This is a genomic window from Chachezhania sediminis (genome assembly GCF_009765275.1).
Classification (GTDB): domain Bacteria; phylum Pseudomonadota; class Alphaproteobacteria; order Rhodobacterales; family Rhodobacteraceae; genus Chachezhania; species Chachezhania sediminis.
The window spans coordinates 1-55173 of the sequence record NZ_VOPH01000014.1 but is presented as its reverse complement, the minus strand read 5'-3'; the positions used below and the strand labels follow the sequence as shown (position 1 = coordinate 55173).

The following is a 55173-nucleotide window of genomic DNA, read 5'->3' as shown; positions in this document are numbered from 1 at the left end:
CGCGGCGGCCGCGATTCTGCGGACCGAGATGTCGGGGGATCCTTCCGCGTCGCAGATGATTTTTTCCGCGGCATTCATAAGCCGGGTGCGGGTATGCGATTTCTTGTCCATTGCAGGGGTCTACAGGGTGGATGCGACAGTAGTTTGTCATCTTACGGTGGATGATGCTGTTTCGGCCAAATTGGATCCGTGATGCGTATAAACGAAATAAACGAAATTCCGTGGTTCGGTCGGTTGGGGCCTGTCTGCTTCACGGTGACAAGAACAGCCGATTGTCGGGTCAAAGTTGGCCATGGCCAACTTCATGAGTCTATGATCGGTCACGAGGTAAACGGAATGCTGCTCGCACTGACAGTATGCCTTTCAAGGATGTGCCTTAGGTATCCTTCCGGATGACTGATTTTTTCGATGCGTCCTGCTATGCGATCCTGGATTTGCAGCGTTTCCATCCATCCAAGCCGACCAATGGCTTCAGACAATAGCTCTGTCCTCATCCCCAGCATCTGGCCGAAGTCGTGAACGATCCGAACGGCCTCGGATATCGTGGTTGGTTGTTTGGGATAGAAATCGGAGAGGGTCGTCAGTTGGCTCCACGAAATGGTGGCATCGCTGCGGGTCGCTTTTTTGGGATATGTTTTGATTGGCTCTTTGTGCCGGACATCCTGTCTGTCGGTGGCGGTCGTTTTGACTGATTGCGTAGGGGCGCTTTCGACCTCGACCTGTTGCGAAACCGTTGGGCCGTGGTCAACCAACAGGTCGGTCAGGTGGGCCAGGATGGTCCGCACTTCGGTCAGTGACGTGGAGGTTCGGCGGATCACCTTCGCGGTGTGGTCAAGAAAGTCTATGGCATCGCCGGACAGATCGCGGCCCAGGCAACTCAGGCGCATCTTGCGGACCATGGCTTTCAGCCCGCGCAGTTCCTCGGCTTCTTCCCGACGCCGATCGGCGAGTTCCGTCAATTCGGCAGAGCGGGCCAGAAGGGGGGACAGGTCGATTCCGAAGGCTCCGATGATGCGGCCTGCCTTCTTCACGGCAAAGCGCTTGCCATTCGCGCTGTCGCGGCGGCGGATCAGGCCGATTTCCTCCAGCCGCTCGAAATGGCGGCGGAGCTGGCGGTCGGTCAGGCCCTTGGCACGAAAGCTCAGGGTGTCGTTCGCTGCGAAAACGGTCAGCAGGCAGCGAGGCGTGATCGGCCGGTCTGCGCCTGTCTTGGGATCGCGGCAGGGCAGGCAGCTGAGCAGCGCATCGATCACCATGACCGATGAGGCCCGCAGTCCCAGATCCCGTGCCACAGTGTTGACCGCTGCCATCAGGGCGCGCCTGGTGATGGGCGCGAAATGCGGCTGATCCGCAATAGCCCCCAGTCCCGCGAAAGCATGGGCTTGCGAGTGGGCACAGATATCCTGCGCCTCGGCGTCATGCGCCGTGACCTGTTGTTGGTTCATCAGATTTCAGACGGCAAAAGTAGACCGTTCACCGAAATCGGTGTTGCAGTGATTCTGGTTTGGGGATACCAATAGATTGCTAGTAAATCGGAACCCTTCGGAGTGCTTCACCGCCTTCGGGGGGTTTCTTTTTGCGCTGCTGTCTGCCTCCTTGCTGCTCTGTTCTGCCTCGGGGTTATCCCGGTTGGCCATGGCCAACCAAGTATTTTCAATGCGTTAGGCTGTGATCCCTATCACTGACCGCGCTTCTTCCAGTCCGCGTACAGGCGGTCCAGGTTTTCTTCGACGAAGCTGATGAAGCCCTGTTCATCGGCGGCCGCAACCTCGATCGTCAGCTTCTTGCCACGCGCCTTCGCCAGGACCGGCGCGCCGGAACCTTTCCGGGTCGGGGCAGGGGCGGGCGTGGGCGGCGGGACAGTCCCGCGCAGTTCGATCCGCTGCAGGGCCTTGATCAGCTGCGTAAGTTTCTCGGCCGGAGTGCCGGTGGCGGGGATCAGTTCCTCGATCTCGATGGCGCGGGGCGCACTGTCCAGCTTCACCAGCCGGCGCAGTTCCAGCCAGGGCCGTCGGCCGGCGTCATGGGCCGCGCCGATCCGGTAGACCACCGTATCGGGCACATCCCGCGCCACGCCGATCAGCTTGCTTAGCGTGCCCTTGTCGACCGCCAGAACCTCTCCGATCTCGACCCGGGAAAAGCCCTGTTCCTCCAGCTTCACGGCAAAGACTGCCTGTTCGATGAAGCTGCGTTCCAGCCGGGCCGAGTTTTCCAGCGCTTGCGAAACCAGCGCCTCGCGCTGGTCCATTTCCTTGATGTAGGCCTTGACTTTGATGCCAAGCGCCCGGCACGCCGCGATCCGGCGGCGGCCATAGACGACCTCGTACCGGGGACCGGCCCCGCGGCGATAACGCAGCAGGGCGGGCAGTTGCTGGCCCGAGGTCCGGATGGACTCGATCAGGTCGTCCAGCCCGTCGGTGATGTCGAACCGGTCGGCAATGTCGGAATCCGCGATCTCGGCTACGTCGACATCCTGCGCCGATTGGGCCGAAACCTGGGACAGCACGTCCGACATGCTTTTCAGCGACCGCGGCACACTTTCGGGGGCAGAGGCCTCCGGCTCCGCCCGCGGGGCTTCGGGCGTCTTGGTGCCCATCTGGGCCAGGCTTTTCGCCAGGAGATCACGTTTCATTGTCACCTCCGCCGCGGCCCCAGGCCGCCTGGATCATGGTTTCGATGTCGTTGGAAAAGCCCATGACGGATTCCAGCGCGCGTTCATATGTCTTGCGGTTCTTGGCACCGGTCAGGTCGACCTCGACAATGGTGCGCTGCGACAGGCCGGCCTCGCTGACGGCGGACGACTTGACGAAGGGCGTGGCGATCACGCTGTCGCCCAGCAACTGCCGGATCCATTCCGCCAGATCCTGCTGGGTGCTGATCGCGGTGTCGAAGCGGGTCAGCAGATAGGCGAAGTTGTCGTAGGCGCCGATCCCGCCGTTGGAATGCAAAACCTCCAGCACGCCGGAGGCCATGGTCAGGAACTGGCTGGCGGAGGCCAGATCGACCCGTTCCGGGATGATCGTCATCAGAAGCGAGGTCGAGGCGCAGACCGCCGACATGGTGATATAGCCCAGCTGCGGCGGGCAATCGATCAGGACGATGTCATAGTCGTCGTCGACCTGCCGCAGGCTGTCGCGGATCCGGTTGAAGAACACCGGCTGTTCGCCCCGGGACAGGGCGGTTGGGGTTTCCGTCTCGTATTCCGACAGCATGATCCCGCCAGGCACCAGGTCGAGATTCGGGAAATAGGTCTTGCGCAGGACATCCGTGATCGGCACCCGCGTCTGGTCGCCGTCATTGTACCGGATCGCGTCATAGAGCGTTCCGCCGTGCCGGAAATCCAGTTCCGGCTGATAGCCGAAAAACGTGGTCAGCGAGGCCTGTGGGTCGGCGTCGATCAGGCACACGCGATAGCCGCGCAGCGCCAGCCGCATCCCCAGCGTCGCGGTGGTGGTCGTCTTGGACGATCCGCCCTTGAAGTTCACCGTCGACCAGATCTGAAGTTTGTCGCCGTCGCGCCGGCCGGGCAGGAACTGAAACGGATCCTTGGCCGTCTGGGCCAGGATCTGGCGAATGTTCAGGATGTCCTCGGCCTGGTACAGCCGCTTGTTCCCGGGGCCCTGTGCAACGTCGGGGATGCGGCCGTCGAAATGCGCCTTGCGCAGATATCCGTCCGAGACGCGCAGCAGTTCCGCTACCTCGGCGGTGGAGAATGCGCGCAGTGTCTTCTCTTCCTTGGGGGCAAGGAACAGTTTGGACATATGCTCAAGCGCTTCGGACAGCCGGTCGGCATCTGCCCTGAGCTTGTCGTGCAGAACTGGGTGCATTACGCTTTGCCTGTCTCGATCATTCCTTGTCGCGTTACCGCCCATGATCGCTTGCCTGGTCGATCAGAAACGTGGCGCCCGGAAACTTTGTTGTTTTCGCGTTACAGCTATGGCGCTTGATCCTTCGAATCTCAAGGAAAATTCTTTTGCCGGTTCAGAGGGCAGGGGGCCCGATTGTTCGCATTTTGTACGGCGACTGCCCCTGTCGGAGATGAGGTGCCATTTGTAGTGAATTGTAATAAAAGAATAAAGTTATTCACAACTTGCCCACAACACCGTTTCGGACACGAGCGGAGGGTGTTGTGGAAAAATCGACCGTCCGGGGTCGAGTAACGGGAAACAGGAGATGAATTCGGTGGTTCCATCCCTGAAGGAGGTCTTCACGCATCACGATCAGTAACGGAAAGGACTGCAGGGGCGTCCTGCGGGAATCATTTCGCGTTACTGACGCTGGCGATTCTGAGTATGATGTCTGAACAGGGCAGGGGGCGCTGGCAACGCTTTACCTCTGTCCGCTGCTTGCGACGCTCCGGCAAGCGAACGAAACTGCGGTTTCCGTTCTTTCCCGCGCATCAGCGGCCGGCCAGGGCCGTGAAACCCACAGCAAACCGTTACATCCGGCTGAACCTGTTTTCAGGAGTTCAGCGCCTCGCGCAGGGACGCGGGTGGTTGCGAGACGTTGCGCAGGTCGAGCGAGGCCAGCAGGTCAAGCAGGTGGCTCTTCATCAGCTGTTCCGCCAGCTCTCCGTCGCGGGTGGCGAAGGCATCCAGAAGCGCGTGGTGCGCTTGCGTTTCGCACAGGGCGGAACGCCGCCGCCAATAGAGCGCGATGATCAGCGATGAGCGCGAGATCAGTTCCGAGATGAAGCCTTCGACCGTCGACTGGTCGGCGATCCGCGCGATTTCCAGGTGAAACTGGCCGGACAGGAACAGGGCGCGGCCGTTCTCGCCGCTGTCCAGAGCGATGTGTTCCTGTTCGATGTTGGACCGCAGGACGGACAGGTCGTCCTCGGTCATCCGTTCCGCCGCCGACCGCGCGGTGCGGGGTTCCAGCAGGGCGCGCGCCTCGAACACTTCGCGCGCCTCGCGGACCGAGGGCTGGGCCACGAAGGCGCCGCGGTTGCGCTTCAGGTCGACCAGATGGCGGTGGGACAGCGCCAGAAGCGCGGCGCGGACGATGGTGCGGCTGATGCCATAGACTTCGGCCAGTTCGTCTTCGCCCAGTTTCGTCCCCGGCGGCAGTCGGTGTTCATGCACCGCCCGTTCCAGATCCGCGGCAACGGTTTCTGCAGTCCAGGGCTTGGGTTCGGTCACGGTCATCGTTCGGGGTACCAACTTCACGGATCCTGTCGCCCCGTTGTCGCGATTCGGTGCGGAATGAACAAGACCGGCCGGTTCGGTCAGATTGTTCAGGATATTGTATACAATATTGCTGCAGAAAATGTTCACGAGATTGTCCCATCTGTTCATTTTTTGCGCAAATCGGGTCTGGGGGCACAACCAGTGCGGAAAATCCTGCCCCGGACGCAATTCTTCGCATCACGGTGTCCCGAACCGGCAGGGCGAGGGACGATGCGCACAGGATACGATCTAGAACTGGTTCACCTGACCAAGCGCTATGGCGACACCGTCGCAGTGCAGGATCTGAACCACGTCTTTTCGCCCGGCAGTTATGTCTGTTTTCTGGGGCCTTCGGGCTGCGGGAAATCGTCGACCCTGCGGATGATCGCAGGGCACGAGGAGGTCAGCGACGGCTCCATTCTGCTGGACGGGCACGACGTGTCCTGGCTGCCGCCGGCGCAGCGCGGCACGGCGATGATGTTCCAGAACTATGCCTTGTTCCCGCACTTGTCCGTCCGGGACAACGTCGCCTTTTCGCTTCGGATGAAGGGTGTGGACAAGGTGAAACGCCATGCCCGCGCGAACGAGTTGCTGGAACTGGTGGACATGATCCACCTGGCAGACCGCCTTCCTGCACAACTGTCGGGCGGGCAGCAACAGCGGGTGGCGCTGGCGCGCGCGTTGGTGACGGAACCCAAGGTGCTGCTGCTGGACGAACCGCTGTCGGCGCTGGATCCGTTCCTGCGGATCCGGATGCGGTCGGAGCTGAAGAAGCTGCAGCGCGAACTGGGGATCACCTTCATCCACGTGACCCACGGCCAGGACGAGGCGCTGGCGCTGGCGGACGAGATCGTCGTCATGAACAACGCCGTCATCGAACAGGCAGGCCCGGCCCGAGAGGTCTGGGGCGCGCCCCGGACGGAATTTGTCGCCCGCTTCATCGGCGGCCACAACGTCATTGCGCTGGCCGATGGCAAGGCCACGGTGCGCGCCGATGCGGTCCGGATCACGTCCGAAGGGTTGGAGGCCACCATCGTCGCGGTCGAATATCAGGGTGCGTCCGTCGCGGTCACGACCCGGACCCAGGCGGGGGACGAGGTTCTGGCGCTGCTGCCGGAAGACCAGTTCTTTGCCGCCCCGAAATCCCCGGGCGAGGCCGTCAGGCTGAGCTGGGACGAGGCACGGCTTCACCGCCTTCAGGCGTGACGCCCAGCCGCAAGACCACGAAAAAAACGAATTCAACAGAGAGGATTGAACCAATGGCCAAACCCAAGGTCGGATATTCCCGCCGCAGCCTGCTGAAGGCTGGCGGTGCAGCCGCAGCGGCCACCGCCTTTCCCGCGCCTATGCTTTGGGCGCAGGACACCAAGTCGATCGTGCTGCGCCAGTTCGGCACCGGCGTGTCGAACCTGAACGAGGTCGGCACCAAGGTGAAGGAAGACCTGGGTATCACGTTGGAAATGACCGCGCTGGACAGCGACAGCGTCACCCAGCGCGCCGCAACCCAGCCCGACAGCTTCGACATCGCCGATATCGAATACTGGATCTGCAAGAAGGTCTGGCCGACTGGCAACCTGCAGGCGATGGATGTCTCGAAAATCCAAAACTACGACAAGATCGTCGGCATCTTCAAATCCGGCAAGCTGACGCCGGAAACGGATATCGCGCAGGGCACCGCGCCCCACACCGTGGGCTTCATCGAAGAGCCGGGCGCCAAGACCTTCGCCACCGAAGAAACCAACTGGATGACCCTCATCCCCACGATCTACAATGCCGACACGCTGGGCATTCGCCCGGACCTGATCGGCCGTCCGATCGACAGCTGGGCAGAACTCTTGAACCCGGAATTCAAGGGCAAGGCGTCGATTCTCGACATCTCGTCCATCGGGATCATGGACATGGCCATGGTCTGCGAGGCGATGGGCGAGATCCAATACGGCGACAAGGGCAACATGACCAAGGAAGAGATCGACAAGACCATCGGTATCTTCATGGAAGCCAAGAAGAACGGCCAGTTCCGCGCCTTCTGGAAGTCGTTCGACGAAAGCGTGAACCTGATGGCGTCGGGCGAGGTGGTGATCCAGTCGATGTGGTCGCCCGCCATCACCGCGGTCAAGTCGCGCGGCATTCCCTGCGTCTACCAGCCGCTGAAGGAAGGCTATCGCAGCTGGGGCGGCGGTCTGGGCCTGTCCAAGTCCCTGACCGGGATGGAGCTGGATGCCGCCTATGACTACATCAACTGGTATCTGTCCGGCTGGGTCGGCGGCTTCCTGATGCGCCAGGGCTATTATTCGGCCGTGCCGGAAACGTCCAAGGACTACATGTCCGAAAACGAATGGGGCTACTGGTTCGAAGGCAAGCCCGCGACCGACGTCATCAATTCGCCCTTCGGCGACCAGCTGGCCGAAGCGGGCGACACCCGCGATGGCGGCGACTTCTACGAACGGATGGGCCGCGTGGCCTGCTGGAACTCGGTCATGGACCAGAACCAGTACATGGTCCGCAAGTGGAACGAGTTCATCGCAGCCTGATGCAACGGGCCGGGCGTGCGCTGCGCCCGGCCTCCCTTCCTTGACCGGGACGCCCCATGCAGATCCGAAACCGCCACATCCTGGGCTGGCTGGAAGCCATTCCGCTGACCGCCGTCCTGCTGTGCTTCCTGGTGGCGCCGATCGTCATGATCGTGATCGTCAGCTTCTGGGGCGCCACGGAATTTTCGATCTATCCCGCGTTCCAGTTCGACAATTACGAATACCTCTTCGGGTCCGAAGTGGTACGCCGCGTCTTCCTGGCGACCTTCAAATATGCCGCGATATCGTGGTTCTTCACGTTGGTCATCGGCTTTACGGTGGCCTATTTCCTGGCCTTCCACGTGCGCACCCAGACGATGCAGATCGCGCTGTTCCTGCTGTGCACGATCCCCTTCTGGACCTCGAACATCATCCGGATGATTTCGTGGATCCCGTTCCTGGGCCGGAACGGAATCGCCAATCAGACGCTGATCAGCTGGGGCGTGATCGACCAGCCGCTGGAATGGCTGCTTTATTCCGACTTCTCGGTCATCCTGGCCTTTGTCCACCTGTACACGCTCTTCATGGTGGTTCCGATCTTCAACACCATGATGCGGATCGACAAGTCGCTGCTGGAAGCGGCGCGGGACAACGGAGCGTCGGGATTTCAGACGCTGGTCCACGTGATCATCCCGCTGACCAAGCCCGGCATCATGATCGGCACGATCTTCGTGGTGACTCTGGTGATGGGCGACTTCATCACCGTTCGGTTCATGTCCGGGTCCCAGCGCGCCAATGTCGGGCGCCTGATTTCGAACGACATCGGCCTGCTGCAATACCCGTCTGCCGCGGCCACCGCCGTTGTGCTGCTGTGCACCGTGCTGATCGTGATCGCGATCCTGCTGCGCTTCGTGAACATCCGGAAGGAGCTGTAAGATGGAAAGACGTTCCAAGGGCTTCTATGTCCTCGCCGCCTTTTTCACGCTGTTCCTGATCTTCCTTTACGGCCCCACACTGACCATCGGCATCCTGTCTTTCCAGGGGCCGCAGGGGGGGCTGACCTTCCCGATGAACGGCGTGTCGGTCCACTGGTTCAAGGACCTCTTCCAGGAACAGGCCGTCGGCGACATCTGGGGCGCCTTCCGCCGCAGCTTTGCCCTTGGTCTCATGGTCATGGTCACTACCGTCGTCGTGTCCGTCATGGCGGGGCTGGCCTTCCGCAAGCGCTTCGCCGGGTCGGCAGTCCTGTTCTACCTGGCCATCACCTCGCTGGTGATCCCGTCGATCCTGATTTCGCTGGGCGTGGGCCTGATCTTCAACCAGCTGGGGTTCAAGATCCACTGGGCGACCTCGGGCTTCGGCGCGCAGCTGACCTGGACGCTGCCCTTCGGCCTGCTGATCATGTTCGCGGTCTTCAACCGCTTCGACAAAAGCTACGAGGAAGCGGCTCGCGACCAGGGCGCCACCGCCTGGCAGACGCTGCGCCATGTGGTCTTGCCGATCATCGCGCCGTCGCTGATCGGGGTCGCGCTGTTCGGCTTCACGCTGTCCTATGATGAATTTGCCCGGACGTTGCTGACGGCGGGCAGTTACAACACCCTGCCGCTGGAAATCTTCGGGATGACGACCAACGTCACGACGCCGGTGATCTATGCCCTGGGAACGCTGACGACGGCGTTTTCGCTGGTCATCATCGGGGTGTTCCTGCTGGTGGCCTGGGTGATGAACCGCCGCCGCACGCGGCTGGGATCGGATGCAGGCAAGGGGGGCATATGAAGATCGTCTACATCAACCCGAATGCCACCGTCTCCATGACCGATGGCATTGTCGAGGCCGCCCGCAAGGCCCTGCCCGAGGCAGAGATCGTCGGCCTGACCAATACCGACGGTCCCCCCGCCATCGAAGGGCCGGAAGACGGTGATGCCTCCGTGCCGGGCATGCTGGCCTGCCTGACGAAGGCGCTGTCGCAGGGCGCCGATGCCGTGGTCATCGCCTGCTTCGACGATACCGGCCTGGCCGAGGCGCGGGCGGTCAGTCCCTGTCCCGTTCTTGGCATCGGGCAGGCTTCCTATGTCACGGCGATGCTGCTGGGGCAGCGTTTTTCCGTCGTGACCTCGCTGCCCGTGTCGGTGCCGGTGATCGAAGGGAACATCGAAAAGCAGGGCTTTTCCGGCCTCTGCGCCTCGGTCCGGGCCAGCGGCCTGGCCGTCCTGACCATCGAGAAGGGGACGCCCGAAACGCTGGACCAGCTGGTCGAGGAGATCGGTGCGGCCCGGCAGGAGGACGACGCCCAATGCATCATCCTGGGTTGTGCTGGCATGGCACCCCTGCGGGACGAACTGGCCGCGCGCACCGGGCTGACCTTGATCGACGGTGTCGCGGCCTCGGCCCAGCTGGCGCGGGCGGCAGCGCTGAGCGCGCGTTAGTTTCTGGGCGCCGGGCGGTCCAGCTTGTCGGCCAGCTTCTCCAGCATGTCGAGGCAGCTGGCCAGCTGGCTTTCGGCCAGGAATTCGTCCGCCTTGTGGGCCTGCATGATCGATCCGGGCCCGCAAACCACCACGTTCATGCCGCATTTCTGGAAGATCCCGGCCTCGGTCCCGAAGGCCACCACATCGGCATCATTGGTCCCTGTCAGGCTGGCCACCAGGTCGCGGGCCGCGTTCTCGTCCACGACTTCCAGCCCGTCCATCTCGCCGATGACCTCGGTCACGATCTCCGCCTCGGGATAGACCGACTGCATCGCCGGCAGCAGGTGGCGGGTGCAGTATTCCTCCAGCTGACCCTTCACGAAATCCGCGTCCGACGAATGTACAGGGCGCATTTCCCAGTCGATCCGGGCCTTGCTGGCGATCACGTTATGCGCCGACCCGCCGGTCAGCGCGCCCAGGTTCACTGTCGTCCAGGGCGGGTTGAAGCGCGACATCGGGTCGGCCCGGCCGCGCAGGTCGTCCTTTAGTTCCAGCAGCCGTGCGGCATATCGCACGGCATACTCGACGGCATTCACGCCGAGTTCCGGCGCGGACCCATGGCCTTCCGATCCGTGGAAGTGGGTCGAATATTCGTAACAGCCCTTGTGGCCTTCGATGATCCGCATCTCGGTCGGTTCGCCGATGATGACCATGGCCGGCTTATGTTCGCGTTTTTCCAGTTGCTGCATCAGCGCGCGGGCGCCGAAACAGCCGATCTCCTCGTCATAGGTAAAGGCGAAGTGCACCGGGCGCTGAAGCTCCAGCCCGGCAAAGCGGTCGGCCAGCGCCGTGGCGGCGGCGATGAAACCCTTCATGTCGCAACTGCCCCGGCCATAGATCAGACCGTCCTGTTCCGTCATCGCGAAGGGATCGAAGCTCCACGGCTGGTCATCGACGGGCACCACGTCGCTGTGCCCAGACAGGACAATCCCGCCCGGCGCATCCGGCCCCACGGTCGCAAAAAGGTTCGCCTTGGTGCCCGACAGGTCCAGCTGGATGTCGACCTGCGCGCCGGCCGTTTCCAGCTTTTCCGCCAGATAGGCGATCATTTCCAGATTGCTGTCGCGGGACACGGTCGGAAAGGCGATCAGGTCGCCCAGGATGTCCTTGGTCCGTCCGAGAAGTTCCAATCCGTCATTCCTCGATGAAGCCCTGATGGGCGACTCGGCCTGGGCCTTGTTGCCGGTCAGAACAGTTTCCGCGGTTGCCATGCGCCTGTCATCCCGCGACATGTCATCCGCGCGACCTGCCGGTGCGCCAGCGCCGGCCGTCGCGCCGGGCAGGCCGGGCAGGGGGGCGTCGACAGCGCATATCGGGGGCACTATACCCGGCGGCGCTGCGGTTTCTTGGCCGGTTCCGGCATTTTGCTGTCCAGGACCGGCGGCCGGCAGTTCAGAAGCCATCGGCAGAGTTGCGGCAAGGTGCTGGAGGACAGCATGACTATCTACATTCTGTCCCGCAATGGCGGCCACCTGCGAAACGGACGGATTCCGGTATGATGTCTCTTGACGACCGGGATCTGGCGATCCTGCGGATCATCGCGCGCGAAGGTCGGATCACCAAGGCCGCGCTGGCCGACCGGATCGGCCTGTCGCCGACGCCCGCCTGGGACCGGCTTCGCAAGCTGGAAAAGGCGGGGCTGATCGAAGGCTACGGCGCGCGGATCAACCTGCGAAAGCTGGGCCCCCACGTCACCGTTTTCGTCACTGCCGAACTCAGTGACCATACCGCCGCCCGCCAGCAGGGGTTCGAGGCGGCGATGCAGGGCTATGACGAGGTCGTGGCCTGCTGGGCGCTGGGGGGCGGGTTCGATTACCTGATCCAGATCGTGGCCCCGGATATCGAGGCCTATCAGACCCTGATCGACCGGATGCTGGCCGACGGGATCGGGCTGGCGCGGTACTTCACCTATGTCGTGACCAAGCCCGTGAAGGGCAATGTCGTGCCGCCCTTCGACCTGCTGCTGCGGCGCTGACCGGGTGCCAGAGGAAACAGCTGTCGGGCTGGGGCTTTTCAGTCGAAACTTCTGCACCGGTGCCAAAGTTCAGCCCCGCTTTCCCCGCGTTTCGACCAGTATGCGCGCGAACCGGGGGCGCGCCGCGTGCAACGACGACCCCGACCCCACATGCCCCGGAAGGAATGCACATGCTGAGAAACGACACGCTGGACGCCTGGGACCGCGAGAACTTCTTTCACCCCTCCACTCACCTGGCCCAGCATGCCCGCGGTGAAAGCCCGAACCGGGTGATCAAGACCGCGTCAGGTGTCTTCATCGAGGACCGGGATGGCAACCGGCTGCTGGACGGGTTCGCGGGGCTTTACTGTGTGAACGTGGGCTATGGCCGGACCGAGATCGCCGAAGCCATTGCCGAGCAGGCCCGCGAACTGGCCTATTACCACGCCTATGTCGGCCACGGGACCGAAGCCTCGATCCGGCTGGCCAAGATGGTGCTGGACCGGGCGCCCAAGGGCATGTCCAAGGTCTATTTCGGTCTGGGCGGGTCGGATGCCAATGAAACCAACGTCAAGCTGATCTGGTACTACAACAACATCCTGGGCAGGCCCGAGAAGAAAAAGATCCTGTCGCGCTGGCGCGGCTATCACGGGTCGGGGCTGGTTACCGGCTCGCTGACCGGGCTGGAAGGGTTCCACAAGAAGTTCGACCTGCCGCTGACGCAGGTGAAGCATACCATCGCACCCGATTTTTTCCGCCGCGACGACCTGGACCAGACCGAAGAACAGTTCGTCGCCCATTGCGTGGCCGAGCTGGAGGCGCTGATTGAGCGTGAAGGCGCCGACACCATCGCGGCTTTCATCGGCGAGCCGGTATTGGGGACGGGCGGTATCGTTCCGCCGCCCGCCGGCTACTGGCCCGCGATCCAGGAGGTGCTGCGCCGCCACGACATCCTGCTGGTCGCCGACGAGGTCGTGACCGGCTTCGGCCGGCTGGGATCGATGTTCGGGTCGGATCACTACGGGATCGAACCGGACCTGATCACCATCGCCAAGGGCCTGACCTCGGCCTATGCGCCGCTGTCGGGGTCCATCGTGGGCGACAGGATGTGGAAGGTGCTGGAACAGGGCACGGACGAAAACGGCCCCATCGGCCACGGCTGGACCTATTCCGCCCATCCCATCGGGGCCGCCGCTGGGGTCGCGAACTTGGATCTGCTGGACAGGCTGGACCTGATCGCGAATGCGAAGGCGGTCGGCCCTTACCTTAGGGACGGCCTGAAGGCCGCCCTGGGCGATCACCCCAATGTTGGCGACATCCGGGGCGAAGGCCTGATGTGCGCGGTCGAATTCGTGGAAGACAGGGCGGATCGCAAGTTCTTCGACCCGTCGAGGAAAATCGGCCCGCAGGTGTCGGCCAGCCTTCTGGCAGAGGGTAAGGTGATCGGCCGCGCCATGCCGCAGGGCGACATCCTGGGCTTTGCGCCGCCCTTCTGCCTGACCAAGACCGAGGCCGACAAGATCGTCGCGGCGACCGCTGCCGCCGTGAAGGCCGTGTTCTGATCCGGGCACGACGCCGGACAAGCGACCGATGACAGCGCGCCCTGCGGGGCGCGCTTTTTTAGTGCGCGGCGGATGGGCGGGATGTCCTCGTCGGCCTGTATGATCGGGGGGGGGCGGCCGGGCCGGGCCTTTCCGCGGGACAGGTGCATTGGACCCGCTGGTTTGATGAAAATTCACGCACATCGGCCGATCATTTCCGGATTCTGCCGGTGAGAAGCTGAATTCCGTTGATAAGTGAAATCTCACATATGTAAATGCCCCGAGCCGGCCCGCGATCTGGTCGGGCATCCGACGGCAGGAAAGACAGGACCCGAACGTGACCACTACTGAACATTTCCGCATTGGCATCGATGTCGGCGGCACCTTTACAGATCTTGTTTTCGCCGGGAACCGCGGGTCCCTGTTCACGCGGAAGGTTCCGACGACGCCGGACAATTACGGCCGCGGGATCACCGCCGGGATCGGCCAGCTGATGGCGATGCGGGACATCGCGCCGGCCCGGATCTCGGCCGTGATCCACGCGACGACAGTCGCCACGAACACGATTCTGGAAGGCCGCGGTGCCAAGGCCGGGCTGGTGACCACGCAAGGCTTCCGCGACGTACTGGAATTCCGGCGCCTGCGCATCCCCGAGATGTACACCCTGACCTTCAAGCGCCCCGAACCGCTGGTTCCGCGCAACCTGCGCCTTGAACTGGGCGAACGGCTGGGCGCCGATGGCCGCGTGATCGCGCCGCTGGACTTCGACGAGGTCGACGCCCTTGCCGCCCAGCTGACCGAGGCGGGGGTGGAATCCGTCGCCGTCTGCCTGATCAACTCCTACGCCAACAAGGCGCATGAAATCGCGGTGGCCGAACGCCTGACCGAGAGGATGCCCGAAGGCACCTTCGTGACCTATTCCGCCGACCTGCTGCCGGAAATCCGCGAATACGAACGCACCTCGACCACGGTGATCAACGCTTATCTGGGCCCGGTGCTGAAGCGGTATTTCGGCTCGTTGGTGACGGAACTGAAGGGCATCGGCATCCACGCGCCGGTACAGGTGATGAAGTCCGACGGCGGCGTGATGTCGGTGGCGCAGGCCGCGCTGAAGCCCGCCTATATCGTGGAATCCGGGCCTTCGGCCGGGGTGATCGGTGCGGCGGACCTGGCACGGACGTCGGATCTGCCGGACCTGATCACGCTGGACATGGGCGGCACCACCGCCAAGGCCGCGATGGTCGAAGGCGGGCAGGTGTCGAAGACGTCGGACTACGAGGTCGGCGCGGGCATCAATCTGTCCAGCCGCCTGCAGATGGGCGGCGGGCATGCGCTGAAACTGCCGGTGATCGACATTTCGGAAATCGGCGCCGGCGGTGGATCGATCGTCGACTTCGACGGGGCAGGGGTCCTGACCGTGGGTCCGAAAAGCGCGGGCGCAGCCCCGGGTCCGGTGGCCTATGATGCGGGCGGCGAGGATCCGACGCTGACCGACGCCATGATCCAGCTGGGATACATCAACCCCGACTACCTGGTGGGGGGCGAACTGAAGCTGAACAAGCCCAAGGCACAAGCGGTGCTGAAGGCCAAGGTCGCCGACCGCGTGGGCAAGCCCATGGACCAGACCTGCCACGGCATCTTCCAGGTGGCCGCCGGCACAATGGTTCGCGCGGTGAAGGCCGTGTCGACCTATCGCGGCCGCGATCCGCGGGACTTTACCCTGTTCGCCATGGGCGGCAATGGCCCGGTGCTGGCGACCGAGATCGCGACCACGCTGGAAATGAAGCGCGTGATAGTGCCGCTGAACCCCGGCGTCTTCAGCGCCTATGGGCTGCTGCGCACGCCAATCCAGCACGAATTGACCCAGTCCTTCATCGGCATTGTCGGCGACGAAGACAATGACGGCATGGACCGCGTCTTTGCCGCCCTGGAACAGCGCCTGCTGGACCTGATGGCGGAAGAAGGCTGCAACCCCGATACTGTGAAGATCGCCCGTTTCGCCGACCTGCGCTATCTTGGCCAGGCGCACGAACTGACCGTGCCTGTCGATCCCACAGCCTCCGGTCTGACCGACCGCGCCCAGATGCGCGAGGCCTTCAGCGCCGAGCACGAGGCGACCTATGGCCACCGGACCGACGCGGCCCCGGTGCAAAGCGTGAACCTGCGGGTCATCGGCACCGTGGCCCTTGACGACGACGTCGCCATCGACCTGAAATCGGCCTTGGCCGCGCCCACCGAAAAAGGCCGCACTCGGTTGGTCCATTTCGGGGACCACGGTGCCCATGAAACCCCGATCCTGCAGCGCAGCGATCTGAACGGCACGCCCCGCAAGGGCCCGATGATCGTCGAGGAATACGACACCACCTGCGTCGTGCCGCCCGACTGGGCCGCCACGCTCGACCCCTTCGGGAACATCATCCTGACCGCCGAGGAGACTGTCTGATGACCACCGGCACCGATCCGATCACCGCACAGGTCATTCGCAATGCACTGTCCTCGATTTCCGACGAGATGGCGCTGGTGATCATGCGCACGGCCCATTCCGCCATCGTGCGGGATTCCATGGACTATTCGACCGGCCTTTGCGACCGGCAGGGCCGGGTCATCGCCCATGGCATGACCATGGCGCTGCACCTGGGGTCGTTCCCCGACGCGATGCAGCGGCTGGTGTCGAAGACGCAAGGAGACACGAAACCGGGCGACGTCTTCATCTTCAACGATCCTTACGTCGCCGGGGGCATGCACCTGCCCGACGTCTATATCGTGAAACCGATGTTTGTGGCCGGTGAGCTGGAAGGCTATGCCTGCACGCTGGTCCACCAGACCGACATGGGCGGCCTGGCCCCGGGGTCGACCGCCGTCTACGCGAAGGAGATCTATCAGGAAGGGCTCCGCATCCCGATCCTGAAGCTCTACGACCAGGGCACCCCGAACGAGACCTTGTTCGAGATGATCGCCCTGAACAACCGCCTGCCGGAGATGGTGTCGGGCGACATGCGGTCCCAGATCGCCGCCGTCACCAATGCCGACCGCGCCTTCGTCCGCCTGCTGGAGAAATACGGATCGGCCACCTTCCGCGCCTTTGTCGAGGAAATGCACGACCGGTCCGAAGCCATGATGCGGGAAGAGATCGCCAGGATCCCGGACGGCGAATACAGCTTTACCGACTATGTCGACGGGCTGGGCGAAGACCCGGAAGAGATCGTCCTGCAACTGACCGTCCGCGTCATGGGCGACGAGATGGAGATCGACTGGACCGGCACCTCGGGCGAGGTGAAGGGCGCGATCAACTGCCCGATCCCGTTCACCAAGGCCGCCGGCTACATGGCGATCAAATGCGTGCTGGACAGCGACATCCCGAACTTCGAAGGCTTCACCCGGCCGATCCGGACCATCGCGCCCGAAGGCTGTATCGTGAACCCGCGCCCGCCCGCGGCCTGCGCGGCGCGCGCGCTGATGGGCTGGCGGATGCTGGATACGCTGTTCGGCGCGCTGGGACGGATCCTGCCCGACAATACGCCCGCGGCGGGCGAGGGCGGCGTGACTTTCCCGGTGATCGCTGGCCGGCATCAGGGCCGCGCCTTCGTGTGCACCGAAACGCTTGCGGGCGCCGGCGGCGCGCTGAGCTGGCGCGACGGCGAACACGGCATCCCGAACCCGGGCGGCAACGGCACCAACCAGCCGGTGGAAATGATCGAGGCACAGTTCCCGGTGCTGATCACCCGCTACGGGCTGGTCCAGAACTCGGGCGGGCCGGGCAAGTATCGCGGTGCGCCGGCCTTCGTGCGGGAATACCGCCTGCTGGCGGACGAGGCGGGGCTGATCATGCGGTCGGACCGGCGGCGTCACCTCCCCTATGGGGTGGACGGCGGCAGCCCCGGAACGCCCAGCTACAACATCATAAATCCGGGACCGGACCAGCAGATCCTGCCGGTGATGCCGATGCTGCAGGTGCCGATCAGGTCGGGCGACATCTTCTGCCATATCTCGGCCGGTGGCGCCGGCAACGGCGATCCGCTGGAGCGCGATCCGGAACTGGTGGCACAGGACGTCTTCCTGGACATCGTGACCGCGGACTATGCGGCCGACGTCTATGGCGTGGTCCTGACGGCCGAAGGCAGACCGGACGCGGCTGCGACCCAGGCCAAGCGGGCAGAGATCGCGGCGGCGCGGGCCGGGCAGACCGGGCCGGACACGACCTACCTGTCGCATTACCTGGCGCCGCTGAACCTGGCCAACCCCGTGATCGAGGAAGAGCGCCTGTTCCACTGCAGCGCCATCGCTGCCGAATGACGGAACGGTCCACCCAATCCGCACAACAGGGACCGGCGTCATGAGCGCCGGTTCCGTCCTTGTCCTGGGCGCCGGGATCGTGGGCTTGTGTTCTGCCCTGGCGCTGCGGCGCAAGGGGCTTCATGTCACGCTGATCGACCAGGGGCAGCCCGGCGCGGGCTGTTCTTTTGGTAATGCGGGGATGATCCAGGTGGGGTCGTCGCTGCCCATGGCCATGCCCGGGCTGCCGGGTCAGGTTCCGCGGATGCTGACCGATCCCGAAGGCCCGCTGTCGCTGAAATGGTCGCACCTGCCCGCGCTGGTACCCTGGGGCCTGAAGCTTATGCAGAACACGAAACCCGAGGCCGTGAGCCGGAACGAGGCGGCGCTGGCCGCCCTCCTGTCCCGCGCGCGCCCGGCATATGACACGCTGCTGGCCGGTAGTCCCGCCGCCGAGGTCATCCGCGACCGGGGCGAGCTATATGTCGTGCGCAGTGTCGAAGCCTTCGAAGGCTATACCACGAAGATCGGGACCTGCCGCAGGAACGGTGTCGCGGTCGAGGTGCTGGACAAGGCCGCGATCCACGAGCTGGAACCGCTGCTGGCGCCGGAATACAGCCACGGCGTCTATGTCCCGGGCAGCGCCTATCTGTCGGATCCGCAACTGCTGTCGACCCGCATCCTGGACCTGTTCCTGGCAGAAGGGGGGATCTTTGAAACCGCCATGATCACCCGCGGCGGCCATGTCCCGGACGGGCACGTGTGGCTGACGGCCGCCGACGGGCGCCAGTTCACCGCCGACCGGCTGGTCGTCGCGGCCGGTGCGAAGGCCGGCCAAATCGCAGGCTGGTTCGGTCAGACGCTGCCGATCGAACCCCTGCGCGGCTATCACGTCACCCTGCCTGCCGATGGCCCGGCCCTGTCCGGTCCGGTGATCGAGGGCGAGATGAACATTGCCGTCACGCCCATGCTGGGCGGCAACCGGGTGGCCGGCACGCTGGAATTTGCGGGCCACAAGGCCGCGCCCACGTGGCGCCGTGCGGAAATGCTGATGCCCATGGCCTGCCGCATGATCCCGTCCCTGACGCCCAGGATCGAAACCCGCTGGTCCGGCGACCGTCCCGGCACGCCCGACAGCGTGCCCGTCATCGGCCCCCGGAAAGGCGACGACAAGGTCTGGTTTGCCTGCGGTCACGGCATGCTGGGCCTGACGCTGGGTGCCCGCACAGGTCAGCTGATCGCAGATGCGATGATGGGCGACACGGAGGCCAGGGCGGCGATGGACGCCGCCAGCCCCGACAGATTCTGAACCGACAGGAGACAGACATGAGCGAACTTGAAATGATCCGGGTCCCCAACATCTCGGACTTTCTGGAAGCGAAGAAGGTGCCGATCTCGCCCGCGATCAGGGCGAACGGCTTCCTGTTCATCTCGGGCGCGCCGCCCATCGATCCCGACACGGGCGAACTGGTCTTTGGCGACATCGCCACCCAGACCGACGTGGTCATGCGCCATATCGGGGCCGTGCTGAAGGCGTCGGACTCGTCCTTCGACAAGGTCGTGAAGGTGACGATCTACTGCACCAACTCGGCCTATTTCCGCATCGTGAACGAGGTCTACATGAAGTATTTCGGCGATCACAAGCCGACGCGGACCTTCGTCACCGTCGCCTCGTGGCCGATGGAATTCGATATCGAGATCGAGTGCATGGCCGTCGCCTGACGGCCCCGGAACAAGGATGGCATCATGTATCTGGGCTATGGATACCGCGCCAAGATCGCGCAGCTTTACCCGTCCGGGGGGCAGTGCGATTTCGAGGTGCAGCGCATGTCGCCCGACGGCGTCCAGTGGCTGACGACGCGGCTGACCTTCACCCGTTCGGGGCTGGAAGACGACCATGCCCTGGTCGACGATATCGAGATCCACGCCCAGTTGGGCGCCGATGCCGGCGTTCAGCTGATGCTGCTGAACTGCACTGCCGCCAGTGCTGTGGTCGGGCCCGCCGTGATCAACGGCCGGGTCACGGCCGCGACCGGCGTGCCGTCGACCACGACGTTCGAGGCGGTTCTGGACGCACTCCGCGCGGCCGGTCTGAAGCGCATCGCGCTGATGACGGCCTATGTCGACGAGGTAAACGCGGCCGAGATCGAGGTCCTGACCCGCGAAGGGTTCGAGGTGGTGGCCTGCGGTGGCATTCCCTGCACCAACCCGCTGGACCAGGGCGCGATCCCGCCGGAACGCTGGTACGACACCGCGATGACCCTGAAGGACATCGATGCCGACGGTCTGCTGATCAGCTGTGCCGGGATCCAGATCAGCCCGGTTCTGGAAAGCATCGAACAGGCCTTCGGCCGCCCGGTCATCGCCAGCAATCAGGCGGTGGTCTGGCACTGCCTGCGCCGGCTGGGGATCGGGGATCGCTATCCGGGATACGGCCGTCTGCTGGAAGGCGCGTTCGACGACGCAGAAGCGTCCGGGGCCTGACGCCTACTTTCCCGCCGAGGGCGACACCGCGGCACCGGCGGTGTTCAGGTTGTCGATCAGCTTGTGCAGGGTCGACATCATGCCCTGAAGCTCCTCCTCGCTGACGCCATCCGTCGCCCGGCGAAACACCGCGCGGCGGATCGGCAACATCCGCTGGAAGGTCGCTATTCCGTCTTCCAGGATATGAATCTCGATCACCCGCCGGTCGCCTTGGCGCGGGCGGCGTTCGACCAGGCCGTTCTTTTCCATCTGGGTCAGAAGGTGGCTCAGCGCGGTCCGCTCGATCTGGGTATAGCGCGACAGTTCCGACACGGTCAGACCGCTGAGTTCCGACAGGATCGACAGGGTGCGCCAGATCGATACGTCCGACTTGCCGCCCCGGGTCTCGTCCACGAACTGCTGGTTGGACATCTGTTCCAGAACGCCGATCCAGTACAGGATCGAGGTGCGGAACGAATCCACTTCTAGCTGATCTGCCATTGCACCTTCGGTCGTACTGCCACTTGGGTCTTCGGACACGGGGATATCGCCGTGGCGCCCATCTTGGCAAGCTGGGGCGGTATCGGCAACGTCATCCTGGCCGCAACGGGCAGATGAATGCGCAATGCGGCCCCGACCCGGCGGGACGGGGCCGGATTTCAGCGTCGCGTCACGTATTCAGGAAGCGTCGCAGGTAGGGGTCGAACTGGTCCGGCACTTCCCAGAAGGGGGCGTGGCCGATGTCTTCCAGCTCATAGACGGTGTCCTCCCACAGGTTTTCATAGGGCAGCGCCTTGATGAAGTCGCCATTGACGAAGACGTCCGAGGCGCCGTTCACGATGGCCAGCGGCACCTTCGATTTCACGGCCAGTTCCTGCTGGTCATGCCCTTCGGGCGCCAGGATGCGGCCGAACATCATCGCGCGGGCGCGGCCGTCAGTGCGGGCCACAGCTTCCAGCAGGAAGGGTTCGAAGGGCGCATTCACGCCACAGGTCGAATGGGCATAGTTCGACACGTCCTCTTCCGAAAACACTTCCTGACCGGCCAGGCCCATGTGTTCCGACGGCAGGAAGCCCGCGCCCAGGCTCTCCGGGTTGGCCGCGACCGGGGGCGTGCCGGAAATCATCAGCTTGGTCACCGCGTCGGTCCGCGCCAGCATTTCGAGTCCGATATGACCGCCAAGCGACCAGCCGAGGACGGCGTAGGACGGGATTTCCAGTTTCTCCATCAGCTCGATTGCCAGATCGGCATAGCCGGGCATCCAGTAGGACTTTTCAGGGTCGGTCGCATCGCTGCTTTCGCCGTGGCCCGGCAGGTCGAAGGCGATGCAGCGGAATTCCTTGCCGATCTCGCCTGCATACTGGTTGCGGAACACCTGCCGACAAGAGGAATTGCCGTGGATCATCAGCAGGACGGGACCCGCACCTTCGCTGTCGGTGACGGCGATGGTGCCGTGGGATGTCTCTGTCTTGAACTCTTTCATGTCTTCACCTCAGGTTTTGCGGCCACTACCAAGAAGACGGCCAAAGATGTCAACCACGCCCCCGGGGGCAACCTGCAGAACCACGATCATCGCGACGGCAACGATGATGAAGCGGGCTTCTTCCATGCCGCGGACGCCGGCCATCGCCTCGGTCGCGAAGGTCAGGGCCAGGGCGGCGATCGCGGGTCCGATGATCGACCCCGCGCCGCCGATCAGCACCATGGACACGACCAGCGTGGCGATGGAGAACCCGAACACCTCGGGCGAGGCAACGCGCAGGTAGATGGCATAGAAGCCGCCCACGACGCCGGTCATGACCGACGACGCGACCAGCACCAGCACCCGTTGCCGCGCGACGGAGATGCCGCGCGACGCCGCATAGTCCGGATTGTCCCGCACCGCGCGAAGGGATTTGCCGAAGGGCGACTGTGCGATCAGCAGCAGTACAATCACCGAGACGGCCAGGATCGCCAGTGCCAGATAGTAGTAGGCGAACTTGAAATCGCGGATGAACTTGTAGTCGCCGATGGTCAGGTAGGGCAGGCGGACCAGTCCTTCCGCCCCGCCGGTCAGGTCACCCTGGGACAGGACGATCTGAAGGCACAGCTGCCCGAAGGCGAAGGTGACAAGGACGACATAGATGCCCTGCAGTTTCGCCACCGGCAGCGCGATGATCAGGGCCGCGATGGCCGCCGTGATGCCACCGGCCGGGATTGCGATCCAGGGCGAGACGTCCAGCGCGGTGGTCAGGATCGCCGCCGTATAGACGCCGATCCCGAAAAAGGCGACATGCCCGAAGTTGAAGAGCCCGCCGAGCCCGAGGCTCAGGTCCCAGTTCACGGCGACAGTGGCGTAGATGAAGGCCACGATGAAGACGTGGCGGGTGTAGCTGTCGGTGACGAAGAATGGCACGATGGCCAGCAGGACAAGGGCCGCAAGCGCGAAAAGTCTTTGTGTCCGTGTCATGCCGAAACCTTTCCGAACAGGCCGTTCGGCCGGAAGACCAGCACCGCGATCAGCGCCACGAACAGGACCGATGGCGTCCAGTAAAGCCCCAGCCACAGGACCAGCAGCGCCTCCATCATGCCGATGACATAGGCGGCACCGGCCGTGGCCCCCAGGCTGCCCAGGCCGCCGAAGATGACGACGATCATGGCATTGACCAGCGGGTCGGCACCAAGCCCGGGCGTGATGAAACGGATCGATCCCAGCAGCACGCCCGTCACCCCGGCAAGGGCCGCCGAAAGCCCGAAGGCCAGCGAGAATGTGCGCGGTACGTCTATCCCGATCAGCGCGGCGCTGTCCTGGTTCTGGCCCACGGCACGCAGGGACCGGCCGCTGCGGGTGCGTCCGGTATACCACCAAAGCGCCAGCAGGACCGCGGGCGCCAGCACGATGATCAGCGTTTCATGCGCCGACACCGGGGCGCCCAGGATATTGACCTGACCGTCGATCACGCGGGGCAGTTGCTTCAGCCGCGGGCCCCAGATGACGGAAATGCCGCGCTCGATGATCGTCGACGCCGCCAGCGTCGTCATCACCGTGATCAGCATCATGTTGCGGCTGCCATAGAAGGGGCGGACCAGCAAAAGCTCGATCACCACGCCGGCGATCACGGCGGCGCCGATGCCCGCGACGAAACCGGCGGCAAGGCCAAGGCCAAGCTGTTCGGTCACGGTCCAGGCGATATAGGCCCCCAGCGTCATCAGCGCGCCGTGGGCGAAGTTGAAGACTCCCAGCGTCGTCCAGATCAGCGACAGCCCCGATGCCATCAGTGCGTAGAGAGAGCCCAGGAGCAGACCCGAAACCAGTGTCGGAATAAGGACGCCGTCCATCAGTGGGCCCCTTCGCCGAAATACATGTCCATGATCTCCTGATGGTCGGGCGCGTTGCTGCCGTCGATCTCGCGCGCGACCTCGCCCTGTTCGACAAGGTAGAGCCGGTCTGTCAGCGTCAGCAGGAATTCGACATCCTGTTCCACGACGATCAGCGGTACGCCCTTCTTCGCGATCTCGGCGATGGCCGCGCACAGTTCACCTTTCAGGCGGGGCGACAGGCCCAGCGTGGGTTCGTCCAGGATCAGAAGCCGGGGCGCGCACATCAGTGCGCAGCCGATCGACAGCATCTGCCGTTCGCCGCCCGACAGCGTCTTGGCCTTCTGCCGGCGCCGTTCGGCCAGGCGGGGGAACAGCGTGTGAACCTCGGCCAGCCGGTCCTTCCAGCCGTCCCTGGCCCGGGGAGAGAAGGCGGACAGCTCCAGTGTCTCCTCGACCCCCATGTCGCCGAACAGGGTATTGCTTTGCTGGGCATGGATCAGGCCGGCGGCAACGATGGCCGACGGCTTGGCCGTGGTGATGTCCTGCCCGTCGAAGGTGACGGTGCCCCGGCTTGGGCGCAGCAGGCCCGAAATCGTGCGCAGCAGCGTCGACTTGCCGTGACCGTTCGGACCGAACAGGCCCACGGCCTCGCCCTTGTCCAGGTGGATGTCGATGCCATGAAGGACCGGCACCGTGCCATAGCCGGCATGGATGCCGGACACGTCCAGAAGGCGGCTCATGCGGCGGCCCCCCCGATATAGGCCTCGACCACGCGTTCGTCGCGGATCACGGTCTTCGGATCGCCTTCGGTCAGGACGGCGCCGTTGTTCAGGACCAGCAGGCGCTGGCTGACGGACAGAAGCAGGCCAAGGACGTGTTCGATGATCAGGATCGTGACGCCGATCGCGTTCACCTTGATCAGAAGGTCGTCCAGCGCCGCGATTTCCGGCCGCGTCAGGCCCGAGGCCGGTTCGTCCAGCATCAGGATATCCGGTTTCGCCACCAGGGCAGAGGCGATCATCAGCTGTTTCTTCCCATAGACCGACAGGTCGGCCGTCTGCATATCCCGCCGGGCGGGTTCGAACTGGCACAGGTCCAGCGCCTCTTCCACCGCGTCGCGCGTGTGCTGGCCGCGCAGGCCCGCGCCGTAGTGGCCGCCTAGGGCCACGGTTTCCCGCGCTGTCAGGTCGGGGAATTCGGCATCCTTCTGAAAGGTGCGGGACAGGCCGGCGCGAAAGATGTCATGCGGGCGCGCCTTGTCGATGCGCTGCCCCTTGAAGCGGATCTCCCCCCCGGTCGGACCGAAAGGGATACCCGTGATGCAGTTGAACATGGTGCTCTTGCCGGACCCGTTGGGTCCCGCCACGCCGAAGATTTCACCTTGCATGACGGAAAAGCTGACGTCCTTCACTGCGGTCAGCCCGCCGAAGGTCTTGGTGACACCCGAAAGGGTCAGGATCGGATCCGGCAAGGGCCTCACTCCATCCAGGGCGGAAGCTTGAAGCTGCCGTCGGCATAGTTTTCGGGCGCGAACAGGACCCGCTTGCCGTCCTGGATCTGGTAGAACTGCAGCGGGATGCCGCCTTCGCCCTGGACCGCCAGGTGGGTTTCCGGATCGAAGGCCATGGTGCCGGCCGCGGTTTCCGTCGACGACTGGCCGATCCATTCGCCGATGGCGACACGGTCCGCCGGATCGCCCACGGCCGCCAGCCCGGCGGCATACAGCATCACCTCTTCATAAAGGGCCGGCCCATAGGCGCCCGGTTCGTTGCCGAAGGTTTCGACATATTTGCCGATCACGTCCTTGGCCCGTTCCGAGGCGCTGGTGGGCAGGGTGCCGCCCAGCAAGTTGTAAAGCACGCCCGAGCTTGCGTCCTTGGTCAGCTCCAGGAATTCCGGGACCGAAGGCGCGTACTGGATGAAGACCAGGCTGTCGGTCGGCTGTTCCATGAACTGCGACATGAACGCGGCCGCGTTGCCCGGCAGATAGTCGGTGTTGATCACGACCGCCGGCGGATCCTGCCGCACCTTGGCCAGGAAGCCGCGCCAGTCGCCGACTTCACCGAAGGGCACCAGGTCGTTGACGGTGACGTCCCAGCCACCGGCCGTGAAGCTTTCGACCAGACCTTCGGCGATGGTCTTGGAATAGGGGTTGTCGGACGAGATCAGCGCCAGCGTCTTCGACGGCAGGTCCACCGACCCGTCAGCGGCCAGCCCTTCGATCACGGGCAGGACGCCGGTGTTGTAGGCGTCGAAGGACGGGGTGAAGGACCAGATCGTCGGGAAGGCGTCCGGGTCTTCGGAAATGATGTCCCGCGTCTGGGCCGAGTTGGCGGAGACGAGATAGATCATCTCCTGTTCTGCCATCATCTCGATTTCGAAGTTCGAACCCGAGGCATAGCCGGTCACGATGGCGCCCATGTCCCGGTCGCCCAGCAGGCGCTCGGCCGCGGTGGCCACGGCGGCAGCGCTTTGGTCTGCGGCATCGCCCACGACCAGTTCGAACGTGTGGCCGGCCACGCCGCCGCCCGCGTTCAGTTCATCGACGGCCATCTGGGCGCCGTTCACCATTTCCTGGCCGTCGGCGGCCGCAGGCCCGGAAACGGGGGCCAGAACCCCGATCTTGATGACATCGGCCTGTGCCAGCGCCGGCAGGCCGAAGCTGGCAACAAGGGCCGTGGTGGCAAGGAAGTTGCGTCTGTTAAACACGGTCTTCACTCCTGGTTGGATGGGTCTGTTCTCGTTTCTCAGTTCAACGGGTGCCGCAGATGTCGAGGATCGCGGCGGCGATCACCTTGGTCGCCTTGTGGAGCGAGGCCACGTCGACATATTCGTTGTCGCCGTGGAAGCCGTCGCCGGCCGGGCCGTAGATGACGGCATCGACGCCCGCGCCGGAATAATGCGCGGCATCCGTCACCGCGTCGAAGCCGCGGATTTCCGGGGCCTCGCCCAGCGACGTGTGGTGCCTGACCAGCGACTGCACCATCGGGTGGTCGATGGGCGTGTCCATCGGCGGGAAATGCAGCCCGCCCAGTTCCCACATGACCTGCGTCGGGTGGTCCTTCGTCCACGGATCCAGCGCATCGAAGGCCGCGACGAAGGCTTCGAATTCCGAGCGGACATCGGCAGCGGTCTCGTTCGGCAGGAACTTGAGGTCCAGGTCGATCACCACACGGTCCGGGGTCATCGCCGGGTTGGTGCGGATCATCGGCAGCCCGTCCTCGTCCAGGCCCACGCCGCCGTGGATGACACCCGGGTTGATCGTCGAAAGGCCCGGCGGGCACAGCGGGTGGTAATGGGTCCGGCAGCGCGAGGCCTCGAATTCCTTCAGGGCTGCCAGGAACCGCGTCGCGATCTCGATCGCATTGATCGCGGGCATCAGGCGGCCCGGAACGATCGGCTGCGGGAAGATGTCGTTATAGCGCATGCCGGCATGGCCGCTGCGCCCGGTTATGGTGACGCGCACCCATTCCAGCCCGCCTTCGGCCGGGATCACCTTGTCCCAGGTGGGTTCGGCGATGATCGCGTTCCTGGCCAGGTGCCCCTTGGCCACGGCATCCATCGCGCCGAAGCCGCCGGCCTCTTCGTCCACGACCGCGTGGATCGAAAGACGACCGTCCAACGTGATGCCTGCCGCCTTGATGGATTCGACGGCGGCGATGCAGGCGGCCAGACCCGCCTTCATGTCGACCGAGCCGCGACCGTAAAGCTTGCCGTCCTTGATCTCGCCTCCGAAGGGATCGACGACCCAGTTGGCCTGGTTTCCCACCGGCACCGTGTCGATGTGCCCGCACAGGATCAGGCTTTTCTCTTCATTGCCGGGCAGGGTGCCGATCACGTTGGGCCTGTCCGGGAAGACCTCCCAGCTTTCGGTCTCGAACCCGTTCGCCTTCAGCCGGTCCGCGACCAGCTGGGCGACCTGGGTTTCGTTGTTGATGCCCTGCTTGCGTTCGAACTTCGGATTCACGGACGGTATGCGCACCATATCCTGCGTCAGCGACAGCACCCGGTCGCCGTTGCCGTCGATCTCGTCCCAGACTTTGTCCTTGGCCGTCATGCCCTTGCTCCTTTCAGCTCCGCGATCAGCGCGTCCGTGGTGACCTGCCGGCAATAGCCCTTGATCGCGTTCAGCGACGTCGCGTGCCGTTCGGCCGTGATGGTCTGGCAGGCGTCGGTGACCTGCGTGACCAGATATCCCAAGTCGCAGGCATCCCGGATCGCGCTTTCCACGCACTGGTCCGTCAGCAGCCCCGACAGGACCACCTGCTTCACGCCCAGGCAGCGCAGGATGTAGTCGATATGGGTTGACACAAAGACCGACGACGACGTCTTTGGCAGCCAGATCTCGTCCTCGTCCGGGGCCAGTTCGTCGATGCACTTTCCGTCCCACGACCCCTTTGGCACGTTGAAGCCGGTGATCTTGTAATCCAGGCTGCGGTCCCGGCCGTCCTTGGTCAGGCTTTCGATGGTCGTGTACATGACCTCGACCCCTGCTTCGCGGGCCGCTTCGCGCAGGCGGACCATGTTGGGCAGGGTTTCCGCCTCGAACGTGTCGAAGAAGGGGCCGTATTTCGCCTCGAATTCGGCCGGGGGCGTGTCCTTGAACTCGCCCCCGTCACGGCGGGCGGAAAAGTTCTGGACGTCGATGAAGATCAGGGCCGAGGCCGCCGGATCAAGGGGAAGGTCGCGGGTCAGCATGCGTTCTCCAGCAATGGTTCGACGGCCCGGCACAGCAGGGCCGCGATCTCGTCCGCCCCTGCGGCGTCGCCGATCAGGTCGTTGCGGACTTCGATCAGGGAATGGGGCAGGCCCGACGGCTCGCCATGGCGGGGCACGAACCAGTCCGACAGGTCGTCGATCTGGTAGGGTTCGTTCAGGGCAACCGACAGGCCCGGGCGCAGGCGCCGCACCCCGGCCATCAGCCGTTCAGAGGTGGCCATGTCCCGCCGCCCCAGAAAGCCGATATGCCAGGGCCGGGGCCCGCCGCGCGACATCAGCCGCGGCGTAAAGCTGTGGATCGACAGAAGGATCTGTGGACCGTGCGTGCGCGCGGCGGTGACGGCGGCATGGAACGGATCGAAGATTTCCCGGGTCCGCGCCGCACGGTCCGCAGGCGAAAGCCCGGCGTTCCCGGGAATGGTCACGCCGTCCGAGGTTTCGGGCATCGCATCCGGCGCAGCAGGCGGGCGGTTGCAGTCGATCACCAGCCGGCTGTAGGCCTGCAGCACCGCCGGACAGTCCAGCCGCTGCGCCATGGCCCGCGTCACGGCAGCCGCACCCGGATCCCACCCTATATGCAGCGACAGCTGATCCGCGGTCAGCCCCAGCCCATTCAACGCCTGCGGCACCGCGCGGCCGGCATGTTCACACACCAGAAGGATGGGCGATACCGCGCCGCGGTTCACCCAGGCCACGGGCGCCGGGTCTGCATCCGGTCGCAGCAGCGGCGCCGTCATCGGACGAACCCCGCACGACAGATCACTGCCGTCGCCTGCAAGACGCGGTATGATGCGTGATTTTTCATGGGTTCAGAATTTGATCGTCGATTTTCAAAGTCAATCGATTTGTACCTATTGAGAGAAATCATTCGCGGCCGGATCCTGCCGCCGATGAAGAATGAGGCATTGAAACGACGCTGAAACCCGTGGGGCGTGCAGCGGCCCGCATGGTTGCGCTGCCCGGCCGGGGCCACGCCCGAATCGCGGGCCGATCCCCTGCCAAGCTTTTGAATTCAGTGACTTTAGTCAGGCGTCCCCTGCTTGCCTCAGTACACCTCAGCATAGCGGTCGCATTTCGCGCGCCAGTCCAGGTCGGCGATGGCGGCCATCTCGCCCCGCTTGTGCGCGGTGTAAAGGTCGACAAAGCCGTCCCCGAACCATTGCCGCACCATGGCCGAGCCCGAGAACCGTTTCAAAGCCTCGTCAAGCGAGGTCGGCAGGCGGCGGAAGCCCTTGGCTTCCAACGCCTCGGGCGTCAGCAGCGACAGGTCTTCCTGCGTCGGCGCCGGCGGGTCGATCCTGTCGCGAATGCCCTGCACCCCGGCAAAGACCATCGCGGCCATGGTCAGGAACGGGCTCGCCGCGCAATCCGCCGCCCGCAGTTCAAAGTTGAACTGTTTCGCGATGCCCTCGGGATCCTGTGCCGTCACCGGGCAGATCCGGACCGAGGCTTCACGGTCCCGGTAGCCAAGGTTGTTGAAGGCGGCGCTCCACCGGTGGGGCGTCAGGCGGAGATAGCTGATTTCGGACGGGGCCAGTAGCGCCAGGATCTGATCGAGATATGTCAGTACGCCGCCGATGAAATGGCGCGTCAGCGGGCTGAGCCCGTGGGGATCGGTCGCGTCATGGGTCAGGGGCGTGCCGCCGTCGTCGACAAAGCTCATGTGCACGTGCAGGCCGTTGCCGACGCTGTCGGGGTCCAGGATGGGCGCAAAGGTGGGCTTCAGCCCAAGGCCGCCCAGCACGTCATGGGTCAGAAGGCGCAGAAGGGCGGCATTGTCGGCGGCGGCCAGGCCCTGCGCGGGTTTCATCACCACCTCGTACTGGCCAGGCCCGTATTCCTTCATGAAACTGTCGGGCACGATGCCCGCCGCCGTCAGCGCATCCATCAGGGGTTCGGCCCAGGCCTGCGCGTCGCGGAAGCCCTTGAACCCGTAGGAATCCCCCCTGCGTGCGGGGACGTCGCGCAGCTGGAATTCGTGTTCATAGGCGGCCACGACATGGGCGCCCGCGACCTCGTGCAACTGATTCAGCGCCTTCCGCGCCAGGCTGCGGGTGCAGAAGTCCCACGGTTCCCCTTCCAGCGAACGGATGTCGCCTAGGCTGAAATCCAGCGGCCGGGCACCGCCCAGCCGGAACCGGGTCGTCTCGTCCGGCACCAGCACAAGGTCGCCCAGCGATCCGAAGGGCGTTTCCGCGATCGCGTCGAAACAGGTGATCTGAACATTGGTCGGCGTCCAGCCGATCCCGCGCCTGGTCCGCTTGGCCCATTCGCCTTCGGGAAAGGACTTGCCCCGGATCAGCCCGGCCAGATCCGAGGTGCCGACAAAGCTCAGCCGTTGACCCTCGTCGCTCATGGCTTCATCCCCGGTGCCGGTTCGTCCCGCAGCATGTCCCACTCCGAAATCCGTTTCATTGTCGCTTTCCAGTCCCGGTCGGCGATCGGCACCAGAAGGGCCTCGATCAGCGCGAAGGCGGGCAGGTAACTGTCCCAGACCGTGCCCGACGCCACGGGCACCGAGATCAACTCGGTCGCGCCCTTGGCCGCGGGGGTGATCCATTGATCGGTGATGACGACGGTCTGCACCTTGCGCGCCCGCGCCTGTGCCGACAGCCGGGCCAGGTTGGCCTGGTAGCGGCGGAAGTCGATGATCAGCAGCACATCGCGCGCCCGCATCCGCATCAGGTATTCCGGCCAGTATTCCGGATCGGTGGGGATATGCACCACCCCCGCCCGGACCTGCCGCAGGTGGCGGACGAAGAAGTCGGCGATCGTGTCGCTCATCCGGCCGCCGATCATGTAGATACCGCGTTTCGGGTCGGTCAGAAGCTCGACCAGCCGGTTGAACTGGCTGGCTGTTACGCGTTCGACCATTTCCTTGTTCAGCGCCTCGATCTGGCTGAAGTAGGATGCCAGCGGCGCGTCGCTGTCCAGGACCTGCCCGCTTTGCAGGTCGATGGGCGATTTCTGGCCTTCCTTCAGTTCCTTCACCAGCCGCTGCTGGAAGTCCTGGAAGCCGGCAAAGCCCAGCTTGGCCACGAAGCGCGAAATCGATGGGGCCGAGATATGGGCCCGTTTCGACAGGTCCTGGATCGGTTCCAGCCCGGCGAAGGGGTAATCTGCCAGAAGCACCGACGTCAGCTGCCGCTCGGCCGGGGTCAACTGGTCCGACATGTCTTCAAGCATATCGCGGATCTTCATCGGGTCCGGGGTCCTTTCGTGGATGACCCACAGTCTGGACCTTTGAAAATCCTATGTCAAAAGAATAAATATTTGATCATCTGATGCAAATGTTTCGACGCAGGCACGCGTGGTTCCGGAAACCGTCCTGCAAAGAAACCCCGGGTCCGGCGGGGCCGGATTGCGGCCTTGCCGTTTTCGCGAGAGAGATCCTTTACAGGGATCAGGACCGGCCTTTCCACGGCACCAGCACCCGTTCGGCCATCCGCATCAGGATGTCGATGCCGTAGCCGATGATGCCAATCAGGATGATCCCCATGATCACGATATCGGTCAGCTGGAACTTCGATGCGGCGATGATCATCATGCCGGCGCCCTTTTGCGCGGCCACCAGTTCGGCCGCGACGACCGTGCCCCAGCAGACCCCCATGGCGACCCGGGCCCCGGTAAAGATCTCGGGCAGGGAATTCGGCACGATCACGTGGCGCAGCACCTGCCACTTGCTGGCCCCCAGCGAAAAGGCGGCATGCACCTTGGTGATGTTCACCCCCGACACACCCGCCCGCGCGGCAATGGTCATGACCCAAAGTGCGGCCAGGAACAGCAGGACGATCTTGCCCGTTTCCCAGATACCGAACCAGATGATCACCAACGGGATCAGCGCCAAGGGCGGCACCGGTCGCATGAATTCCACGATCGGGTCGAACCAGCCCCGGAACCAGCCCGACAGACCCATGGCATAGCCCAGGGGGATGCCCAGGGCCGACCCGCAGGCAAAACCCACCAGCACGCGCAGCAGCGACCAGCCCAGATGGTCCCACAGGGTGAAGTTCTGGTATCCGGAGGTCGCGATTTCCGCGAAACGGCTGACGACGGCCTCGGGACTGGGCATCCAGATCGGCTCCATCTGAAGCCCGCGGGCCGGTTCGAAGCTGAGACTGCCCTTGGCGGTCATCGTTACCGTGCCGTCCTTCACCTTTACGGCCCCGCCCGGGGCGATGGGCTGGCCATCGATTGCGGTGACGCGATAGCCTTCCGGGTCTGCCGGTTCGTCGTTCGACGTGGCGCGGATCAGGGTCGACCGCCAGACCTGGACCGTGTCGGACATGTTCTTGGCCATGCCTTCGCCCGGCTCCACCAACGGCGCGTCGGGATCCTCGTCCGGGGAATGGACCAGCACCTCGACCAGGGCATCGTCAGTGGATCCGTCGGCGGCGGTGGCGGTATAGGTAAAGGACGTTTCGCCCAGAAAGGGCCCCGGAACGTGGAACGGCGCCCATTTCGACCCGGTGAAGGCGCCCCAGATCAGAAAGATCACCAGGACCGACAGGACGGATGCCGCGCGGTCCGGCCGGATCGCGCTTTCGTCGCCGAAAGTCACGGTCTTCAGGCTGGTGAAGTCCTTCGACTTGGCGCTCATCCGACGGACGAAGTTGATCAGGACGAAGGCCCCGGCAAAAAGCAGAACATAAAGAAGCAGGACGATCCAGCCGGTCATGCGCCTGCCTCCGCCCGGCCCATGATTTCCTCTTCCATTTCCCAGATCATCGACAGGATCTCGTCCCGCGTTTGGGCGAAGCCCTCGCTTTTCTTGACCTCGCGCAGGTCGGCGTTCACACCGCGTTCGGCAAAGGGCAGGCGGTATTCTTTGTAGATCCGGCCCGGACGCGGGGCCATGACGATCAGGCGTTCGCCCAACAACAGCGCCTCTTCGACCGAATGGGTGATCAGGACGACGGTCTTGCGGGTTTCCTTCCACAGCTTCAGGACCAGACCCTGCATCTTCTCGCGCGTCAGCGCGTCGAGCGCGCCCAGGGGTTCGTCCATCAGGATCAGGTCCGGGTCATTGGCCAGACAGCGGGCCAGCGCCACGCGCTGCTGCATGCCGCCCGACAGTTCATAGACCGCCTTTTCCTTGAAATCCCGCAGGCCCACAGTTTCCAGCAGCCGGTCGGAAATCGCCCGCCGTTCGGCGGCGGGCATGCCCTTCATCTTGGGGCCGAATTCCACGTTGTCGCGTACGTTCATCCATTCAAACAGCGCGCCCTTTTGGAACACCATCCCCCGTTCGGCCGCGGGACCGGAAACGTCGTGCCCGTTCATCCGCACCCGGCCGCCGGTGGGCGCCAGAAACCCTGCCACGATGTTCAGAAGCGTGGTCTTGCCACAGCCCGAAGGCCCGAGGATGGACACCATCTCGCCCGATCCGATTTCAAGCGAGACGTCCTGAAGCGCCTGCACGCTTGTGCCGTTCGGAAGGTCGAACCGCATGGATAGGTTTTCGATATGCAGACCGTCCATGACGCCATTCCCCCGGGCCGAACCGATACATCCGGCCCATGCACGGGCCGATCCGGGCGCAAGGGGTCCCCGCGCCCGGTTGCTGTCGTCAGTGCTTCACCTCGGACAGGGGGCCTGTGTTCACCGTGTCGGCATAGCTTTTCAGCGCCTGGGGGATGGAGCCCGCGTCGACGAAGACCTGCGCCACGCCCAGCATGAATTCCTGTGCACCGCCGCCCAGCCATTTCGGGCCCAGCTGTTCGGCCACCGTCGGGAAAGTGAATGTCGCCAGCGAAGCCGCGGCATCGGCGGGGTCCATGCCGGCATCCTTGGCGATCACCGCGACCATCTCGTCCTTCTTCGACCCTTCGGCCCACATGGCGTTGGCATCGGCCGTCACCTGCAGGAACTTGGTCAGCACGTCCGCATGTTCGGTGGCAAAGGAGGCGGGGACAGAGGTCACGTCGAAGACCAGGATCCCCAGTTCTTCCTTTTCGGCGCCGGTCAGCAGCACGTTGCCGTGTTCCTTCATGCGCCGCAGCGCACCGCCCCAGCCGCAGACCATGTCCAGGTTGCCCTGGGCGAAGGCGGCAGCCCCTTCGGCCGGGGCCATGTCGACGATTTCCATGGTGGTGATGTCGACGCCGAAATGGTCCATCTGTTTCAGAAAGCCGTAATGCGCGGCGGTCCCGATCGGCACACCCACCTTCTTGCCGTCCAGTTCCTTGGCATTGGTCTTGTCGATTTCCAGCGCCTCGGCCACGACGCAGTTGTCGTTTTCGGAATAGCTGACGGCCACGTCCACGATCTGCAGGTCGACGCCGCCGGAAACGCCCACGACGAAGGGCGGCACGCCCTGGCTGACGGAAATCTGCACGTCGCCCGATGCCATTGCCGCTGACATCGCGGTGCCCGCATCGAAGGACACCCAGTTGACCTTCATGCCCAGGGCCTCGTCATACATGCCCGTGGCCTTGGCGTATTCGAAGGGCATCGGCCATTCCAGGAAGTAGCCGACCGTGATCTCGTCCATGGCCGCCGCGCTTTGCGCACTTGCCACCAGGGCCAGCGCCGACAGGGTGGCTTTCAGCCTTGCTTGCTTCGTCATTCTTCCTTCTCCCTTTCCGGTCCGCCGAGCGGAGCGCTGTTTCCGCGACACCCCCGTGCGCATCGCTCTTTTTGAAACGAGGACCGCCTGACTTCTATTCCGGATCGGCCAAGGGCCCGCCGCGCCCCGGTTGTCGTGGCGTCGGTACAGGCATTCGATCATTTTTTCGGCAATCTGCGGCGCAAGTCATCGGAAACAAGATGAATCGCTACGCAGAGTCGCAGGTCCGGGCGCAGCATTTTTATGCACGCGCTTCGGCCGCCGGTCACCACGGGACAACCGTCAGTCGTTCATCTTCTCCAGTGCGGTCTCCAGGTCGGTCAGCAGCGACCCCAGCAGCTCTGGCCCCAGCCGTTCGGCGATCCGGTCATAGACGGCGGCGCTTTCGGGCGTGACCCTGGCGATGAAGGTGCGGCCCTTGTCCGTCATGCGGATCTGCACGCGGCGTGCATCGTGGGGGTCGCGGTCGATGGCAATGTGCCCGCGTGCGTCCAGCGTCTTCAGGATGCGCGACAGCGACGGCGCCAGGATGCAGGCCGTCGCGGCCAGTTCGCTGGCATCCATGCTGTCCGCCTCCATCAGAACGCGCATGACGCGCCATTGCTGTTCGGTAACGTTATGGGCCTGAAGGATCGGGCGAAATTCGCTCATTACCCGTTCGCGCAGCCGCAGAAGCGCGATCGGCAGCGTCCGGTGGATCTCGGACAGGCCGGTGTCGGGACTATCGGGCATGCGGGTCATCCGTGTTGTCGGGTCGTTCGTTGTGGTCCCGCAAAGACCTGGCGTTGACAAGAGCTTCATTGTTTAACATGTTCATCAAAGGGGAGAGAGTCGCACATGGCACATTTGGCGATCGAGTATTCACCGGGACTGGAAAGTCAGGCCGACATGGCCGCGGTGGCCCGTGCGGGCCATCAGGCGATGCTGGCGGCGGGCCTCTTTCCGGTGGCGGGCATCCGCGTGCGGCTGCACCGGGCGGACCATGCTATCGTGGCAGACGGTTTGCCCGAAAACCATTTCCTGGCCGCCACACTGTCGGCCGGTGCGGGCCGGACGACCGAGGCGTTGAAGGACGCGGGCGACCTGATCTTTTCGGCCCTGCAGGGCGCGCTGTCGGGTCCTTTGTCCCAGCCGCATTTCGCGCTGTCGCTGGAAATCCGGATCATCGACCCGGCGCTCAGCTGGAAGGACACGCCCATTCACGCCCGCCTGTCGGGCCGGACGACGAAGGACTGAAAGCATGAGCGTTCTGGACGACAACATCGCCAAGGCACAGGTCTACATGGCGGCCTTTGCCGCGGGCGGGGTGTTGAACCATATCGACGGTGCGTCGGTCCCCGCGCTGTCGGGCAAGACAATGGACACGATCTGCCCGGTCGACGGGACGGTGCTGGCGCAGGTGGCGATGTCCGGGGCCGAAGACGTGGACGCTGCCGTCGCGGCTGCCAGAGCAGCATTCCCCGGCTGGTCGAAGACACCGGGCGCGGAACGCCGGAAGATCCTGATCAAGGTCGCCGAGGCGATCGAGGCGCGGGCGGATGAGATCGCCTTTACCGAATGCATGGATACGGGCCAGGCCCTGCGCTTCATGTCCAAGGCCGCGATTAGGGGCGCGGCCAACTTCCGCTTCTTCGCCGACCAGGCGCCGGGGGCCGAGGACGGCACCGTCACCCGCACGCCCACGCAAATGAACACGACCAGCCGCCGGCCCATCGGCCCCGTCGGCGTGATCACGCCCTGGAACACGCCCTTCATGCTGTCGACGTGGAAGATCGCGCCGGCGCTCGCCTCGGGCTGCACGGTGGTCCACAAGCCCGCCGAATTCTCGCCCATGACCGCCAAGAAACTGGTCGAGATCGCGGAAGAGGCGGGCCTGCCCAAGGGTGTGCTGAACGTCGTGAACGGGCTGGGGGAAACCGCGGGCAAGCGGCTGACGGAACACCCGGACATCCGCGCCATCGCCTTTGTCGGCGAAAGCCGGACCGGCAGCATGATCATGGCGCAGGGCGCGCCCACGCTGAAGCGCGTGCATTTCGAACTGGGCGGCAAGAACCCGGTGATCGTCTTCGACGACGCCGATATCGACCGCGCCGTCGATGCCGCGACCTTCATGATCTATTCGCTGAACGGCGAACGCTGCACCTCGTCATCACGCCTTCTGGTGCAGGACACGATCCACGACGCGTTCACCGCCCGGGTGGCCGAGGTCGCAAAGCGCATCAAAGTGGGCCACCCGCTGGATCCCGAAACCGTCGTGGGCCCGCTGATCCACCCCGTGCACGAGGAAAAAGTCCTGTCCTATTTCGACACCGCGCGGGCGGAAGGCGCCACAATCGCCGCGGGCGGCGGGAAGATCGGCGAAAAGGGCTGTTTCGTTGCACCGACCCTCTTCACAGGCGCGACCAACACCATGAAGATCGCGCAGGAGGAGATCTTCGGCCCCGTCCTGACCGCGATCCCGTTCAGGGACGAGGAAGAGGCGCTGAGCCTTGCCAATGACGTGGATTACGGTCTGGCAGCCTATCTGTGGACCAACGACCTGAACCGCGCGATCCGGATGACGGATCACCTGGAGGCGGGCATGATGTGGGTGAACTCGGAAAACATCCGCCACCTGCCCACGCCCTTCGGTGGGGTCAAGGCCTCCGGCATCGGGCGGGACGGTGGCGACTGGTCCTTCGATTTCTACATGGAGACGGTGAACGTCAGCTTCCCGCGCGCCATCCACAAGGTCCCGAAGCTGGGCGGCTGATCCGCCCGGCTGCAAAAGACCAAGAAGACCGGGAAAGATTGGGAGGAAACCATGCCGATCCCCGCACCGAACCTGAACCCGCCGTTCAACATCGTCCGGCTGAGCCATGTGGAATTCGGCGTGACCGACCTGGCTGCCAGCCGCACCTTCTATACCCAGACCCTGGGGTTGCAGGTCACGGACGAGGACGCGGACACGATCTATCTGCGCGCGATGGAGGAACGCGGCCATCACTGCCTGGTCCTGAAGAAGAAGCCGGAGGCCGGGATCGACTACCTGTCCTACAAGCTCTGGTCCGAGGACGACCTGGACAAGGCCCATGCCTGGTTCGAAGGCCAGGGCCATGCCGTGGACTGGGTCGAACGCCCGTATCAGGGCCGGACGTTGCGGACACATGACTGTTTCGGCGCACCGATGGAGTTTTATCACAAGATGGACCGGCTGCCGCCGATCCATCAGAAATACGAACTCTACCGGGGCGTGAAGCCGCTGCGGATCGACCACTTCAACTGCTTCGTGCCGAACGTGGATATGGCAGTAGCCTTCTATGGCCAGATCGGTTTCCGCGTGACGGAATACACCGAGGACGAGGAGTCCGGCCGTCTCTGGGCCGCGTGGACGCATCGCAAGGGCGGCGTCCACGACATCGCCTTCACCAACGGCACCGGCCCGCGGCTGCATCACACGGCCTTCTGGGTGCCGACGCCTTTGAACATCATCGATCTGTTGGACCTGATGGCGACCACGGGCTACGTCGGCAATATCGAACGGGGGCCGGGGCGGCACGGCATATCGAACGCGTTTTTTCTTTACATCCTGGACCCCGACGGCCACCGGATCGAGATCTACTGTTCCGATTACCAGACCGTGGATCCGGACCTGGAACCCATCAAGTGGGACCTGAAAGACCCGCAGCGCCAGACCCTGTGGGGCGCGCCCGCGCCCAAGTCGTGGTTCGAACATGGGTCGGTCTTCACCGGCGTCGGCACCCGCGCGGCGGAACTGAACGCCACCCCGATCATCGCGCCCTGAAACCGGGCAAGGAGACCGACATGACCACCACAGCACGGCTTGCGGCCTTTCGTCGGGATGGCGCCGAACGGTTCGGCCTGGTGTCCGGGGACGGCATCGTCGACCTGACCGACAGCTTCCCGCAATTTTCGCGGTTGCAGGACGCCGTGGTTGCCGGTGCCATGAACGACCTGATCGCGGCGGGGCAGGGCCGTGCGGCGGATTGCGGGCAGGGGGACGTCGAATTCCTGATCCCCATCGCCCGACCCGAACGGATCCTGTGCGTCGGCGTGAACTTCCCGGACCGGAACGCGGAATACAGGGACGGCTCGGCCCAGCCGACATACATGTCGCTGTTCCCGCGCTTTCCGTCCAGCTTCACCGGCCACGGTCAGCCGCTGATCCGCCCGCCGGAAAACCACACGCTGGACTATGAAGGCGAGGTCGCCGTGATCATCGGCAAGGGAGGCCGCCGGATCGCGGCCAGGGACGCCTATGACCACATCGCGGCGCTGACGCTTTGCAACGAAGGCACGATCCGCGACTGGGTGCGTCATGCCAAGTTCAACGTGACGCAGGGCAAGAACTGGGACCGATCAGGCGCAATCGGGCCGTGGCTGGTGCCCTTCACCGACCCCGCACAACTGGACGAGGCACGGATCGTGACCCGGGTGAATGGCGAACTGCGCCAGGACGACTGGCTCAAGAACATGATGTTCCCGGTACGGGAGGAGATCGCCTATATCTCCACCTTCACCACTCTGGCACCCGGGGACATTGTCATCACCGGTACGCCGACAGGGGCCGGCGCGCGGTTCGATCCGCCGCGCTATCTGGTCCCGGGGGATGTGGTCGAGGTCGAAAGCCCCGGCATCGGCATCCTGCGCAACACGGTGGCCGACGAATGGCCCTGACGCCCGATGCCATAGATCGGGCCGCCGCAGACCTGCTGGCGGCAGAGGACGGGCGGTTCCAGATCGGCCTGATGTCGCTGCGCCATCCCGGCATGACGCTGGGCGAGGCTTACGCCATCCAGGCGGCGCAGATGGCGCGGAAACTTGCCGCGGGGCGGACGATCGCGGGATGGAAGATCGGCCTGACGTCCAAGGTCATGCAGCAGGCGCTGAACATCGAAACGCCGGATTCCGGCGTGCTTTACGACGACATGGTCTTTGCCGATGGGACCACGGTGCCTGCGGGCCGCTTCATCCAGCCAAGGGTGGAGGCAGAGATCGCCTTTGTCATGCAGGCCCCGCTGAATGGCGACGTGACCCGCGACGACGTGCTGGCCGCGACAGGCTACGTGGCCCCGTCGCTGGAAATCCTGGACACGCGGATCCTGCGAACCGACCCGGCGACGGGCAAGGCCCGGATCATCGTGGATACGGTCAGCGACAATGCCGCCAATGCCGGCGTCGTGCTGGGGCCGCAACGAAACGACCCGGCACGCGTCGATCTGCGCTGGACCGGGGCCATCGTCCGCAAGGACGGCGCGGTCGAGGCGACGGGCCTGGGCGCGGCCGTGCTGGACGATCCGGTTATGGGCATTGTCTGGCTGGCCCGCCGCATGGGCCAGTACGGCCAGCGGATCGAGGCGGGGCAGATAATCCTTTCGGGCTCCTTCATCTCGCCCATCGAATGCCCGCCGGGCACCGAGATCGAGGCCGACTTCGGCCCGTTCGGCGCGGTCTCCGTCGGCTTTGCCTGACGGGACCTAGCGCATCAGGAGCTTTGCGGCGGTCCGCGCCAGCCGGCCCCAGGGCGGGCCCATCTTCTCGAACCCGTTGACGAAGCCCACCTTGAAGACGGACCGGCTGTGGCTGAAGCGCAGGAACCCGTCGCGGCCGTGATAGCCGCCCATGCCGCTGGGCCCCACGCCGCCGAAGGCCATCCCGTCCTGCGCGGCATGGATCAACGTGCCGTTCAGCGTCACCCCGCCGGAAATCGCGCTGTCCAGGATCCGGTCCAGCTTCGCCTGTTGCGTGCTGTAGGCATAAAGCGCCAGTGGCCGGGCGCGGCCTTTGATCAGGGCCAGCGCCTGGTCGATGCTGTCATAGGGCAGGACCGGCAGGATTGGGCCAAAGATCTCTTCCCGCATCAGGACGCCGGTTTCCGGCGCGCCGATCACCACGGTGGGGGCGATCTTGCGGTCGTTGGTCATGGTCGCGTCGCCCGCGGTCAGGACCGTTGCGCCCGCCGCGCGCGCCTCGTCCACCGCGGCCACCAGCCGGGCGTGGTGACGGTCCGATATGATGGAGCTGTAGTCGTCATTGCCCGCCAGCGTCGGATAGGACTTCATGGCGCTGTCGATCACCGCCCTGGCAAAGGTATCGACCTTGGCCCGCGGCACCAATGCATAGTCGGGCGCGATGCAGGTCTGGCCCGCGTTCAGGAACTTGCCGAAGGCCACGCTTTTCGCGGCCTTTTCGACGTCATAGTCGTCGCAAAGGATCGCGGGCGACTTGCCGCCCAGTTCCAGCGTCACGGGCGTCAGGTTCGCGGCTGCCGCCTGCATCACCTTGCGTCCCACGGCCGTCGACCCGGTGAAGATCAGGTGGTCGAAGGGCAGGGCGGAGAAGTCCTGCGCGACCTCGACCCCGCCGGTGAAGACGCGCACCTCGTCCTCGGCAAAAGTGTCGGCCACCACCTGCGCCAGCAGGTCCGAAAAACGGGGCGACAGTTCCGATGGCTTGATCATCGCGCGATTGCCCGCGGCCAGCACGTCGACCAGCGGGCCCAGGGACAGGAACAGCGGATAGTTCCAGGGTGCAATGATGCCCACCACGCCCAGGGGTTCCCGCCGGACCCAGGCGCGGGCAGGCTGGCTGACCATTGAAACGGGGCGCCGTTCGGGCCGCATCCAGCGGCGCAGGTGGCTGCTGGTGTGCCGGATCGCGTTCAGGACCATGCCCATTTCCAGCACCCGCGTTTCGTCCGCCGAGCGATTGCCGAAATCCTGCGAAATGGCGGCGATGAAGGCGGCCTCGTTGGTCTGGATCATCGTCTTGAGCTTGCGCAGCCGCTGCTGTCGCAGTTCCAGCGGCACGGTAGAGCCGTCACGGCTAAGACCGCGCTGCAGATCGAAGATCCGCTTCATGTCCCCGGTTCCGGACCCGGCCGTCCCGGACATTTGACCATCCATCGACATCACTCCCTTTGCACCCGCACTGTAGGGAATATAGCATGATCGGACGGGTTTTCAGGCGTGGCGTCGGGGAAAGGTTCAACCCGAATAGTACTTGCGCCGGGCTTCCTCCTGGATCGCGAGCTTCAGCTGCAGGTCGGCCAGCTTGCGCATTTCCTCCTTTCGCGCCGCCGGGTCCACGGTCGCTTTCAGGACCTCCAACTGGGCGGCGACGGCCTTCTTCAGCTCGATTTCCTTGGGGACGGCCCCGGCTTCGGCCATGATGCGAAAGCCCGCGGCCTCGGCAAAGTCGCCGGTGCCGTCGCTGTGCTGCAGGGGCTTTCCGGCGCCCTTCAGGTTATCCAGCTGGCCTTCGGCCTGGGCCTTCAGGATCTGACGTTCGGCGAGATCGGAGAATTTCATGGCAGTGCTCCCTGATTGGGTCTGATGACGGTGCGCGGGGACCACGCACCCTATGGGGTGGGCGCCAGAAGGGCGCGTTGGATTTCATCGTAGACGGGCCAGAACAGCGTCAGCCCGTCGGGGCCGCGGTTCTGGAAGGCGACCAGCGTGGCCGTCACCATCATCGCGGCGGGCAGGGGGGCCATGTCGGGACGGAACAGGCCCTGATCCCGGCCGATGGTCAGGATCCGCGTGTAACGGCCGGCCCAGAGCGCCTTGAATTCGGCCATGGTCGCCGCCAGCCCGGCCTGTCCGCCGGCCGCCTGTTCCAGCTGGGCGAATGTCGCGGCCAGGTCCGGGCGATGGATCAGCGAGTCGTGGAAGGCCTGAACCTCTGCCCTCAGCTGCAGTAGGGCGTCTTTGGCAGGGTCAGGTTCGGGCGGCAACAAGGCCAGGAAGGCATCGCGCGTGGTTTCGGCAATGAAGTCCAAGAGCGCGGCCTTGGAGCGGACATGGAACTGCAGGGTCGAGACGCTGATCCCCACCCGCGCCGCGATGTCCCGCGTGCGCAAACCCGCCAGCCCCTTTTCAGCCAGAAGATCCCGGGCGGCCTGGGCGATCATCTCGCGACGTTCATCGCGGCGGACATAGTGTTGGGTCTGGGTTTCCATGAATCGATCATTTGATCGATTTGTCTCGAAATGCAAGGGGCAGCAGCACGGCAGCCGTTGCAATTCGGCGAAATCGGTCCTATCTGACTAGGTAACTGGTCAGGAGATGATGCAATGATCCCGCTTCAGGATGCCAAGGCGCGGTTTTCGGCGCTGGTGGACGCAGCACTTTCGGGGCGCCCGCAAGAAGTCTCGCGCCGGGGCAAGCCCGCGGTGGTGATCCTGTCGGCCGACGAATACCGCCGCCTGCTGCGCGAGGCGCAGGCGCAACGGCCCGGTTTCGTCGATCACCTGATGGATTTCCCGGGGACCGAGGTGGAACGGGCCAAGGCCCGGCCCCGCGACGTTTCGTTTTGATCCTGATCCTGGATACCAACGTGATTTCCGCCGTGCGGCGCCCCGACCGGGCCCCGCAGGTGGCCGCGTGGCTGGCGCAGCAGGACGAAGGCGACCTCTACCTGTCCGTCATCTCGCTGGGCGAAATCGAACGCGGGATCCGCCGCCAGGAAGGCCCGAACCCGGAATTCGCCCGGGACCTCAGGGGCTGGCTGGACCGGACGGCGCGCGTCTTTTCCGACCGGATCCTGCCCTTCGGGGCCGAAGACGCGCTGATCTGGGGAGAGCTTTCCGCCAGGATCGGACACCCGGGCGCGGATCTGATGATCGCGGCGCAGGCCCTGGCGCGGGACGGTGCGGTCGTGACGGGAAACGGGTCTGATTTTCTGCCGACGGGATGTCGGCTCGTCGATCCCTTCTGATATCCCGTTCGAACGCAAAGAACCGCGCCGTAGCCCGACCGCTGCCCCAGAGGCTGAAGCAACAGACACCCCGCAATGGGTCCAGAGCAGCGGAACCGCTCCGCGACGGCCACGCAGCGCCCGATCGGCAGCTTCCAATTCGGCGCAGGCCCCGGACTGTGCGGCAAGGGCAGCGCTGCCGCAAGCGACGGACCGGGCCTATTCTCCGGCCCCTCGCCCACGTGAGACGTCGGCCAATCCTTGCCAGAAGCATCCCGCACCGCCGCGGGGGCGCTTGAAACCGAAGGCAGCGGTTCACAGGTCAATCCTACCGGACCGGGGACCAGAACCGGAGGACCGACCCATGCACGTATCCGTAGAAACCGCCCAATCCACCCTTTGCCAGCTGATCGAAGCCGTTGCCCGTGGCGAACGCGTCATCATCGCCCATGCCGGCGAGCCGGTGGTCGAGCTGGTGGCGCTGGTCCGCACCGACGCGCCGGCCCGGAACCAGCCTATGCCCCTGACCGAAGAGGATCTGCGCCTCTGGGGCGCCTGGTAGGCGCGGCCCGGGGCCGACCCGGGCACGGCGGGCACGCCCTGAACAATTCCCGGCCATCGTCCGGGCCAGATGCTTGCATGCGTCCTGTGGGCCGGGCACTCTTTCCCTGAAAGGGGAAACGAAATGGCCGCCTTCATCGTCGCAGCTGCTGCCCTGTGGGCCAAGATCGGGCTTGGCGTGGCGGTGCTGTTCGTCACGGTGGGCGCCCCGCGCGTCGAACCCGGCGCGCGCAATGCCTGGACTTTCCGGCCGATGCTGATCCCGGCCGTGGTGCTGATCTGGCCCCTGGTGCTGTGGCGCTGGTTCGTGCTGGAGACCGGACGCGACCGGCCCCATGCCCGCCACCAGCCGCCTCTGCGTGCCCATGCGCCGATCTGGATCGTTCTGGCCATCATGATCCCGGCCGTGTTCCTGACCGGCACCCTGCTGCGGCAGAACCTGGCCGAACTGGCGCGCGCGCCCGAACAGCTGTCCGACAAGGCCGGGGCGTCGCAATGAGCGTCTCCTTCGTGCCGGTCCAGTGGAACCGCTGGAAATGGATCTATGATGCCGTGCTGGTGGCGATGGTGGTCCTTTACGTCGTGGCCTTCATTGCCGTGGGCACCCCGGCCGCGGGGTTCGAACGGCCCATCGACAGCGATATCCTCCGGGCGCGGGCGCTGGGGTCATGCGCGTTCCTGATGGTCTCGGTCATCCTGATGATCGGTCCGCTGGCGCGGCTGGACCGGCGGTTCCTGCCGCTGCTCTACAACCGCCGCCATTTCGGGGTGCTGACCTTCTTCGTCATGCTGGGCCATGCCCGGTTCGTGCTGGGTTGGTACTTCGCCTTTTCGGACCTGCCGACATGGCGGGCGCTGCTGTCCGCCAACACGTCCTATGGCCAGATTCTGGGCTTCCCATTCGAAATCCTGGGCCTTGCGGCCCTTCTGTGCTTTGCCGTGCTGGCGACGACAAGCCACGATTTCTGGCTTTCCTTCCTGACCGCACCGGTCTGGAAGCGGCTGCACATGCTGATCTATCCCGCCTACGTCCTGATCGTGGGTCACGTCACGCTGGGCGCGCTGCAATCGCAGGGCACCCCGGCCTTTTCCGTCGTGGTCTGGATGATGGCGCTGGCAGTCATCGGCCTGCACCTTGCGGCGGCCCTGTCGGACCGTCCGGCGGCCCCGGTCCGGAGGGACGGGCCATGGGAACGGATCTGCCGGGTGGCCGAGATCGAGGAAGGCACCGCCCGGATCGGCCTTCTGGGCAATGGCGACAAGGTGGCCGTCTTCCGCCACGACGGCGCGCTGAACGCGATTTCCAATGCCTGTGCCCATCAGAACGGGCCGCTGGGCGAAGGCCGCATCGTCCACGGCTGCGTCACCTGTCCCTGGCACGGGTTCCAGTACCGGCTGCGCGACGGTCGCAGCCCCGACCCGTTCACCGAAACGGTGCCGACCTACAGGCTTGAAATCCGTGGGCCGTGGGTCTGGGTCGATGCCCGCGCGAACCCGCCCGGAACCGATGTCGTACCCGTCCCCGTGCCGGAGGCCGCGGCATGAGCGTCCCGGACAAGGACATCTTCTTCATCGGCTGGTCGAAGAAGCTGCCCGTGGGTCTGCGCCGCATCCTGCCGGCGGTGGCGGTCCTGCTGCTTCTGGCCTTCCCGGTCATGGGCTATGTCATTGCCCTGGGGCAGGACAATCCGGGCACCGGTCGGTTCCGCTGGGACCTTGGCCCGCAGGAGGTGACCGGCGTCCTGACGACCACTCCCTATCCGACCGTCACTCTGACGGAGGAAACCGAACTGTTGCCGAAGGGCCATGTCCTGATGACCGCCGGCCCCGGCAAGCGCGGCGCGGATCTGGCGGCGGCAGGGTCCGGGGACCTCGTGACCGTCCGGGGCGTGCTTCTGACCCGCGGGTCGCTCGACATGATGCAGGTCGATACCGTCTCGACCGTGGGGCGGGGGGACCTCGCCCCCGACGAAACCCTGGGCCGCTGGCGCCTGACCGGAGAGATCTGCGACGGAAAGTGCCTGTCGGGCGCGATGCGCCCCGGAAAGGGCCTGTCCCACAAGGCCTGTGCCGAACTCTGCCTGCTGGGCGACGTGCCCCCCGTCTTCGTCACCCCGGCACCGGTGGTGCCGGAACTCGAAGGGTCGGACTTCCTGCTGCTGGCAGGCCCCGATGGCGGGCCAATGCCGGATGCGCTGTTGGGCAAGGCGGCCCTGCTGGTGGGCCTGGACGGGGAAATCCTGCGCCGCGGCGACATGCTGATCTTCCGGGCCGATCCGGATACGGTCGAGGTGCTGAGATGATCGTCCTGCGCCAGATCGCAGGCCTTGCCCTGGTGGCCCTGCTGACCTGGGCCGGCTGGTTTGCCTGGGGCCACTATGGCCAGTTCGCCAATATCGCCGGCTGGACCGGGATCCGGTCCCTGGCCGGGCTGCAGGACTGGCTGATCACCCTGCGCCTGCCGGTCCTTGCCGTAGGCGGGGCCCTGATCCTGACGCTTGTCTCGACAATCCTGAAACGGCTGGGCCTTGGCGCCTGAGGCCACCCCCATCTGAGGCGGTGCGTGGAAACTACGCCCCCTATCCGGCCCTATCCGGCGTCGGAAAGCGGCGACCGTCACGGGAACCTTGGCCGCGCAGCAAAGCCCGTCACCTTAATCTTCAGAAGGTGCCGCCCTTCAGCACCACGACCCCACTTCTTTGATCTTCAAATATCCTCGGGGGAGTCGCCCGAAGGGCGGCGGGGGCAGAGCCCCCAACAGCCCCGGCCGAACCAGGTGCCAGACAACGAAGAACGCGACCCGAAGGCTCCGCTTTCCGCCTGATCCTCGCGACCGGGATCAATGCCTGTTGATTTCGTCCAGCATCTCCGCCGGCCAGTTCTGCGACAGCGGGCTTTCCAGGTACATTCTCTGCGCATGGTCCCGGAACGCGTCCATGTCCGGCACACAGACCTTCAGACCCTCGTCCTCGAAGAACGCCTTCAGCTCGGCCTCCTGGTCCAGATATTGCCGGTCCGACGAGTCGGTGGCCTTTTCGACCGTCATCTGGATCTTGACCCGCTGCTCTTCCGTCAGGCCCGTTCACAGCCTGGCCAAGATCACCGGCATGCCAAAGCCCACATTGTGGTCGGTCAGCGCGATCTGGTCGGTGACGTCGTGGAACTTCATCGTCTTGTCGCTGGGCCGCGGATTGTCCTGCCCGTCCACGACACCGGACTGAACCGCCGTGCAGAGCTCGGTGTAGGGGATCGGCACTCGGTTCGCGCCAAGCGCCTTGCCCAGGAACTGCCAGCTTTCGCCAGCAGGCATCCGCCGCTTCACGCCGGCCATGTCGGCGGGCGTCCAGATGTCCCTGCCACCCTTCAGGTTCACCTGGCGGGTGCCACAACAGAACGTCCCCAGGATACCGGCCCTCAGCTTGTCGCCCGGAATCCGCCGGATCGCGGCCGGGTCGATCCTGCGGGCGAAGGTATGAAAGCTGTCGAGGGTCAGGCCGACAGTATGGTCGAAATGGAAGAGGTCGACCCCAGGCTTTGCGCCGTCGGAATGACGATCAGCACGATGATCAACAGGATCGCCCCGCTTTCCAGGATGCAGCCCGGCACCAGGAACAGGACGTAGATCGCGGATCAGCAAACCCACCTTCGACCGCTCGAACCGGGTCAGCCATTCCGGCAGGGCGTTCGGCACGTATTCCCGGGTGATCACGTACTGGAAGATCAGCGCCCCCGCGATCAGGATTCCGATGGTCACGGTCGACCGGGCCGAGGCCAGCAGCGCCTGATAGAACTGCCCAGCCGGCACGGACCGATACAACGCCACAGGGGCGAAAAGTGGAGCAGGCGGTCGGCGAGCGAGCCCACATTCATGATGTCGGCCGCCAGGATGAACAGCCGGATCACCAGCAGCGCGGAGGGATTGAACAGGCCCTGCAGCAGAGTTTCCGCAGCGATGGACGGGTCGCCCCCCCGCAGGATCAGGTAGATCGAGGCGGCGCAGATCATCGCCAGCCCGCCGATGGCCAAGAAGGCCAGCAGGACCACCGACGCCCAGAACGGATCGATCATAGTCATGTGCCTCGGCGTTCGGGCCTTCGATGAAGCTCTGGGATTGCCCGGTGACCGCCTTCCAGATCGTGATCAGGCAGCGGACGATGACCGAAAGGGCGAAGGCGATGCAGATCGCGAAGACATGGTCGAAGCGGATCTTTATATAGGCCACCTTCTCGATGGCCATGAAGGTGATGTCGTCGACGACCTTCGGCAGGGTCCAGATGAAGATCGCTGCGCAGATGGCCGAGGCCAGGACGTCCAGCACCTGCTGCGCCCCGCGCGGCAGGATGGAATAGAGGATATCCAGCCGGATCACGTCGCGTTCGGCCACAACGAAGGCACAACCGGACAGGATCCCCCACAGCCAGGCAATGGCCACGAATTCGACCGTCCAGCCCAGCGGCAGGTTCAGCACATATCGGAACACGATCTGGATCAGGAACCGGCAGAAAAGCGCGGCCAGCACCAGCGCCAGCAGGTTTTCCGCCCGCCGGTGCAGCCATGCCTGCCGGACCTTGCCGATCATTCACGCCCTAGGGGCCGGCCCTGAGGCGGGGACCGGCTGGTCCGTCTTTCAAAGCTTGGCAACCTGTCCGATCGCGTCCCCGATCACGTTCGCGGTGTCGAACAGGGCCTGTTCCGCCGTGGCCGGACCGCGCTGGAACTGCACTGGCATATCTCTGCGCTGTGCTATTTCAACGTGTCGAACCGGGCCACCTTCAGCCGCATCTTCGGGCAGGAACTGTTCGGCGAGATGGGTCAGCACAGGCTGCGCCGCCATGTCGGCGACATGATCATGGCCTTCGCGATGCGCGAGACCACGCCCGAGATCCCGCGCGCCGCAGAGGACGCCCGCACGATCGACCCCGACATCTTCCGCTTTCTTGAAGTCTGCGACGCCAAGTGGTCGGCGGTGCCGACCGATGCCACCCACGCCCGACGGCGTGGAGACGGACGAGGTACACTGGATCGGGTCCGGCGGCGGGCCGGTGCGGGTGCGCCAATTCCGGAACGGCAAGGGTGGGGTGCAGCCGGCGCTGATCTACATGAACGGCGGCGATTGGGTGCAGGGCAGCCCCGAGACGCATTGGGACATCACCGCCCGGCTGGCGGCCTGGGCGGGGGTCACCGTGATCTCGGTCGATTGTGCGCTGGCGCCGGAACATCCGTGCCCGGCCGTGGTCCTGCAATGCCGCGCCGTGCTGCGGTGGGTCCATGCACGGGCGCGAACCCTGGGGATCGATACCGACCGCATCGCCCTGGGCGGCGACAGCGCCGGCGGCAACCTGGCGGCGGTGACAGCGCTTTGGGCCCGCGATCAGGCAGTGCCGCATGGCCCGGTGTCTATCGGAAACACTGGCCTGACCCCGAAAGGATCCGCTTGCCCGAATTTACCGTCAGTTCCAGATGCCGACGGGGCGGTACAGACCGGGACCCTTTTCGGCCAGCGTCCGGGGCAGGAGGAGCCTTTCGGCACCCCCCGTTTACAATCGTATCCAAGTCCGCGAGGTCGCTGACCCCTGCATGGCCGGCTCAGTCGTTTGGCCGAACCCGCGCTGCCGACTTGTTGGCAAATGCCTCCAGCCGCTCGCGCGCGGCGGGCTGGGTGTTGACCACGCCGGCCACCACGGCTTCGGCATAGGCCGCATCCATGCCCGACATGTTCTGCAGGTGGCTGATCGCGGAACAGATGGCAAAGTTGGTCAGCGGCAGGTTGGCCGCCACCTTTTCCGCCAGTTCCAGGGCCTTGTCGAAACTGGATCCTTCGGTGATGTACTGGGCCAGCCCCAGGTCGACGGCCTCTTGCCCCTGATAGACGCGCCCGGTCAGGATCATGTCGATCATGCGGTACTTGCCGATCATGTCCGACACACGGATCGTCGCGCCGCCCCCGGTAAAGATGCCGCGCTGACCTTCGGGCAGGGCAAAGTAGGTGGTCTGGTCCATGACCCGCACATGGGCCGCACTGGCCAGTTCCAGCCCGCCACCGACGACCGCACCTTTCAGCGCCGCAATGATCGGCACGCCGCCATATTCCATCTTGTTGAAGGCTTCGTGCCAGCGCAGGCAGACATGCATGAAATCGTCCGGGCTGCGGTCGGCTTTCCAATGTTCGATCAGGTCGAGACCGGCACAGAAGTGATCCCCCTCGCCGGTCAGGACCACGGCCTTGACGCCGATTGTGCGCGCAGAGCTGAAGAACGAGACCAGTTCCTCGACAGTGGCGACATCAAGCGCATTGCGCTTGTCAGGGCGGTTCAGCGTCACGATGGCGATGCCGTCGCCGTGCTCGCGGATGGCGAGATTGTCGTAGGTGAGGCGCTTCTTGTCCAAAGCCATCGAAATATCCTTGTGATGCAGGTGATGCGACCCGACACGGGCCGCGAGATGTGTTCAGAGGTCCGCGCCCATCAGGCTGGGCGCACCCGCCGTGATGCGCACGCGTTCGCCGGCGCAGTCAGGCAGGATGTGATGCGCGTAAAACGAGGCGGTCGCGATCTTGTTCTTCATGAAGGCGGGCGCCTCGCCCCGGTCAAGCGCGTTGTGCGCGGCCAGATGGGCGCGGCCCATTTGCCAGCCCGCCGCAAGGGTCCCGGCCAGCATCAGGAACGGCACGCTTCCGGCATAGGCCGTGTCGGGATCGTCCGGGGCGACATCGAGAAGAAACTCAAGGCTCGCCTCGAATTCCAGGCGTGCGGCCCCAAGACGCTCGGCCAAGGCAATCCCATCGGCCTGACGCAGGGCGTTTTCGGTGTCCGCAACCATTGCCGCGAAGCGGCGCGCGACCCTGCCACCGTCGCGCAGCACCTTGCGGCCAAGAAAGTCATTGGCCTGAATCGCGGTCGTGCCTTCGTAGATCGGCAGGATCCGCGCATCGCGGTACAGCCGGGCGACCCCGGTCTCCTCGATGAACCCCATACCGCCGTGCACCTGAATGCTGTCAGAGACCACCGAAACCGCCCGCTCGGTACAAAAGCCCTTGACCAGCGGCACGAGGAATTCCGCCATCTCGTGGGCCTCGGCACGGGTGTCGCCCTCGCCATGGCGCGCCAGATCCAGCCAGCCCGCCGTTGCGGCCACCAGTGCCCGGCTGCCCTCGACCAGCGCCCGCATCCGCATCAGCATCCGGCGTACATCCGGATGGTGAACGATCGCCACCGCCCCAGCGGACGAGCCGTTGACCGGGCGGCCCTGCACCCGCCCCCGCGCATAAGCCAGCGCGGCCTGACAGGCGCGTTCGGCAATTGCCACACCCTGAACGCCGACGGCAAAGCGCGCCGCCGTCATCATCACGAACATGTAGCCAAGGCCGCGGTTTTCCTCGCCAACCAGAAATCCGGTGGCGCCATCGAATTCCAGCACCGTGGTCGGGCTGGCGCGGACCCCCAGCTTGTGTTCCACACCGACGCAGGTCACCGCGTTGCGCGCGCCCGGCGCCCCGTCTTCCGACGGCAGGAACTTGGGCACCACGAACAGGCTCAACCCCTTCGGTCCCTCGGGCGCACCCGGTGTCCGCGCCAGGACAAGGTGGATGATGTTGCGCGACATCCCGTGCTCGCCGAAGGTGATGAAGATCTTGGTGCCGCTGATCGCATAGCCTCCACTGCCGTTCGGCACGGCCCTTGTCCGCACCAGCCCCAGATCGCTGCCGGCCTGCGGCTCTGTCAGGTTCATCGTGCCGGACCATTCGCCCGAAATCAGCTTGTCGAGATAACGCGCCTTCTGCTCGTCGCTCCCCGTCACGGTCAGGGCCTCGATTGCCCCGTCGGTCAGCAGCGGACAAAGGCCAAAGCTCATGTCGGCGGCGTTCAGCATCTCTGTTGCCGCCGCGCCGATCACCCGCGGCAGGCCCATGCCGCCATGGTCCTGGCCATGCGCAAGGCTCTGCCAACCCATCTCCACGAACTGGGCATAGACCTCGGCATAGCCTTCCGGCATCGTGATTTCGCCGCCGTCCAGGCGTGCCCCGGTCCGGTCCCCGGCGGCGCCCAGCGGCGCGACCTTCTCTGAACAAAAGCGCCCGAAGGCTTCCAGAACCGCGGCGGCATCCTCTTGATCGACATGGGAATGGCACGGCAGGGCGCCGACCATGTCCCACCGGGACAGGTGCCGGACGTTGAAAAGAATGTCCTCTATCGGCGGATGATACACCATGCCCATGCCCTCTTCGCACTATCTCTGCGTGACATGTGGCCGAGCACGTTTGACCGAACAATCTCTGTTCAGGACAATGGACTATCATAAAGTGACATTTTCGCGCTAAGGGCGCAGATCATGACCCGTTCCTATCAGACCGACATCTCGACCGTATCGCACAGCCTGATCGAGGACTGGCTTGCCGCCCTGCACGGCTATTGTTCAAAGGAACAGATGACCCGTTTTCTGCAAGAGGCAGGCTTTGCCGCGAGCGCGCACGGGACCGGCGGCCGCGTCACGCTCGACGAGATCGTGCGGCTGTATCAGGTCGCCGCGACGCGGACGGGCGACGAGATGATGGGGCTCTGGAGCCGCCCCATCCGCCAGCGCGCACTGCAACATCTGGCGACAACGGTGCGAGAGGCCTCCAGCCTGCCGGCCGTGCTCTACCGCTTCTCGACCTTCTGGAACCTTCTCCTCGATGACTTCCAGTTCGAGCTCGACCGGAACGAGGGGCGGCTGACCCTGTCGCTGGTGCCGCGACAGGCCGGGGCGGTCCAGCGTTTCGGCCACATGCTTATCCTCAAACTGGCGCATGGTCTGCTGTCATGGCGCGCCGGACGAGAGGTCCCGGTCGCCGCCGTCTTCTTCGCCTTCGAACGGCCGGCCTTTGCCGAAGATTACCCGCTGCTTTTCCCCGCACCGATCCGCTTCGGGATGCGGCATTCGGCAATTGCCTTCGACACCGCCCGGCTTGGCCCCGCCATCGAACGCAGCAACGCCGAAATGGCCGCCTTCCTGGAACGCGCGCCGCGGGACTGGCTTTTCACCAGCTTCCACGAGCACAATCTGTCGCTGCGCATCCGCGACATGCTCTTTTCCGCGGACTGGCTGGACTGCCGGCTGTCGCAGATCGCGCCAAAGCTGGGAATGACCCCAAGGACGCTGATCCGGCATCTGCACGCGAACGACACCTCTTTCCAGGCCATCAAGGACGGTCTGCGCCGGGACATGGCGATCCGCGACCTTCAGGCCGGCCGCAAGGGCATCGAGGAGATTTCCTACGGGCTCGGCTTCTCGTCCTCGTCGAATTTTCACCGTGCCTTTCGCCGATGGACCGGCGTCCCGCCATCTGCCTATCGCATTCGGTCCGGCTGAAAATGCGTCCACTAAACCGGCATTAATACCTTGGGCCATGTCCCGTCATGCATTTGGCGGCTATCCGAGATACCCGCCAGCCGCAGCTCCTTCACCAGCCGGTCCTGCAACATCCGGTTCGCCCGCTCGACCCGGCCCCTGGCCTGGGAGGAATTGGCACAGAGGATCTCCACGTTCAGCTCGTTCAGCGCCCGGCCGAACTGGGTCATCCCGGAACACGCCCAGCAACCGTTGAAAATGTCTGACGAACTTTTCTGCGGCTCAGTCCGGGCACATTCGCAGCCGCGACCCTCGTCATCCGATCCTGCGTTACCTGGCTCAATACCTCGATCCGGTTCAACGCGCGCTCGCTGATCGCAATCCATCCCACCGCCACGCTCCAGTCCTGCACCGACAGGGACGTGTCACACTTCGACTTTGCACATGTGGGACATTCTGACTTTGCGGTCACAGCCAAATCTCACATAATGAGAGTTATGTAAAAAAGACACACAGCACGGCCTGCAGAACCCGGTGCCGGCCTTGCCCGGTGTCCTTCCGACAACACACGAGTGCAGGCAGATACAACGAACACGGCTACAGGACCTGCCGTCCAAATCGGGCCCGCAAGCGTACGGAGGCACTGACACACGGACGGGCCCGAAACCGAACCCTCCCGCGGCAGAACTGGGCAAAGGTCGCGGGCGCCTGTCAAAAGCCGTAGGGTGCGTGGTCCCCACGCACCATCACCGACCCACTTTCACAACCCGTGTGGGGTGCGTACTCCGCACGCACCGTCACCGCTCAGATAAGCGCCCCGCCGGACTCCAGCGCCGCGCGCACCGCCGCCGCATCAGGCGCGGTCCCGGTCTTGGCCGTCAGCGCCGCGGCCACGCCGGCCGCTTCGCCCGTGGCAAAGGCCGTGCCCATCACGCGGATGGAGCCATAGGCCATCGAATCCGCCCCGATCACCCGGCCGGCGTAATAGAGGTTGTCCAGCCCCTGCGCCCGCACTGCGTCATAGCGCACGTGGAAATAGCCTTCGCCGCCGACGAATTCATAGATCGGCTTGCCGGCTTCTGTGTGGTTCTCGATCGGCCAGGCCGCGCGGGCGATCCCGTCCTGGGTGCGTTGCCCCGCCAGCACGTCCGCGTGGCTGACCTCGTAGCGCGCGGCCGGGTGGCGCGTCTCGCGGATGCCCAGTTGCGGGCCGGTCTGGGCCAGCCAGGCGTTTTCGAAGCCCGGCACGGTTTCCTTCAGCACCTGGACCAGCGTATGCGCCATTTCGCGGCCCGTCTGTTCGGCCTTGGTGAACGAGGCCGAAGTCAGGTCCGGCATCTCCCGGTCGATCACCAGCCACCAGAAGTCGGTCGTGCCCGTGACCTTGGTGTAGATCCCGGCATCGGTCCGGTCGATCCGGTGTTCAGACCGGTGGTTGAACTCCGCAATCGCGGCCTGCATCCGCTGGCGGTCGATCTGCAGACCGGCCGGCAGGCCGCCGATCCGGATCGGCACCGTGGCGGCCTGCAGCTGGCCTTCGCCATTGCCGACGCGCATCGGCTGGCCTGCGACCAGCGACAGGTTCGCGTCCCCCGTTGCATCGACATAAGCCCCGGCCCGCGCCT

At 64.7% G+C, this 55173-nt stretch carries 56 protein-coding genes and 2 pseudogenes (1 of these 58 only partly in view); 27 read left to right on the top strand and 31 right to left on the bottom strand.

Translation table 11 applies throughout. The features are described 5' to 3' along the window. From FQK05_RS23520 to FQK05_RS23500, 5 genes are all read right to left on the bottom strand, one after another. Positions 1-111 carry the 5' portion of a TetR/AcrR family transcriptional regulator gene (locus FQK05_RS23520; RefSeq protein ID WP_158971575.1) on the bottom strand. The gene continues 576 nt to the left of window position 1, outside the view, so the window shows 111 of its 687 coding nt (coding positions 1-111); its start codon is at positions 109-111; its stop codon lies beyond the left edge, outside the window. 209 nt (positions 112-320) lie between these two features. Further along, complete coding sequence (locus FQK05_RS23515) at positions 321-1445, bottom strand: helix-turn-helix domain-containing protein (protein WP_158971573.1); 1125 nt, start codon at positions 1443-1445, stop codon at positions 321-323. 233 nt (positions 1446-1678) lie between these two features. Further along, positions 1679-2632, bottom strand: coding sequence for a plasmid partitioning protein RepB (gene repB / locus FQK05_RS23510; protein ID WP_158971571.1), 954 nt, complete (start codon positions 2630-2632; stop codon positions 1679-1681). Continuing rightward, complete coding sequence (gene repA, locus FQK05_RS23505; RefSeq protein WP_199252757.1) at positions 2622-3827, bottom strand: plasmid partitioning protein RepA; 1206 nt, start codon at positions 3825-3827, stop codon at positions 2622-2624. The genes repB and repA overlap by 11 nt, the downstream gene beginning before the upstream one ends. 633 nt (positions 3828-4460) lie before the next feature. Next, entirely contained in the window at positions 4461-5147 is a 687-nt protein-coding gene (locus FQK05_RS23500) for a GntR family transcriptional regulator (RefSeq protein ID WP_158971665.1), read from the bottom strand. Between the two features lie 252 nt (positions 5148-5399). Here FQK05_RS23500 and FQK05_RS23495 point away from each other — a divergent pair, with 252 nt between their 5' ends. From FQK05_RS23495 to FQK05_RS23475, 5 genes are read left to right on the top strand one after another with little or no spacing between them, the layout of a single operon-like run. Further along, positions 5400-6374: an ABC transporter ATP-binding protein gene (locus FQK05_RS23495; RefSeq protein ID WP_158971567.1), complete on the top strand. Its 975-nt coding sequence runs from the start codon at positions 5400-5402 to the stop codon at positions 6372-6374. Between the two features lie 53 nt (positions 6375-6427). Further along, entirely contained in the window at positions 6428-7699 is a 1272-nt protein-coding gene (locus FQK05_RS23490) for an ABC transporter substrate-binding protein (RefSeq protein WP_158971565.1), read from the top strand. A gap of 56 nt (positions 7700-7755) precedes the next feature. Then, entirely contained in the window at positions 7756-8613 is an 858-nt protein-coding gene (locus FQK05_RS23485; protein WP_158971563.1) for an ABC transporter permease, read from the top strand. A gap of 1 nt (position 8614) precedes the next feature. Next, a complete protein-coding gene (locus tag FQK05_RS23480; RefSeq protein ID WP_158971561.1) occupies positions 8615-9454 on the top strand; it encodes an ABC transporter permease in 840 nt (279 codons plus the stop codon). Continuing rightward, complete coding sequence (locus FQK05_RS23475; protein WP_158971559.1) at positions 9451-10104, top strand: aspartate/glutamate racemase family protein; 654 nt, start codon at positions 9451-9453, stop codon at positions 10102-10104. Before FQK05_RS23480 ends, FQK05_RS23475 begins: the two co-directional genes overlap by 4 nt. Here FQK05_RS23475 and argE read toward each other — a convergent pair. Further along, complete coding sequence (argE, locus tag FQK05_RS23470; RefSeq protein WP_233270652.1) at positions 10101-11276, bottom strand: acetylornithine deacetylase; 1176 nt, start codon at positions 11274-11276, stop codon at positions 10101-10103. The two genes, FQK05_RS23475 and argE, sit on opposite strands and share 4 nt — an antisense overlap. A gap of 368 nt (positions 11277-11644) precedes the next feature. Between argE and FQK05_RS23465 the strand changes: the two genes are divergently transcribed. From FQK05_RS23465 to FQK05_RS23435, 7 genes are all read left to right on the top strand, one after another. Then, positions 11645-12121, top strand: a complete 477-nt coding sequence (locus FQK05_RS23465; RefSeq protein ID WP_158971663.1) for an Lrp/AsnC family transcriptional regulator — start codon at positions 11645-11647, stop codon at positions 12119-12121. Positions 12122-12291: 170 nt separating this feature from the next. Further along, the gene (locus FQK05_RS23460; RefSeq protein WP_158971555.1) at positions 12292-13662 is read left to right on the top strand and encodes an aspartate aminotransferase family protein; all 1371 of its coding nucleotides are present in this window, start codon (positions 12292-12294) and stop codon (positions 13660-13662) included. 316 nt (positions 13663-13978) lie between these two features. Beyond that, complete coding sequence (locus FQK05_RS23455; RefSeq protein ID WP_158971553.1) at positions 13979-16084, top strand: hydantoinase/oxoprolinase family protein; 2106 nt, start codon at positions 13979-13981, stop codon at positions 16082-16084. Next, on the top strand, positions 16084-17934 hold the full coding sequence (locus FQK05_RS23450; RefSeq protein WP_158971551.1) for a hydantoinase B/oxoprolinase family protein: 1851 nt from the start codon (positions 16084-16086) through the stop codon (positions 17932-17934). Before FQK05_RS23455 ends, FQK05_RS23450 begins: the two co-directional genes overlap by 1 nt. Before the next feature lie 40 nt (positions 17935-17974). Beyond that, positions 17975-19222, top strand: a complete 1248-nt coding sequence (locus FQK05_RS23445) for an NAD(P)/FAD-dependent oxidoreductase (protein WP_158971549.1) — start codon at positions 17975-17977, stop codon at positions 19220-19222. 17 nt (positions 19223-19239) lie between these two features. Continuing rightward, on the top strand, positions 19240-19635 hold the full coding sequence (locus FQK05_RS23440; protein WP_158971547.1) for a Rid family detoxifying hydrolase: 396 nt from the start codon (positions 19240-19242) through the stop codon (positions 19633-19635). 24 nt (positions 19636-19659) lie between these two features. Then, positions 19660-20397 (top strand): maleate cis-trans isomerase family protein, encoded by a 738-nt coding sequence (locus tag FQK05_RS23435; protein ID WP_158971545.1) that lies wholly within the window; start codon positions 19660-19662, stop codon positions 20395-20397. Positions 20398-20400: 3 nt separating this feature from the next. On the opposite strand, the gene FQK05_RS23430 is transcribed toward FQK05_RS23435, so the two are convergent. The 16 genes from FQK05_RS23430 to hpaR form a co-directional block, all read right to left on the bottom strand. Then, the gene (locus FQK05_RS23430; RefSeq protein WP_158971543.1) at positions 20401-20877 is read right to left on the bottom strand and encodes a MarR family winged helix-turn-helix transcriptional regulator; all 477 of its coding nucleotides are present in this window, start codon (positions 20875-20877) and stop codon (positions 20401-20403) included. Between the two features lie 169 nt (positions 20878-21046). Beyond that, positions 21047-21859, bottom strand: a complete 813-nt coding sequence (locus tag FQK05_RS23425) for an alpha/beta fold hydrolase (protein WP_158971541.1) — start codon at positions 21857-21859, stop codon at positions 21047-21049. Between the two features lie 9 nt (positions 21860-21868). Then, on the bottom strand, positions 21869-22825 hold the full coding sequence (locus tag FQK05_RS23420) for a branched-chain amino acid ABC transporter permease (protein WP_158971539.1): 957 nt from the start codon (positions 22823-22825) through the stop codon (positions 21869-21871). Continuing rightward, entirely contained in the window at positions 22822-23694 is an 873-nt protein-coding gene (locus FQK05_RS23415; RefSeq protein ID WP_158971537.1) for a branched-chain amino acid ABC transporter permease, read from the bottom strand. Before FQK05_RS23415 ends, FQK05_RS23420 begins: the two co-directional genes overlap by 4 nt. After that, positions 23694-24416, bottom strand: coding sequence for an ABC transporter ATP-binding protein (locus tag FQK05_RS23410; protein ID WP_158971535.1), 723 nt, complete (start codon positions 24414-24416; stop codon positions 23694-23696). Before FQK05_RS23410 ends, FQK05_RS23415 begins: the two co-directional genes overlap by 1 nt. Next, positions 24413-25147 carry an ABC transporter ATP-binding protein gene (locus FQK05_RS23405; protein ID WP_199252756.1) on the bottom strand — a complete coding sequence of 245 codons (735 nt, stop codon included), beginning with the start codon at positions 25145-25147 and terminating at the stop codon, positions 24413-24415. Before FQK05_RS23405 ends, FQK05_RS23410 begins: the two co-directional genes overlap by 4 nt. 5 nt (positions 25148-25152) lie before the next feature. Continuing rightward, positions 25153-26385, bottom strand: a complete 1233-nt coding sequence (locus tag FQK05_RS23400; RefSeq protein ID WP_199252755.1) for an ABC transporter substrate-binding protein — start codon at positions 26383-26385, stop codon at positions 25153-25155. A 43-nt stretch (positions 26386-26428) separates the two neighbouring features. Further along, positions 26429-27733 carry a M20 family metallopeptidase gene (locus tag FQK05_RS23395; protein WP_158971533.1) on the bottom strand — a complete coding sequence of 435 codons (1305 nt, stop codon included), beginning with the start codon at positions 27731-27733 and terminating at the stop codon, positions 26429-26431. Continuing rightward, positions 27730-28374, bottom strand: a complete 645-nt coding sequence (locus tag FQK05_RS23390) for an isochorismatase family cysteine hydrolase (RefSeq protein WP_158971531.1) — start codon at positions 28372-28374, stop codon at positions 27730-27732. Before FQK05_RS23390 ends, FQK05_RS23395 begins: the two co-directional genes overlap by 4 nt. Continuing rightward, positions 28368-29132 carry an N-formylglutamate amidohydrolase gene (locus tag FQK05_RS23385; protein WP_158971529.1) on the bottom strand — a complete coding sequence of 255 codons (765 nt, stop codon included), beginning with the start codon at positions 29130-29132 and terminating at the stop codon, positions 28368-28370. The genes FQK05_RS23390 and FQK05_RS23385 overlap by 7 nt, the downstream gene beginning before the upstream one ends. Positions 29133-29440: 308 nt before the next feature. Then, positions 29441-30751 (bottom strand): type I glutamate--ammonia ligase, encoded by a 1311-nt coding sequence (locus FQK05_RS23380; protein WP_158971527.1) that lies wholly within the window; start codon positions 30749-30751, stop codon positions 29441-29443. Next, positions 30748-31596: a MurR/RpiR family transcriptional regulator gene (locus FQK05_RS23375; RefSeq protein ID WP_158971525.1), complete on the bottom strand. Its 849-nt coding sequence runs from the start codon at positions 31594-31596 to the stop codon at positions 30748-30750. Before FQK05_RS23375 ends, FQK05_RS23380 begins: the two co-directional genes overlap by 4 nt. A 202-nt stretch (positions 31597-31798) precedes the next feature. Continuing rightward, positions 31799-33073: an ABC transporter permease gene (locus FQK05_RS23370; protein ID WP_158971523.1), complete on the bottom strand. Its 1275-nt coding sequence runs from the start codon at positions 33071-33073 to the stop codon at positions 31799-31801. Continuing rightward, positions 33070-33876, bottom strand: a complete 807-nt coding sequence (locus tag FQK05_RS23365; RefSeq protein ID WP_158971521.1) for a taurine ABC transporter ATP-binding protein — start codon at positions 33874-33876, stop codon at positions 33070-33072. The genes FQK05_RS23370 and FQK05_RS23365 overlap by 4 nt, the downstream gene beginning before the upstream one ends. Positions 33877-33964: 88 nt before the next feature. After that, positions 33965-34963: a taurine ABC transporter substrate-binding protein gene (locus FQK05_RS23360; RefSeq protein WP_158971519.1), complete on the bottom strand. Its 999-nt coding sequence runs from the start codon at positions 34961-34963 to the stop codon at positions 33965-33967. A 282-nt stretch (positions 34964-35245) separates the two neighbouring features. After that, entirely contained in the window at positions 35246-35695 is a 450-nt protein-coding gene (gene hpaR, locus FQK05_RS23355) for a homoprotocatechuate degradation operon regulator HpaR (protein WP_233270651.1), read from the bottom strand. Between the two features lie 105 nt (positions 35696-35800). On the opposite strand from hpaR, the gene FQK05_RS23350 reads away from it, so the two are divergent. The 5 genes from FQK05_RS23350 to hpaH are packed head-to-tail and all read left to right on the top strand — an operon-like array spanning position 35801 to position 40434. After that, positions 35801-36199, top strand: coding sequence for a 5-carboxymethyl-2-hydroxymuconate Delta-isomerase (locus FQK05_RS23350; protein ID WP_158971515.1), 399 nt, complete (start codon positions 35801-35803; stop codon positions 36197-36199). A gap of 4 nt (positions 36200-36203) precedes the next feature. Beyond that, positions 36204-37715: a 5-carboxymethyl-2-hydroxymuconate semialdehyde dehydrogenase gene (gene hpaE, locus FQK05_RS23345; protein WP_158971513.1), complete on the top strand. Its 1512-nt coding sequence runs from the start codon at positions 36204-36206 to the stop codon at positions 37713-37715. A gap of 51 nt (positions 37716-37766) precedes the next feature. After that, complete coding sequence (gene hpaD, locus FQK05_RS23340; RefSeq protein WP_158971511.1) at positions 37767-38747, top strand: 3,4-dihydroxyphenylacetate 2,3-dioxygenase; 981 nt, start codon at positions 37767-37769, stop codon at positions 38745-38747. A 20-nt stretch (positions 38748-38767) separates the two neighbouring features. Next, positions 38768-39640 carry a fumarylacetoacetate hydrolase family protein gene (locus tag FQK05_RS23335; protein ID WP_158971509.1) on the top strand — a complete coding sequence of 291 codons (873 nt, stop codon included), beginning with the start codon at positions 38768-38770 and terminating at the stop codon, positions 39638-39640. Then, the gene (gene hpaH / locus FQK05_RS23330; RefSeq protein WP_158971507.1) at positions 39631-40434 is read left to right on the top strand and encodes a 2-oxo-hept-4-ene-1,7-dioate hydratase; all 804 of its coding nucleotides are present in this window, start codon (positions 39631-39633) and stop codon (positions 40432-40434) included. The genes FQK05_RS23335 and hpaH overlap by 10 nt, the downstream gene beginning before the upstream one ends. Positions 40435-40440: 6 nt before the next feature. On the opposite strand, the gene FQK05_RS23325 is transcribed toward hpaH, so the two are convergent. The 3 genes from FQK05_RS23325 to FQK05_RS23315 form a co-directional block, all read right to left on the bottom strand. Continuing rightward, complete coding sequence (locus tag FQK05_RS23325) at positions 40441-41823, bottom strand: coniferyl aldehyde dehydrogenase (protein ID WP_158971657.1); 1383 nt, start codon at positions 41821-41823, stop codon at positions 40441-40443. Between the two features lie 126 nt (positions 41824-41949). Further along, positions 41950-42273: a DnaJ family domain-containing protein gene (locus FQK05_RS23320; RefSeq protein WP_158971505.1), complete on the bottom strand. Its 324-nt coding sequence runs from the start codon at positions 42271-42273 to the stop codon at positions 41950-41952. A 50-nt stretch (positions 42274-42323) separates the two neighbouring features. Beyond that, complete coding sequence (locus tag FQK05_RS23315) at positions 42324-42923, bottom strand: TetR/AcrR family transcriptional regulator (RefSeq protein WP_158971503.1); 600 nt, start codon at positions 42921-42923, stop codon at positions 42324-42326. Between the two features lie 114 nt (positions 42924-43037). Here FQK05_RS23315 and FQK05_RS23310 point away from each other — a divergent pair, with 114 nt between their 5' ends. From FQK05_RS23310 to FQK05_RS23280, 7 genes are all read left to right on the top strand, one after another. Beyond that, positions 43038-43280 (top strand): type II toxin-antitoxin system Phd/YefM family antitoxin, encoded by a 243-nt coding sequence (locus FQK05_RS23310; RefSeq protein ID WP_158971501.1) that lies wholly within the window; start codon positions 43038-43040, stop codon positions 43278-43280. Then, positions 43277-43681: a type II toxin-antitoxin system VapC family toxin gene (locus FQK05_RS23305; RefSeq protein WP_158971499.1), complete on the top strand. Its 405-nt coding sequence runs from the start codon at positions 43277-43279 to the stop codon at positions 43679-43681. The genes FQK05_RS23310 and FQK05_RS23305 overlap by 4 nt, the downstream gene beginning before the upstream one ends. A gap of 343 nt (positions 43682-44024) precedes the next feature. Further along, entirely contained in the window at positions 44025-44222 is a 198-nt protein-coding gene (locus FQK05_RS23300) for a type II toxin-antitoxin system Phd/YefM family antitoxin (protein WP_158971497.1), read from the top strand. Between the two features lie 123 nt (positions 44223-44345). After that, complete coding sequence (locus FQK05_RS25935) at positions 44346-44720, top strand: hypothetical protein (protein ID WP_199252753.1); 375 nt, start codon at positions 44346-44348, stop codon at positions 44718-44720. Next, positions 44717-45766: a Rieske 2Fe-2S domain-containing protein gene (locus FQK05_RS23290; RefSeq protein ID WP_158971494.1), complete on the top strand. Its 1050-nt coding sequence runs from the start codon at positions 44717-44719 to the stop codon at positions 45764-45766. The genes FQK05_RS25935 and FQK05_RS23290 overlap by 4 nt, the downstream gene beginning before the upstream one ends. Continuing rightward, positions 45763-46524, top strand: a complete 762-nt coding sequence (locus FQK05_RS23285) for a hypothetical protein (RefSeq protein WP_233270650.1) — start codon at positions 45763-45765, stop codon at positions 46522-46524. The genes FQK05_RS23290 and FQK05_RS23285 overlap by 4 nt, the downstream gene beginning before the upstream one ends. Continuing rightward, positions 46521-46760 carry a hypothetical protein gene (locus FQK05_RS23280; RefSeq protein ID WP_158971492.1) on the top strand — a complete coding sequence of 80 codons (240 nt, stop codon included), beginning with the start codon at positions 46521-46523 and terminating at the stop codon, positions 46758-46760. The genes FQK05_RS23285 and FQK05_RS23280 overlap by 4 nt, the downstream gene beginning before the upstream one ends. A gap of 300 nt (positions 46761-47060) precedes the next feature. On the opposite strand, the gene FQK05_RS23275 is transcribed toward FQK05_RS23280, so the two are convergent. Beyond that, entirely contained in the window at positions 47061-47267 is a 207-nt protein-coding gene (locus FQK05_RS23275) for a type 2 periplasmic-binding domain-containing protein (RefSeq protein ID WP_158971490.1), read from the bottom strand. Between the two features lie 36 nt (positions 47268-47303). Next, positions 47304-48800: a TRAP transporter small permease subunit gene (locus FQK05_RS26610; RefSeq protein ID WP_158971488.1), complete on the bottom strand. Its 1497-nt coding sequence runs from the start codon at positions 48798-48800 to the stop codon at positions 47304-47306. A gap of 36 nt (positions 48801-48836) precedes the next feature. Here FQK05_RS26610 and FQK05_RS26440 point away from each other — a divergent pair. Both FQK05_RS26440 and FQK05_RS26295 read left to right on the top strand, forming a co-directional pair. Then, positions 48837-49010, top strand: a pseudogene (locus tag FQK05_RS26440) (hypothetical protein); the annotation flags it as partial. A 187-nt stretch (positions 49011-49197) separates the two neighbouring features. After that, complete coding sequence (locus FQK05_RS26295; protein WP_233270649.1) at positions 49198-49791, top strand: alpha/beta hydrolase; 594 nt, start codon at positions 49198-49200, stop codon at positions 49789-49791. Between the two features lie 16 nt (positions 49792-49807). On the opposite strand, the gene dmdD is transcribed toward FQK05_RS26295, so the two are convergent. Both dmdD and FQK05_RS23255 read right to left on the bottom strand, forming a co-directional pair. Beyond that, complete coding sequence (dmdD, locus tag FQK05_RS23260; RefSeq protein WP_158971486.1) at positions 49808-50614, bottom strand: methylthioacryloyl-CoA hydratase; 807 nt, start codon at positions 50612-50614, stop codon at positions 49808-49810. Between the two features lie 54 nt (positions 50615-50668). Further along, on the bottom strand, positions 50669-52429 hold the full coding sequence (locus FQK05_RS23255; protein WP_158971484.1) for an acyl-CoA dehydrogenase: 1761 nt from the start codon (positions 52427-52429) through the stop codon (positions 50669-50671). 120 nt (positions 52430-52549) lie between these two features. Here FQK05_RS23255 and FQK05_RS23250 point away from each other — a divergent pair, with 120 nt between their 5' ends. Further along, complete coding sequence (locus FQK05_RS23250; protein ID WP_158971482.1) at positions 52550-53569, top strand: AraC family transcriptional regulator; 1020 nt, start codon at positions 52550-52552, stop codon at positions 53567-53569. Positions 53570-53631: 62 nt separating this feature from the next. Here the strand turns inward: FQK05_RS23250 and FQK05_RS23245 are convergent. Together FQK05_RS23245 and FQK05_RS23240 are read right to left on the bottom strand one after the other, a co-directional pair. Continuing rightward, positions 53632-53781, bottom strand: a pseudogene (locus FQK05_RS23245) (ISNCY family transposase); the annotation flags it as partial. Between the two features lie 571 nt (positions 53782-54352). Next, positions 54353-55173, bottom strand: an 821-nt coding sequence (locus FQK05_RS23240; RefSeq protein ID WP_158971480.1) for an FAD-dependent oxidoreductase, incomplete at its 5' end; no start/stop codon positions are given.

Excerpts from the sequence above, each read along its gene's own strand:
- FQK05_RS23515 (WP_158971573.1), bottom strand. The coding sequence starts at position 1,445 with ATGAACCAACAACAGGTCACGGCGCATGACGCCGAGGCGCAGGATATC.
- repB (WP_158971571.1), bottom strand. The coding sequence starts at position 2,632 with ATGAAACGTGATCTCCTGGCGAAAAGCCTGGCCCAGATGGGCACCAAG.
- repA (WP_199252757.1), bottom strand. The coding sequence starts at position 3,827 with ATGCACCCAGTTCTGCACGACAAGCTCAGGGCAGATGCCGACCGGCTG.
- FQK05_RS23500 (WP_158971665.1), bottom strand. The coding sequence starts at position 5,147 with ATGACCGTGACCGAACCCAAGCCCTGGACTGCAGAAACCGTTGCCGCG.
- FQK05_RS23495 (WP_158971567.1), top strand. The coding sequence starts at position 5,400 with ATGCGCACAGGATACGATCTAGAACTGGTTCACCTGACCAAGCGCTAT.
- FQK05_RS23490 (WP_158971565.1), top strand. The coding sequence starts at position 6,428 with ATGGCCAAACCCAAGGTCGGATATTCCCGCCGCAGCCTGCTGAAGGCT.
- FQK05_RS23485 (WP_158971563.1), top strand. The coding sequence starts at position 7,756 with ATGCAGATCCGAAACCGCCACATCCTGGGCTGGCTGGAAGCCATTCCG.
- FQK05_RS23480 (WP_158971561.1), top strand. The coding sequence starts at position 8,615 with ATGGAAAGACGTTCCAAGGGCTTCTATGTCCTCGCCGCCTTTTTCACG.
- FQK05_RS23475 (WP_158971559.1), top strand. The coding sequence starts at position 9,451 with ATGAAGATCGTCTACATCAACCCGAATGCCACCGTCTCCATGACCGAT.
- FQK05_RS23465 (WP_158971663.1), top strand. The coding sequence starts at position 11,645 with ATGTCTCTTGACGACCGGGATCTGGCGATCCTGCGGATCATCGCGCGC.
- FQK05_RS23460 (WP_158971555.1), top strand. The coding sequence starts at position 12,292 with ATGCTGAGAAACGACACGCTGGACGCCTGGGACCGCGAGAACTTCTTT.
- FQK05_RS23450 (WP_158971551.1), top strand. The coding sequence starts at position 16,084 with ATGACCACCGGCACCGATCCGATCACCGCACAGGTCATTCGCAATGCA.
- FQK05_RS23445 (WP_158971549.1), top strand. The coding sequence starts at position 17,975 with ATGAGCGCCGGTTCCGTCCTTGTCCTGGGCGCCGGGATCGTGGGCTTG.
- FQK05_RS23440 (WP_158971547.1), top strand. The coding sequence starts at position 19,240 with ATGAGCGAACTTGAAATGATCCGGGTCCCCAACATCTCGGACTTTCTG.
- FQK05_RS23435 (WP_158971545.1), top strand. The coding sequence starts at position 19,660 with ATGTATCTGGGCTATGGATACCGCGCCAAGATCGCGCAGCTTTACCCG.
- FQK05_RS23430 (WP_158971543.1), bottom strand. The coding sequence starts at position 20,877 with ATGGCAGATCAGCTAGAAGTGGATTCGTTCCGCACCTCGATCCTGTAC.
- FQK05_RS23425 (WP_158971541.1), bottom strand. The coding sequence starts at position 21,859 with ATGAAAGAGTTCAAGACAGAGACATCCCACGGCACCATCGCCGTCACC.
- FQK05_RS23420 (WP_158971539.1), bottom strand. The coding sequence starts at position 22,825 with ATGACACGGACACAAAGACTTTTCGCGCTTGCGGCCCTTGTCCTGCTG.
- FQK05_RS23415 (WP_158971537.1), bottom strand. The coding sequence starts at position 23,694 with ATGGACGGCGTCCTTATTCCGACACTGGTTTCGGGTCTGCTCCTGGGC.
- FQK05_RS23410 (WP_158971535.1), bottom strand. The coding sequence starts at position 24,416 with ATGAGCCGCCTTCTGGACGTGTCCGGCATCCATGCCGGCTATGGCACG.
- FQK05_RS23395 (WP_158971533.1), bottom strand. The coding sequence starts at position 27,733 with ATGACGGCCAAGGACAAAGTCTGGGACGAGATCGACGGCAACGGCGAC.
- FQK05_RS23390 (WP_158971531.1), bottom strand. The coding sequence starts at position 28,374 with ATGCTGACCCGCGACCTTCCCCTTGATCCGGCGGCCTCGGCCCTGATC.
- FQK05_RS23385 (WP_158971529.1), bottom strand. The coding sequence starts at position 29,132 with ATGACGGCGCCGCTGCTGCGACCGGATGCAGACCCGGCGCCCGTGGCC.
- FQK05_RS23380 (WP_158971527.1), bottom strand. The coding sequence starts at position 30,751 with ATGAGCGACGAGGGTCAACGGCTGAGCTTTGTCGGCACCTCGGATCTG.
- FQK05_RS23375 (WP_158971525.1), bottom strand. The coding sequence starts at position 31,596 with ATGAAGATCCGCGATATGCTTGAAGACATGTCGGACCAGTTGACCCCG.
- FQK05_RS23370 (WP_158971523.1), bottom strand. The coding sequence starts at position 33,073 with ATGACCGGCTGGATCGTCCTGCTTCTTTATGTTCTGCTTTTTGCCGGG.
- FQK05_RS23365 (WP_158971521.1), bottom strand. The coding sequence starts at position 33,876 with ATGGACGGTCTGCATATCGAAAACCTATCCATGCGGTTCGACCTTCCG.
- FQK05_RS23360 (WP_158971519.1), bottom strand. The coding sequence starts at position 34,963 with ATGACGAAGCAAGCAAGGCTGAAAGCCACCCTGTCGGCGCTGGCCCTG.
- hpaR (WP_233270651.1), bottom strand. The coding sequence starts at position 35,695 with ATGCCCGATAGTCCCGACACCGGCCTGTCCGAGATCCACCGGACGCTG.
- FQK05_RS23350 (WP_158971515.1), top strand. The coding sequence starts at position 35,801 with ATGGCACATTTGGCGATCGAGTATTCACCGGGACTGGAAAGTCAGGCC.
- hpaE (WP_158971513.1), top strand. The coding sequence starts at position 36,204 with ATGAGCGTTCTGGACGACAACATCGCCAAGGCACAGGTCTACATGGCG.
- hpaD (WP_158971511.1), top strand. The coding sequence starts at position 37,767 with ATGCCGATCCCCGCACCGAACCTGAACCCGCCGTTCAACATCGTCCGG.
- FQK05_RS23335 (WP_158971509.1), top strand. The coding sequence starts at position 38,768 with ATGACCACCACAGCACGGCTTGCGGCCTTTCGTCGGGATGGCGCCGAA.
- hpaH (WP_158971507.1), top strand. The coding sequence starts at position 39,631 with ATGGCCCTGACGCCCGATGCCATAGATCGGGCCGCCGCAGACCTGCTG.
- FQK05_RS23325 (WP_158971657.1), bottom strand. The coding sequence starts at position 41,823 with ATGAAGCGGATCTTCGATCTGCAGCGCGGTCTTAGCCGTGACGGCTCT.
- FQK05_RS23320 (WP_158971505.1), bottom strand. The coding sequence starts at position 42,273 with ATGAAATTCTCCGATCTCGCCGAACGTCAGATCCTGAAGGCCCAGGCC.
- FQK05_RS23315 (WP_158971503.1), bottom strand. The coding sequence starts at position 42,923 with ATGGAAACCCAGACCCAACACTATGTCCGCCGCGATGAACGTCGCGAG.
- FQK05_RS23310 (WP_158971501.1), top strand. The coding sequence starts at position 43,038 with ATGATCCCGCTTCAGGATGCCAAGGCGCGGTTTTCGGCGCTGGTGGAC.
- FQK05_RS23300 (WP_158971497.1), top strand. The coding sequence starts at position 44,025 with ATGCACGTATCCGTAGAAACCGCCCAATCCACCCTTTGCCAGCTGATC.
- FQK05_RS25935 (WP_199252753.1), top strand. The coding sequence starts at position 44,346 with ATGGCCGCCTTCATCGTCGCAGCTGCTGCCCTGTGGGCCAAGATCGGG.
- FQK05_RS23290 (WP_158971494.1), top strand. The coding sequence starts at position 44,717 with ATGAGCGTCTCCTTCGTGCCGGTCCAGTGGAACCGCTGGAAATGGATC.
- FQK05_RS23285 (WP_233270650.1), top strand. The coding sequence starts at position 45,763 with ATGAGCGTCCCGGACAAGGACATCTTCTTCATCGGCTGGTCGAAGAAG.
- FQK05_RS23280 (WP_158971492.1), top strand. The coding sequence starts at position 46,521 with ATGATCGTCCTGCGCCAGATCGCAGGCCTTGCCCTGGTGGCCCTGCTG.
- FQK05_RS23275 (WP_158971490.1), bottom strand. The coding sequence starts at position 47,267 with ATGACGGTCGAAAAGGCCACCGACTCGTCGGACCGGCAATATCTGGAC.
- FQK05_RS26610 (WP_158971488.1), bottom strand. The coding sequence starts at position 48,800 with ATGATCGGCAAGGTCCGGCAGGCATGGCTGCACCGGCGGGCGGAAAAC.
- FQK05_RS26295 (WP_233270649.1), top strand. The coding sequence starts at position 49,198 with ATGCCACCCACGCCCGACGGCGTGGAGACGGACGAGGTACACTGGATC.
- dmdD (WP_158971486.1), bottom strand. The coding sequence starts at position 50,614 with ATGGCTTTGGACAAGAAGCGCCTCACCTACGACAATCTCGCCATCCGC.
- FQK05_RS23255 (WP_158971484.1), bottom strand. The coding sequence starts at position 52,429 with ATGGTGTATCATCCGCCGATAGAGGACATTCTTTTCAACGTCCGGCAC.
- FQK05_RS23250 (WP_158971482.1), top strand. The coding sequence starts at position 52,550 with ATGACCCGTTCCTATCAGACCGACATCTCGACCGTATCGCACAGCCTG.